Source organism: Alphaproteobacteria bacterium 33-17, from assembly GCA_001897445.1.
In the GTDB taxonomy this organism is placed as follows: domain Bacteria; phylum Pseudomonadota; class Alphaproteobacteria; order Rickettsiales; family 33-17; genus 33-17.
The window spans coordinates 57,672-110,341 of sequence record MKSX01000015.1; the positions used below are offsets into that span (position 1 = coordinate 57,672).

50 protein-coding genes, 1 tRNA gene and 1 rRNA gene (1 of these 52 only partly in view) are annotated in these 52,670 nt (G+C 33.0%); 36 read left to right on the plus strand and 16 right to left on the minus strand.

Translation table 11 applies throughout. The features are described from left to right. From BGO27_01760 to BGO27_01780, 5 genes are all read left to right on the plus strand, one after another. Window positions 1–2,593 carry the 3' portion of a hypothetical protein gene (locus tag BGO27_01760; protein OJV14208.1) on the plus strand. 1,049 nt of this gene lie to the left of the window's left edge, so 2,593 of the gene's 3,642 nt are visible here — the last part of the coding sequence; its start codon lies off the left edge, out of view; it ends in the stop codon at window positions 2,591–2,593. After that, a complete protein-coding gene (locus BGO27_01765; protein OJV14209.1) occupies window positions 2,553–5,030 on the plus strand; it encodes a hypothetical protein in 2,478 nt (825 codons plus the stop codon). Before BGO27_01760 ends, BGO27_01765 begins: the two co-directional genes overlap by 41 nt. Continuing rightward, window positions 5,027–6,976 carry a hypothetical protein gene (locus BGO27_01770; protein ID OJV14210.1) on the plus strand — a complete coding sequence of 650 codons (1,950 nt, stop codon included), beginning with the start codon at window positions 5,027–5,029 and terminating at the stop codon, window positions 6,974–6,976. The genes BGO27_01765 and BGO27_01770 overlap by 4 nt, the downstream gene beginning before the upstream one ends. A gap of 67 nt (window positions 6,977–7,043) precedes the next feature. Next, window positions 7,044–7,472 (plus strand): hypothetical protein, encoded by a 429-nt coding sequence (locus BGO27_01775; GenBank protein ID OJV14211.1) that lies wholly within the window; start codon window positions 7,044–7,046, stop codon window positions 7,470–7,472. After that, window positions 7,472–8,707, plus strand: coding sequence for a hypothetical protein (locus BGO27_01780; GenBank protein ID OJV14212.1), 1,236 nt, complete (start codon window positions 7,472–7,474; stop codon window positions 8,705–8,707). Before BGO27_01775 ends, BGO27_01780 begins: the two co-directional genes overlap by 1 nt. 1 nt (window position 8,708) lies before the next feature. Here the strand turns inward: BGO27_01780 and BGO27_01785 are convergent, their stop codons facing one another. From BGO27_01785 to BGO27_01800, 4 genes are all read right to left on the minus strand, one after another. Further along, window positions 8,709–9,494 (minus strand): hypothetical protein, encoded by a 786-nt coding sequence (locus BGO27_01785; GenBank protein ID OJV14213.1) that lies wholly within the window; start codon window positions 9,492–9,494, stop codon window positions 8,709–8,711. Continuing rightward, the gene (locus tag BGO27_01790; GenBank protein ID OJV14214.1) at window positions 9,487–10,224 is read right to left on the minus strand and encodes a hypothetical protein; all 738 of its coding nucleotides are present in this window, start codon (window positions 10,222–10,224) and stop codon (window positions 9,487–9,489) included. The genes BGO27_01785 and BGO27_01790 overlap by 8 nt, the downstream gene beginning before the upstream one ends. 87 nt (window positions 10,225–10,311) lie before the next feature. Further along, the gene (locus BGO27_01795) at window positions 10,312–10,989 is read right to left on the minus strand and encodes a hypothetical protein (protein OJV14215.1); all 678 of its coding nucleotides are present in this window, start codon (window positions 10,987–10,989) and stop codon (window positions 10,312–10,314) included. Between the two features lie 27 nt (window positions 10,990–11,016). Continuing rightward, window positions 11,017–11,994, minus strand: coding sequence for a hypothetical protein (locus BGO27_01800; GenBank protein OJV14216.1), 978 nt, complete (start codon window positions 11,992–11,994; stop codon window positions 11,017–11,019). Window positions 11,995–12,176: 182 nt separating this feature from the next. On the opposite strand from BGO27_01800, the gene BGO27_01805 reads away from it, so the two are divergent. The 8 genes from BGO27_01805 to BGO27_01840 all read left to right on the plus strand — a co-directional run bounded on the left by BGO27_01805 (window position 12,177) and on the right by BGO27_01840 (window position 17,979). After that, window positions 12,177–12,419 carry a glutamate synthase gene (locus tag BGO27_01805; GenBank protein ID OJV14217.1) on the plus strand — a complete coding sequence of 81 codons (243 nt, stop codon included), beginning with the start codon at window positions 12,177–12,179 and terminating at the stop codon, window positions 12,417–12,419. A gap of 18 nt (window positions 12,420–12,437) precedes the next feature. Further along, window positions 12,438–13,766, plus strand: coding sequence for a hypothetical protein (locus BGO27_01810; protein OJV14218.1), 1,329 nt, complete (start codon window positions 12,438–12,440; stop codon window positions 13,764–13,766). After that, window positions 13,756–14,787 carry a hypothetical protein gene (locus BGO27_01815; GenBank protein ID OJV14219.1) on the plus strand — a complete coding sequence of 344 codons (1,032 nt, stop codon included), beginning with the start codon at window positions 13,756–13,758 and terminating at the stop codon, window positions 14,785–14,787. Before BGO27_01810 ends, BGO27_01815 begins: the two co-directional genes overlap by 11 nt. Before the next feature lie 18 nt (window positions 14,788–14,805). Continuing rightward, on the plus strand, window positions 14,806–15,291 hold the full coding sequence (locus BGO27_01820; GenBank protein ID OJV14220.1) for an RNA pyrophosphohydrolase: 486 nt from the start codon (window positions 14,806–14,808) through the stop codon (window positions 15,289–15,291). Window positions 15,292–15,316: 25 nt separating this feature from the next. Beyond that, the gene (locus tag BGO27_01825) at window positions 15,317–15,772 is read left to right on the plus strand and encodes a protein-export chaperone SecB (protein OJV14221.1); all 456 of its coding nucleotides are present in this window, start codon (window positions 15,317–15,319) and stop codon (window positions 15,770–15,772) included. Next, a complete protein-coding gene (locus BGO27_01830) occupies window positions 15,772–16,650 on the plus strand; it encodes a ribosomal protein S6 modification protein (GenBank protein OJV14222.1) in 879 nt (292 codons plus the stop codon). Before BGO27_01825 ends, BGO27_01830 begins: the two co-directional genes overlap by 1 nt. A 144-nt stretch (window positions 16,651–16,794) precedes the next feature. Then, window positions 16,795–17,064 carry a hypothetical protein gene (locus BGO27_01835; protein OJV14223.1) on the plus strand — a complete coding sequence of 90 codons (270 nt, stop codon included), beginning with the start codon at window positions 16,795–16,797 and terminating at the stop codon, window positions 17,062–17,064. A gap of 126 nt (window positions 17,065–17,190) precedes the next feature. Continuing rightward, the gene (locus BGO27_01840) at window positions 17,191–17,979 is read left to right on the plus strand and encodes a hypothetical protein (GenBank protein OJV14224.1); all 789 of its coding nucleotides are present in this window, start codon (window positions 17,191–17,193) and stop codon (window positions 17,977–17,979) included. Window positions 17,980–18,084: 105 nt separating this feature from the next. Here BGO27_01840 and BGO27_01845 read toward each other — a convergent pair whose 3' ends face one another. From BGO27_01845 to BGO27_01865, 5 genes are all read right to left on the minus strand, one after another. After that, window positions 18,085–19,974 carry a hypothetical protein gene (locus tag BGO27_01845; protein OJV14225.1) on the minus strand — a complete coding sequence of 630 codons (1,890 nt, stop codon included), beginning with the start codon at window positions 19,972–19,974 and terminating at the stop codon, window positions 18,085–18,087. Between the two features lie 106 nt (window positions 19,975–20,080). Next, window positions 20,081–20,353, minus strand: coding sequence for a hypothetical protein (locus BGO27_01850; GenBank protein ID OJV14226.1), 273 nt, complete (start codon window positions 20,351–20,353; stop codon window positions 20,081–20,083). A gap of 103 nt (window positions 20,354–20,456) precedes the next feature. Next, complete coding sequence (locus tag BGO27_01855) at window positions 20,457–20,744, minus strand: hypothetical protein (GenBank protein OJV14227.1); 288 nt, start codon at window positions 20,742–20,744, stop codon at window positions 20,457–20,459. Window positions 20,745–20,888: 144 nt separating this feature from the next. Beyond that, window positions 20,889–20,963 (minus strand) — tRNA-Glu (locus BGO27_01860). Window positions 20,964–21,046: 83 nt separating this feature from the next. Then, window positions 21,047–21,628, minus strand: a complete 582-nt coding sequence (locus BGO27_01865; GenBank protein OJV14228.1) for a hypothetical protein — start codon at window positions 21,626–21,628, stop codon at window positions 21,047–21,049. 96 nt (window positions 21,629–21,724) lie between these two features. Between BGO27_01865 and BGO27_01870 the strand changes: the two genes are divergently transcribed. The 7 genes from BGO27_01870 to BGO27_01900 all read left to right on the plus strand — a co-directional run bounded on the left by BGO27_01870 (window position 21,725) and on the right by BGO27_01900 (window position 30,335). Then, window positions 21,725–22,594 (plus strand): hypothetical protein, encoded by an 870-nt coding sequence (locus BGO27_01870; protein ID OJV14229.1) that lies wholly within the window; start codon window positions 21,725–21,727, stop codon window positions 22,592–22,594. A gap of 2 nt (window positions 22,595–22,596) precedes the next feature. Further along, a complete protein-coding gene (locus tag BGO27_01875; protein ID OJV14230.1) occupies window positions 22,597–25,185 on the plus strand; it encodes a hypothetical protein in 2,589 nt (862 codons plus the stop codon). Between the two features lie 74 nt (window positions 25,186–25,259). Continuing rightward, window positions 25,260–26,504: a tRNA (N(6)-L-threonylcarbamoyladenosine(37)-C(2))-methylthiotransferase MtaB gene (locus BGO27_01880; protein ID OJV14231.1), complete on the plus strand. Its 1,245-nt coding sequence runs from the start codon at window positions 25,260–25,262 to the stop codon at window positions 26,502–26,504. After that, window positions 26,505–27,437, plus strand: coding sequence for a signal recognition particle-docking protein FtsY (locus BGO27_01885; GenBank protein OJV14232.1), 933 nt, complete (start codon window positions 26,505–26,507; stop codon window positions 27,435–27,437). It begins immediately after the preceding gene. Between the two features lie 17 nt (window positions 27,438–27,454). Further along, on the plus strand, window positions 27,455–28,720 hold the full coding sequence (locus BGO27_01890; protein ID OJV14233.1) for a hypothetical protein: 1,266 nt from the start codon (window positions 27,455–27,457) through the stop codon (window positions 28,718–28,720). A 14-nt stretch (window positions 28,721–28,734) separates the two neighbouring features. Next, a complete protein-coding gene (locus BGO27_01895) occupies window positions 28,735–29,319 on the plus strand; it encodes a Holliday junction DNA helicase RuvA (protein OJV14234.1) in 585 nt (194 codons plus the stop codon). Next, the gene (locus BGO27_01900; protein ID OJV14235.1) at window positions 29,316–30,335 is read left to right on the plus strand and encodes a Holliday junction DNA helicase RuvB; all 1,020 of its coding nucleotides are present in this window, start codon (window positions 29,316–29,318) and stop codon (window positions 30,333–30,335) included. Before BGO27_01895 ends, BGO27_01900 begins: the two co-directional genes overlap by 4 nt. Window positions 30,336–30,344: 9 nt before the next feature. On the opposite strand, the gene BGO27_01905 is transcribed toward BGO27_01900, so the two are convergent. Continuing rightward, window positions 30,345–32,099, minus strand: coding sequence for a hypothetical protein (locus BGO27_01905; protein OJV14236.1), 1,755 nt, complete (start codon window positions 32,097–32,099; stop codon window positions 30,345–30,347). Between the two features lie 3 nt (window positions 32,100–32,102). Between BGO27_01905 and BGO27_01910 the strand changes: the two genes are divergently transcribed. The 3 genes from BGO27_01910 (at window position 32,103) to BGO27_01920 (ending at window position 33,632) form a co-directional block, all read left to right on the plus strand. Beyond that, window positions 32,103–32,825, plus strand: coding sequence for a hypothetical protein (locus BGO27_01910; GenBank protein ID OJV14237.1), 723 nt, complete (start codon window positions 32,103–32,105; stop codon window positions 32,823–32,825). A 64-nt stretch (window positions 32,826–32,889) separates the two neighbouring features. After that, on the plus strand, window positions 32,890–33,387 hold the full coding sequence (locus tag BGO27_01915) for a hypothetical protein (protein ID OJV14238.1): 498 nt from the start codon (window positions 32,890–32,892) through the stop codon (window positions 33,385–33,387). Further along, a complete protein-coding gene (locus tag BGO27_01920; protein OJV14239.1) occupies window positions 33,387–33,632 on the plus strand; it encodes a hypothetical protein in 246 nt (81 codons plus the stop codon). Before BGO27_01915 ends, BGO27_01920 begins: the two co-directional genes overlap by 1 nt. Here the strand turns inward: BGO27_01920 and BGO27_01925 are convergent. Genes BGO27_01925 through BGO27_01950 form a run of 6 tightly spaced genes read right to left on the minus strand, consistent with a single transcriptional unit; the run spans window position 33,629 to window position 41,008 of the window. Then, complete coding sequence (locus tag BGO27_01925; protein ID OJV14240.1) at window positions 33,629–35,587, minus strand: primosomal protein N'; 1,959 nt, start codon at window positions 35,585–35,587, stop codon at window positions 33,629–33,631. The genes BGO27_01920 and BGO27_01925 overlap by 4 nt on opposite strands. After that, window positions 35,584–36,222 carry a hypothetical protein gene (locus BGO27_01930; protein ID OJV14241.1) on the minus strand — a complete coding sequence of 213 codons (639 nt, stop codon included), beginning with the start codon at window positions 36,220–36,222 and terminating at the stop codon, window positions 35,584–35,586. Before BGO27_01930 ends, BGO27_01925 begins: the two co-directional genes overlap by 4 nt. Continuing rightward, a complete protein-coding gene (locus tag BGO27_01935; GenBank protein OJV14242.1) occupies window positions 36,215–37,234 on the minus strand; it encodes a hypothetical protein in 1,020 nt (339 codons plus the stop codon). Before BGO27_01935 ends, BGO27_01930 begins: the two co-directional genes overlap by 8 nt. 19 nt (window positions 37,235–37,253) lie before the next feature. Beyond that, window positions 37,254–38,051, minus strand: coding sequence for a hypothetical protein (locus tag BGO27_01940; GenBank protein OJV14243.1), 798 nt, complete (start codon window positions 38,049–38,051; stop codon window positions 37,254–37,256). A 39-nt stretch (window positions 38,052–38,090) separates the two neighbouring features. Further along, a complete protein-coding gene (locus tag BGO27_01945) occupies window positions 38,091–39,821 on the minus strand; it encodes an arginine--tRNA ligase (GenBank protein OJV14244.1) in 1,731 nt (576 codons plus the stop codon). A gap of 5 nt (window positions 39,822–39,826) precedes the next feature. Beyond that, window positions 39,827–41,008 (minus strand): hypothetical protein, encoded by a 1,182-nt coding sequence (locus BGO27_01950; GenBank protein OJV14245.1) that lies wholly within the window; start codon window positions 41,006–41,008, stop codon window positions 39,827–39,829. 59 nt (window positions 41,009–41,067) lie between these two features. Here BGO27_01950 and BGO27_01955 point away from each other — a divergent pair, with 59 nt between their 5' ends. The 13 genes from BGO27_01955 to BGO27_02015 form a co-directional block, all read left to right on the plus strand. After that, window positions 41,068–41,397 carry a heme biosynthesis protein HemY gene (locus tag BGO27_01955; protein ID OJV14246.1) on the plus strand — a complete coding sequence of 110 codons (330 nt, stop codon included), beginning with the start codon at window positions 41,068–41,070 and terminating at the stop codon, window positions 41,395–41,397. Beyond that, entirely contained in the window at window positions 41,390–42,127 is a 738-nt protein-coding gene (locus BGO27_01960; protein ID OJV14247.1) for a hypothetical protein, read from the plus strand. The genes BGO27_01955 and BGO27_01960 overlap by 8 nt, the downstream gene beginning before the upstream one ends. Beyond that, window positions 42,102–42,821, plus strand: a complete 720-nt coding sequence (locus tag BGO27_01965; protein ID OJV14248.1) for a hypothetical protein — start codon at window positions 42,102–42,104, stop codon at window positions 42,819–42,821. Before BGO27_01960 ends, BGO27_01965 begins: the two co-directional genes overlap by 26 nt. 131 nt (window positions 42,822–42,952) lie before the next feature. Continuing rightward, window positions 42,953–44,212: a hypothetical protein gene (locus tag BGO27_01970; GenBank protein ID OJV14249.1), complete on the plus strand. Its 1,260-nt coding sequence runs from the start codon at window positions 42,953–42,955 to the stop codon at window positions 44,210–44,212. After that, window positions 44,213–44,758 carry a hypothetical protein gene (locus tag BGO27_01975; protein ID OJV14250.1) on the plus strand — a complete coding sequence of 182 codons (546 nt, stop codon included), beginning with the start codon at window positions 44,213–44,215 and terminating at the stop codon, window positions 44,756–44,758. Further along, window positions 44,721–45,857 (plus strand): lipid-A-disaccharide synthase, encoded by a 1,137-nt coding sequence (locus BGO27_01980; GenBank protein ID OJV14251.1) that lies wholly within the window; start codon window positions 44,721–44,723, stop codon window positions 45,855–45,857. Before BGO27_01975 ends, BGO27_01980 begins: the two co-directional genes overlap by 38 nt. Further along, entirely contained in the window at window positions 45,854–46,267 is a 414-nt protein-coding gene (locus BGO27_01985) for a hypothetical protein (GenBank protein ID OJV14252.1), read from the plus strand. The genes BGO27_01980 and BGO27_01985 overlap by 4 nt, the downstream gene beginning before the upstream one ends. 11 nt (window positions 46,268–46,278) lie before the next feature. Further along, window positions 46,279–46,635, plus strand: a complete 357-nt coding sequence (locus BGO27_01990) for a hypothetical protein (protein ID OJV14257.1) — start codon at window positions 46,279–46,281, stop codon at window positions 46,633–46,635. A 1-nt stretch (window position 46,636) separates the two neighbouring features. Continuing rightward, window positions 46,637–48,004: a hypothetical protein gene (locus BGO27_01995; GenBank protein OJV14253.1), complete on the plus strand. Its 1,368-nt coding sequence runs from the start codon at window positions 46,637–46,639 to the stop codon at window positions 48,002–48,004. Continuing rightward, a complete protein-coding gene (locus BGO27_02000; protein ID OJV14254.1) occupies window positions 48,005–49,381 on the plus strand; it encodes a hypothetical protein in 1,377 nt (458 codons plus the stop codon). Further along, window positions 49,369–50,547, plus strand: a complete 1,179-nt coding sequence (locus BGO27_02005; protein ID OJV14255.1) for a hypothetical protein — start codon at window positions 49,369–49,371, stop codon at window positions 50,545–50,547. Before BGO27_02000 ends, BGO27_02005 begins: the two co-directional genes overlap by 13 nt. Window positions 50,548–50,623: 76 nt before the next feature. Continuing rightward, the gene (locus BGO27_02010) at window positions 50,624–52,144 is read left to right on the plus strand and encodes an AAA family ATPase (protein OJV14256.1); all 1,521 of its coding nucleotides are present in this window, start codon (window positions 50,624–50,626) and stop codon (window positions 52,142–52,144) included. A gap of 237 nt (window positions 52,145–52,381) precedes the next feature. Beyond that, window positions 52,382–52,670: ribosomal RNA gene (locus BGO27_02015) — 16S ribosomal RNA — on the plus strand; the annotation flags it as partial.

Here is a 52,670-nt window from a genome sequence, read left to right on the forward strand (position 1 = left end):
CACACCAGAGGGATGTAATCCAAATTATGACTTAAGTCAGGCTGCATTTGTAAAAGACTTCGGTAGGGTAGTTGAAAATGTACCGTATGATGTAGAGCAGGGTGGCAAAATGTGGTTTAAGATAGATGTACCTGCAAGTGAAATGAAAGAATATAATGGCTATCTAAACATCAATTTTGAAACAGAAAAATGGCAAGGTGCGCAGGTAATTTATTTGCCGATTATTAAGGTAATTAAAGAAAAATCATCAAATGCCATGACTAAAATATATCGAGATTTAATGGTCAATACTCATTTAGTGAAAATAGTACAACTATCCCTAATGATATGGCTGAGTTTAAAGCTTATCAAATTTGTTATGGGTACTGATAAACTGGGTGCTAATGAAATGGTTACAGCGATAGTGAAATTTAGTATCGCCATGATGTTTGTTTCTGAATCGGGTTATCAATTTTTAAACGTAACAGTTTTTAATGCGCTTATAGGATTGCCTGAAGCAATCATATCAAAAATGGATATGAGTAATTTAGGATATAGTTTTATCACCAGGGTTCAAAATGAAGACGTTATGAATCCTTTCACATTTATGGATAATATTTTGGCATTAATATTTAATATCAACGTTATAATCAGATTCATATTCTTAGGTTTAAGTCCAGGCGGTATATTAGTTGTAGCTGTTGTTTTGATGACAGTGTTTATGATACTAAGAGGTTTTGTTAAAGCTTTCTTTATATATGTCTTTGCAATAATGATGATTAGGTTCTTATTAGGTATATCTCCATTTTTTGCACCGCTTATTGTTTGGGAAAATCAAACAGTGAAAAGCGTAGCAGAAAGATACTGGAGTGTAATCTTTAGATTTGCTATGGAGCCAGTGATTTTAGTTATAGGGTTAATGGTTATAGCTTCTATAATTATAATCATGCTTAAAGCCTATGTATTTAATTTGCAGCTCTGCTTTAAATGTATGGTTCCGATTAGGCTTGATCTTGGTCCATTTAATTACATACCGCTAATTTCAGAAATTACACATGCATTATGCTTGTGGGGCTTTATGCCGTGGGGTGTTGATAATCTTGGTAGCATCCATGATACCGGTTTCTCATTTAATCCATTTAGCGGTAGTCTAGGTATGCAGATCATGATGGTAAGGATGCTTTTCCCTGCTATTGGATTATTAATTTTAGCTAAGGTTTATGAAGGTTATATAGACTTCTCAAGTACCCTTGGAAATATGCTTGGATTCCAGTACCTGTCTGGTGGTATGGGGCAAATGGGTTCTAAAACTAATACAGGATCTGGTGCTTTTGGTGCTGCAGGAGCAATATTAGGTGGCGTTTCAATGGCTAAAGGACTTATCGGAAAAGGCGTCGGTATGGCTGGTAAAGCAGTAAGAGATAAAATTGAAGACCGCATGGATAAAAATAAAGAAGAGAAAAGAATTAGCAAGGAACATGCAGCAAAAATTGCTGATATTAAAAATGATATGAGCGTAATGAACGCAGATTTGCAAAATGTTGATAATAGAATTAATCAAATTGCAAATAATGCGAAACATACCAATCCTGCAGGTGTAGGAGCAACTAACCCGATGAAAGATGGGGTTATTAGCGTCCTTAATAAAGATGCTCGTGGGGAGATTACCAACCTATCAGATAATATTGCAGGTGTAAATAACAGTAACAACCTTACATCTAATGAACTTAGAGCGCTCGCAGGAGAGCATTTAGAAAGACTTGAACTTGCGAGTAATAAAAATTTACTCCATATGAAAGAGCAAATGGAGGATTTAAATAATCTTATAGCTCTAAACGCAGGTGGTAGTGCAGCTAAAACTGCGTTGCTGCATGATAAAACAGAAGAAGTTAAAGATAATATTGATACATTATTGAATCAGCAGCTTATGGTAAATGAACAGTCAAGAGAACTGAATACAAAAATGCTTGAACACGACAGAGCAGAAATTGAAAGACTTAAATTTGAGAAAGTTGTGTCACCTGATAAAGCAGATTTTTGTGATCAGCAACTTGAACGTCTTAATGATTCTATAAATATGTACAATCATTATAATGCGCAGTTAGAGCATATTAATAATACTCTGGCTGATTTCCAAAACAATGTGAATGGATCGTTTACAGATATTATTAATTCAGCTTCAAATATTAGTAAGGCCGATGCTGAAGATAAATTAACAGGTATTAATAATGCTCTTAATGATATTTATAATATGCAAAATGATGGTAGAAGCACAATACATGATAAGGTCAATAGCTTCTTCGATGCATATGAGCAAGAAACTCATACAAAAGAAGACTCTATGTCAGAAATTGAGAAAGATTTATGGGGTATATTTAATACTGGCGCAGGTATTGACGTATTTGACGAAGCGGCGTTTGACAATTCATTTGATACAAAATTTAAAGAGCTTGCTAGGTTACATAATTTACCTGAAGCTGATAGAGATATTCAGGAAGCAGGTTATAGACAAAAAGCTAAATTTGCATGGAAATTACATTTAAGAGATAGCGGTGTTGCAAACGTTTTATTTGATGTTAATGAAACCAGATGGCTTAATGATATGGGTATATAAGATGTTAAGAATGATAGAGAATATTAAAAAATTATTTTTGCAATCTACCCAGAAGATAATTATTGTTGCTGCGTCCTTACTTGTTTTTTCATGTGATAGTAACGAGTGTTTTTATAGACCTGGGACAGCTCCATATAAAGAGTCATATCAAATAGTCAGGGCAGATGGTATCAGAGTTCCAATGGGTAGTCATGGAAATTATGGTAGAATTGGTTATGAAGATGTTGAGTATAATATTTTAACAGGTCTTCCCGAAGATAAATACACCAGGGGGCAATGGCAGGATGTATCGCCCATAGCTAAGGATAAGAATATAAAAATTTCTGTAACTGGTGACGTTTACCTTGAAAAAATTGAACAATTTGTAGAAGTATCATTTCAGGGAACGTCTGCAACTGAGGTTGATATAAATGGTAAGGATCTTATAGTAGCGAAAGATGATCTAATTATTATAACAAAAGATCATTCTGGAACTATGAATTTTAAATCTGTGGCAGGATTTGATTCAAATTATAAGAATAGGGTTATAAATTCTGATAGTTCTATTAATCTACCTTCGGACAATACCTCAGCTGGTAGTTTTATTAAAAATCTTGTAAATACCAGAGGTAACGATACCGATCAAAAAATTATCAGCATGTACGGATTTTGTAGAGAAAAATATTTAGATCAAACATCTGCTACAATACAAAGCTATTTTGCAAAGCCCAGAGTATATCCACAGCAAACATCGGAAACTTTGCTAAACTGTTTCCATTATGATGGAAGGGGTGTTCAGATATCAATGAACAATAATACTGTACTTAAAGATAGTAAGCTGCCATTTAGTTCGACTGGTGCATTTGTGCCGTCTGATATGTTGTCTGATCCAGAAAAAATTAATAATGCAGAAAAGACGTTTTACCCATTTGACTATTCTATTGATAAAGATCCCATGATTTTTGAAGTAATTAAAATTAAAAATAATCAGGAAGGCAAATTAAGAATTGTACTGGACAAAAGCTTTTTTGCTGGTGCTGCTGAAGATGGATATATAGGGGGGTATAGATTTAAAATTACCCGATATACCTCTATCAACAAGAACGGGCAAAGAATGCATTTAGCTCTGGCAGATCCTGGTTTGGATATTAGTAACTGGACTCTTGATGAAGTAAGTAATAATAGCTCGGTAATACTTCGTCCTCCAATTGTAAATTCTGATAGTTTTATTGCTCCCAAAAACGGTAAATTATGGGCAAGAATTTTTGACAATAATTACAATGATAATTTAGATCAGTACTATCTGACGTTACAACAAGAGTCAGGTATAAATACCTGGAAAGGCGTATTTAATAATTTTGTAACCCCGCTGAAAAGAAAGTTATATAAGACTGTTGAATCTACTTATGCCAGAACGGTTACTAATAAAAGCTTCCAAACAATTGTAAAGCTCATGATGATTCTCTCGCTGATACTATACATACTTTCCTTCTTATTGGGGTTTGTAAGAGAGTCTCAGGAAGAGTTTATGAAAAAGCTTTTAAAACTTGGGATAGTATCAATATTAATAAGCGATTCTTCATGGAATTTCTTTAATAATCATTTATTTATGCTTTTTGAACACGGTACTGATCAATTGCTAAGTATAAGCGGTGCTTTGGGTAAGACTGCAGGTCCATTCGACTGGATGGATAATATGATGTATCTGTTTCTTAATGATTATCTAGGAATAAGACTTGCGTCATTGCTTGTTGTGGGACCGTTTGGTATAGTAATGATTATAGTGATGCTATACGGCGTATTGTGCTTACTTATGATTACAGTTAGAGTATTCTTGATATATTGTTTGATGATGATATGTACAGCTTTCCTGATATCGCTTTCACCAATATTTATAGCATGCTTATTGTTTAAAAGAACCACTACTTTATTTAATCAATGGTGGCAGCTTACAGGTTATTTTGCTTTTGCACCATTTCTTATCATCATTGGTGCAGTAGTAATAGTTTATATTATTGACAGTTTTGCCGACAGAATTTTGGGTAATCAAATCTGCTGGAATGATACAATGTACATTTATATTTATATATTTGGATTCATTAAAATTAAAATTGCCACATTAAGATGGCTTGTACCAGATCCTATGAAGTATGGATTTAGTCCTGTTGAATTTGCAATAGGTGGTTCGGCTGATACGAGTTCTGCTTTAAGTGCGGTTGTAATGATGCTGAAACTAGTAGCCGATATGATAGTGTTCCTGATGCTTGTTAAATTGATTGAGCATTACGTAAGAAACGCTGAAAAATTAGTAGCTATGATGATGGGTATTCACCAAAGTGCAGCTGGTGCTTCGGCTGTTATGGACAGAATTATAGGGGTGGGTAAATCTATTGCAGCAGCGGTAATGACTGGTGGTAAAAGTGCTTTAATGCAAACTTTCTCGAGTAAGAAGAAATGATAGATAGAGTATTACATAGTTTTAAAATTTTATTGGTACTGTTTAGTTACCTATTTCTTACATCATGTGTGAATCCTACCGAATTTAAATGTATTCCTGCAGATAGTTTTGGTAATTTAAAGAACTTTGCAATTAATTCAAGCTTGAAATTTATTAACCCAGGTTTTGGTTCAAATGCCTATGAAATAGGGCAGTGGTATGACACAGGTGAATTAGTAAGCGGTATAAATAACTTAGTTGTAGTAGTCAATAATTCCGATAAATCTATTTTGTCGCATTGGAATAATCGCTTTACACAACATACTAAGGGAGCGGGATTATACATGCTTATTGCTGACCCAAAAAACCCTCATCCAAATAAAGATTATAGAAGCAATCTAAATCCTGCACAGTATGAAGGAAATTTTGTATACTCTCTGCACTGTGATGGCAGTTCATGCCCATCTGATAAAGGAGAGCCTGCAGGTGGTATAATTATAGAAAATACTGAAGAACTAGCAGGCAAAAAAATATATTTTAAAATTCTAGATACTGATTATTCAGATAATAGCGGTTATTATCAGGTTACAATTAGATCGGGGCTTTATAAAAGTGCTAATGATCCTATTACAAAATTAGTATTACTGGTGAAAGAAAGGGTCACAAGAGCCATGAAAAGGCTTTATGAAGGCGTGATCAATAATATAATTTTCCAAGGCATAGTCAAAGTATCATTGGTGGGGTATATAGCCTTCCAGTGTATTTTGTTTGTTATGGGACTTATAAGAGGATCTTTAGGCGAGTTTATTATTATACTTTCTAAGCTAGGAATTATCCTCACTTTAATAAGTCCAACAGCTTACAATCAATTGTACGATTTATTTGTAAATGTATTTATAGGAGGTCTTGAACAGCTGACGGCAATAGTATCAGGATATTCAGGTAATACAGCTGGGGGTATATTTGGAGATATTTTACAGTCCGTTGCTAATGACGATATATTTAATAAGCTTGTAGGTCTTGTATATGCTAACTTTGGAATGGGGTTATTGCTGTTTATACTGTACATTATAGTACTTACAGTACTTGCGTGTTCTGTAATTTACTGTGCTTTCTTATATATATTGTCTATAATGTCTATAGCCTTCATGATTTCTATAGCACCATTTATTATGCCATTTATCTTGTTTAAGAAAACAAATGAGATTTATGAAAATTATATGAAGGTTCTAACATCTTCAATGCTGCAAGTTGTTATTGTAGTTTCATTTTATGCATTTTTCCGTGACGTTGCTATGAATTATTTCCAACGAAACTTAGGTTACAGAGTTTGCTGGGAAACTGTAGTGGACTTAGGAATACTTAAGTTCTATAACTGGAAGGTTAATATTGAAAATACTGTTGCTAAGATAGATGTACCAGGTAATTTTATAAATTCAGATGGTAAAATATGTCAGCCCTATATGTGTCAGGCATACAGATATGTGAACCTGCCATATTTAGTACCTGCGCCTGACAAGGTTCCTGAGGAAGCTAATGGCGGCAGTTTTAAAAACCTGACCCAAGAACAGATGGATGACTATTTTATATCAAGTTATGAGAATGATCAGAAGCTTATAGACCATTTCTTTGAAGAGCATGGTCCAACTACAGAAGAAGCAGGGATGCTTATAGCAGTTGTTGTATTATTCTTCTTTACTGGGTTTATGATTTCACCGATTGCTAAGATTCTTTCTAACATGCCGTTCAGCTGGGGTAGCGGAGGAACTGCTCTTGATCAGGCAGATGGAATGGCCAATAAGATTGGTGGTGGCGTAAGGGATAAACTCTTTAACGCGACTTTAACTACGGTTCAAGAAGGCACAAAACTAGGCGTTAAAACAGCTACAAATGTTCCAAAATATACCTACAGAGGCGCTAAAGCACTTGGTCAGGCGATTAAGAAGAAAATAGATGAAAGTAAATAAACTTTATAAATCTGTTTTATTCTAGCCATAATTGTGGTTTAATAATCATAATTTCAAGGTAATTAATATGGCTAATGTAGTTGAAATATCAAGTTATGATGAGTCAAAAGGGCATTTAATTCCGGTTTTTCTTTCAAAAGTTCAGGCAGGATTTCCTTCTCCAGCAGACGATTATGTGGCTCAAAAATTAGATATTAATAAATATTTGGTGTCGCATCCTACAGCTACTTTTTTTGTAAAAGTTGCGGGTGATTCTATGAAAAATGCAGGAATTTTAGATAACGACATGCTGGTAGTTGACAGATCTATAGATGCATCGCATGGTAAAATTGTTATAGCTATAATAAATAACGAACTGACCGTTAAAAGATTATATAATAAACAGGGCAAAATCGAACTTCACGCAGAAAATGAATTATATTTGCCTGTAAAAATCAATAGTTATGACGAGCTAAGAATATGGGGTGTAGTAACTGCGGTTGTTAGGAAGCTATAATGTACGCTCTTGCTGATGGAAACAACTTTTATGTCTCATGCCAAAGGATATTTGAGCCAAAGTTACATGATGTTCCTGTAGTTATACTTTCTAACAATGACGGGTGCGTTATTGCAAGGTCTAATGAAGCTAAAGCTATTGGTGTACCAATGGGCGCACCAATTTTTAAATACCAGTATTTGATCAAAAAACATAATGTAAAAGTATTCTCCTCAAATTTTGAGTTATACGGTGATATATCATCTAGAATGATGCAGCTCCTGTCTGAGCTTTCAGATAATATTGAAATATATTCAATAGACGAAATGTTTATGGATATAACTAAAGAAAGGGATCTGGCTCAGTTCGCGGAGAAAACTATTAAAACTATCTCGAAGCAATTAGGTATGCCTTTATCTATTGGAATAGGTTCCACAAAAGTATTGGCCAAGATAGCAAATTATCATGCTAAAAAACATTCTAAGCTAGGATATTTTATTATAGATGAAAGCAATCTAAAGCAAATCCTGGAAAATTTACCAGTAGATGAAGTATGGGGAGTTGGCAGGCAGCTTGCAACCAGATTAAAAACTATAGGAATACTCACCGCATGGCAGCTTGCTAATGCTAATTCTAAAGTTTTAAGAAAACTTCATAATGTGGTTTTGGAAAAGTTACATTTAGAGCTAAATGGTACAAAATGCTTCGATCTTAATGAAGTGTCAAGTAGCAAAAAGTCTATAGCAAGTAGCAGATCATTTAGCTATGCTGTTGAGAAATTAGAAGAGTTAGAGGAAGCAGTGGCGCATTATGTTGCAAGAGCTACTGAGAAACTTAGAAGCCAGAAAAGTTTAGCTAATGCAATGTATGTTGTAGTAAAAACTAATAGATTTCAAAAAGATTATTATAAAAATTCCAAAATATATAACTTTATCAATCCAACTAATGATACTGGCTTTATGATAAAAGCAGCAAAAGAGTGCTTAAAGGAAATTTATGTAAGCGGATTAAAATATAAAAAAGCAGGCGTAGTCTTACTTGATATTGTTGGGGAAGATGAGGCGCAGGTTCCGTTGTTTAAGGTAGATCTCCCTAATATAAAACTGATGAATGTTATGGATAATATAAATAACGAATATGGGAAAAATAGTATATTTTTTGCTTCACAAGGCATAGAAAGAAAATGGCAGGCAAAAAGCACCATGAAATCCCCAAGCTATACTACCAACTGGAATGAACTACCAGTAGTGAAGTAGTTTAAATATAAAACACAACTCGTTTTCTTAATTTATTGTATATAGCATAGCTTATAAGGCTTATAACTAATGCAACTAAACAGGCTAAAAACATCGTTTTAAAGCTTGGTACAATGTTATTATAAGTGATTTCCATAATTGGTTTAATTGCTATATAAATTGGATGAAATTCAAATAATATTCTTTTAGATTCAGGAATTAATTCCGATGGATAGGCAAGGGGTACTGTCCAAAACAGAATATTAAACAGAATTGTAAGCAAGTGTGTAATATCACGAAAATAGGGAGTAATATATGCAATAACAATTGAAGCAGAAAATACTGAAATTATTAGAGGTAAAGCTACGATTGGAAAAAGTAATACAGTCAAACTAAAGTCTTTGATAACAATAAATTTAATAAATATTACGACCACTAAATAAGCTAACACGTATAAATATGTATTAAGAAGTACAATAGACGCAGGAAATAAAGTTTTGGAAATGATCGCACGTTTAATAATACCCTGCGTGTGGACAAGAGAGTTTGAGCTATTTGTAATCGAGTTTACAATATAGTTCCAAGAAACAATTCCAGGAGCCATATAAAGAATGTAATTTTCAGTTGGAAAGCGCATTATTGTAGAAAAAATAAAGCTCATTACAAGCAGATATGCCATGGGGTTAATCATACTCCACAGAATACCAAAATATGATCCCTGATACTGACTTTTAAGTTTTAAAACAGTAATGGTATACACTGATCTTAAATATTTAAGAGATATAATTTTTTTTAAAGCACTAAACATTTTGACTATGACATTTGAGGTTATATTCTTTCATTATATACTCTGCATCTCCATCAGCGATAATATTGCCATTTTCTAACCAAATGCACCTGGTGCAAGTATCTAATATAAGATCTTGTGAATGCGAGACTATTATTGAAATGGCCGAATTTTGAAGGCGTTTTTTCATATGATTTGAAGATTTTTCAATGAAACCTACGTCACCAGCAGCAAAAACCTCATCAAGTAGTAATATATCTGAATCGATAAAAGCAGAAATAGAAAATGCCAAGCGGGATATCATTCCTGAGCTATAATACTTAAAAGGAATATCAATTTTTTCTTCAAGCTCCGAAAATTCAATAATCTGTTTTTCTAAATCAGGTGTTAAATGAGCAAGACCGCCCTGATATATAAGACCCAGTTTAATGTTGTCTCTGCCGCTAAGTTCATTTTCAAAGCCTAGTCCCATTTCAATAATAGCATTTACAGATCCTTTAACAGTTATATCTCCCTGAGAAGGAGGGTAAATGCCTGCAATTGCTTTAAGTAATGAGCTTTTTCCTGACCCGTTTGTGCCAATAAAACCTACTTTTTCACCTTGATTTATATTCAAAGAAATATTTTCAAGTATTTTAATATCGGTTGAAGCCTTTTTCTTCCCAAGCACTAAATGTTTGAGAAAAAGCGATTTTGATGAAGTGTCAATTCCGTATACGGAAACATTAGATAGGTTTACACCTGCGTACATAATAAACAAATTCTATAGTTACAGCGAGATTTATATCAAAATAAATAGCATTATGGAATATAAATTTTTGGTTGTTATTAAATTTTTTTAACCAGTGTATTTACTTATAACTGATTTAATAAATTTTTTAGTAAGCCTACCGCGATGTTTTTTTATGCTTTGGACAAGATCAGTGTAAAACTCATGCATGTGTTTATAATCTTGAAATTCGATATTGATTAAAGAATATATATCAAAAGGAACTCTGATTTGATGATCTGCCAAATATTTAGCAAGCATCTGATGTGTTATATCTGGTGATATTTCAGATATGGTAATGATGTTAAAGCTTTTGAGCCTTGATAATAAATCTGGAACTTTAAAATAATTTTCATAATTATTATTTTCAGAGGTCATCAGTAAATATTTTTTTTGTCTTATGGTTTCATTAATTATATGAAATAATTTCTTTTCCTGAGATTTAGAATTGTGTATATCATCTATGGCTAAAAAGTTATCTTTCTCCATTTCATCCATTAATGATTTTTGCATTCTTGATAAGCTAAGTAATTTAGATGATTTATGTTTTTTAAGCCAATATTCAATTAGTGCTGTTTTGCCAGATGATTTTGAGCCAATCAAAATAGTGCAGTAAGCTTCTGGAAATATTTCGGTCCATGAACTTAAGTATCTTATAGCAAAATTATTACACTCAGCTTTAATAAGTAAATTTTCCTTAGGAGAAATTTTAAATGGTATAATAATTTGTTCATGTTCTTGGGACATTACCAGACTTCCTGACATAATAAAAGCTTATCTGTTATAAGCTTCGGATCTATAGTAATAGTCCAATAAATGTCTTATGACAACACCCAAAATACCTGCTATTGGTATGGAGATAATAATTCCGGATAATCCCATTAAATTTCCACCTGCAAGTAATGCAAATATAAGCCATAAAGGATTAAGCTTAATTTTATCGCCGATAAGCTTTGGTGCTATGAAATTACTTTCAACGGCCTGACCAAATACATACAATCCCAGTGTAATTAATACCATATCTAAAGATTTAAATTGAGCAGCAGCTATCCCTACTGCTATTAATGCACTTATTCCTGCCCCTACATAAGGTAAAAGGACTGCTGCACCTGAAATAATACCTAACACTAAACCATTGTGCAGACCTAATATAAGTAATGCTATAGAGTAGTATACTGCCATGATAAAACATAAAGAGAATTGACCACGTATGTAACCAGAGAGTACTCTGTTGATATCTCTTAAAATTTCATCACAGTAATTTTTATATTTAAGCGGGATAATTTTTTTAGTTTTGCGAGTGATAAGATCCCAATCTTTTAAGAAATAAAACGCAACGATAGGAGTTAGCATCCATAGAGATATTGCGCTGACTAAATTGACACCTGTTAAGTAAATTTTATTAAGTCCCATTGAAGAGTAGTTAAACACACTGCTCATATACTCAGATTTTTTAGCATCTGTCATCATGTTGCTAAAGTTCAGTTTAAAACCAAACTTTTCAGCCGCGCCCTGAACATAAGGTATTACCATTTCGCGAAGAATATTTGGAAGCTTTTTTGTTATTAAGGATAGCGATTTTGCTTCCACTATTAAAGAAGGCAGTAAGGTAACAAGTATTAGTACAAATAACAGAAGAACGCCTGCAATAACCGCAGAGCTTCCGACAGTTCTGGAAATATTGAATTTTTCAAGTAATTCTACCAAAGGACTGAATAAATAAGCAAAAATAAAGCCAAAAACAAATGGCACAAGAATATCGTTTGCGACCGCTATTATAAGAATAAAAGTTAGGACGATTGATAAAATTAATGAATATCTTTTGATCATGTAAATATTTTTTTGAGGTTATATAAAAATAATATTTTGTTGTTATACTTAAATAGTCTAATATATTTTTGAAAAAATCAATATTTTATTACAAAAGAGTAAAGATGAAGTCGGAAAGAAAGATCGTACAAAAAGCATCCTATAAAATAGAAGTAGAAGCGGGTAAGTCATATTGCATATGTTCGTGTGGCTATAGTAATACTCAACCATTTTGCGATGGAGCGCACGTTGAGCATGGTTTCAGCCCTATTTGGTATCAGGCAACAGAAACAAAAATAGTAGGATTTTGTGGTTGCAAGTATTCTGAAAAAATGCCTTTATGCGATGGTAAACATAAAACTTTATAGGGAAATTAAGAGATTTATATGAAATTTACAAAATTATTTTTTATTGCAATTGCACTTGTATCTTCAGGTTATGCAGTTTCTAATGCTAGTCTTTTTAGTTTAGATAAGCCTGAATTATCAAAAGATGCAAAAGACTCTCTAAAAGTTTTTGGTGAAGCATATGCTAAAATTAGAAGAGAGTATGTTACTGAAGTAGAGGATAAAAAATTAGTAGAAGCCGCTATAAACGGTATTCTAACTTCATTAGATCCGCACTCATCATATATGGATGAAAAAAGCTTTGAAGAACTAAAACAGAGTACTAAAGGTGAATTTGGTGGTCTTGGAATAGAAGTAACCATGGAAAATGGTGCTGTGAAGGTTATTAGCCCTATAGAAGGTACTCCTGCGGAAAAGGCGGGTATTGAAGCTGGAGATAAAATTGTAGCTATTTTCAGTAAGCCAATATTTGGGCTGACATTAATTGAAGCTGTAGAAAAAATGAGAGGCAAGCCAGGGACTTCAATAAAAATTACTGTTGTGAAGCATAATAAGCCTGAACCAGTTGAATATGAAATTAAACGTGAAATTATAAAAGTAAAAGCCACAAGATCTAAGTTATTTGGTGATGTAGCATATATTAAGCTTAATAGTTTTACAGAAAAAGCCCATGAGTCGTTAATCAGAGAATATGAAAAACTTAAAGCAGAAGCAACAAGTGAATCTAAAGCGGAACTAAGCGGATTAATTTTAGACTTACGTAATAACCCGGGAGGGCTTTTAGATCAGGCTATTATGATTGTTGATAGTTTTATAGATTCAGGAACAATTGTGTCAACGAAAGGCAGAAATCCTGATAATATAAATAAGTTTGAGGCTTCAAGTGGCGATGTTACTAATGGGCTGCCAATTGTAATACTCATTAATAGTGGCTCTGCATCGGCATCTGAAATTGTTGCAGGTGCTTTACAAGACCACAAACGCGCAATTATTGTTGGTACAAAATCTTTTGGTAAGGGGTCTGTACAAAGTATTATACCTATGAGTAATGGTGGGGCTATTAAAATGACAACAGCCCGTTATTATACGCCTAAAGACCGTTCAATACAGGCTAATGGTATAACACCAGATATTATTGTTGAGCAGGCAAAAATTGAAAAAATAGATGCACCAAAAATCAGTATTAATGAATCATCACTTAATAAGCATCTGAAAAATGAAGCTATAGATGAGGAAATTGAGGCTATGAGTAGCGCTCCTAAAAACAATGAGTTTTATGAAAAGGATTTCCAACTAGCAAGAGCTATAGATATAGTGAAAACATTCAGTATTATTAAAAATATAAAGGGTGCGAAAAATGCTAAATAAACTAAAAAACATCCTAGCCTTATCCTTTAAATACTTAACGTCTGCTATGTGGATTTTAGTAGTTTTGGCAATAATCTATTTTTATGCTATTGAGCAAAATAACAGAGATGATAAAGCAGAAGTAAATTCACAAAAGGTTGTTTACGACACAAAAGAAGATAAGTTTATTGTTTTTAATAAAGCGCAGAAAAAAGATGTATCTGCAGTTCAAAATGATAATGCAGGAGATAAAAAATCAGATACTGTGAATGCACAAGTTATAGATAAAAAAGTGCAGGAAAACACTACAAACCAAAATATGCAGGCGAATACACCAGATGCTGCAACACAACCAGCAACGCCTAAAGTAGATAAAGTATTGCCAAAAGTAGCTTTTCTTGTTGTAAATCTAGGGTTAAGTGAATCTGCAACTAAGATGTCTTTGAGCCTGCCTCCTGAAGTAGCGATAGGAATTTCTACATATTCAGCAAATATTCCATATTGGGAAAATGAATTCGCAAACGACGGGCATGATATTTTTGCTGAGCTTCCGCTTGAGCCAGAAGATTATAAAACCGAAGACAGAGGATTTTTATCTATATTAAGCTATAACACTAACAAGCAAAATCAGGATAACTTTAATGCTATCATCAAGAAATTCTCTAAAATCATAGGGTTTTATACATTTGGTAACGAAATATTCTCCTCATCTGATAAAGCAAAAACATTTTATAAACTTGTGAAAGATAAGGGGCTAAAGGTTGTGTATGGCGCCTCAAACATTGAAATTGATATTGCTAAACTCTTTAGAGTTCTTGGAATAGGATTTATTAATAGTCCAGTAGTTCTAGACACAGAAGTCACTGAAGATTATATAAATAAACAGCTAAATACTTTAGTTGCAAATGCTCAAAAAAATGGCAGAGCTTATGCAATTATAAGACCATACCCAATATCAATTAGACTTATTACTAACTGGATTGATAAAAACAAAAAGAAAAGTGATGTCAAGATAGTTAAAATCACTGATATTATCAATTAGTCGAAGGATTTTATTTATATGACAACCACGCAGCATTATTTGAAATTACCCTATAGACCAGGGGTAGGTATTATGTTGTATAACGATGAAGGCAAAGTTTTTGTTGCGAAACGTCGTGATATGAAAAGTGAATACTGGCAAATGCCACAGGGCGGTATTGACGAAGGTGAAAGTCCTGAAGATGCAGCTTTTAGAGAGCTTTTTGAAGAAACCAGCGTAAAATCAGCCGAAATTATTTCTAAAAGTAAAATATGGTTTTACTATGACCTTCCAGACTATTTAATGACAAAAGTATGGGGCGGAAAATATAGAGGGCAGAAACAGCTTTGGTTTTTAATGCATTTTAATGGTAAAGACGAAGAAATTAACATTGAAACAGATCATCCAGAGTTTACGGAATGGCGCTGGTCAGATGTAAAAGACTTGCCAAATATCATCGTTCCATTTAAAAAGAAACTTTATTTAGAAGTCGTGGAAGAGTTCAAAAAACATCTTTCCATATAATTTTTATATTTTTCAAGGTATTACTATGTCAGAACAAGAATCACCACAAGAAGTGGACTTCAATATTGAAGTAAATGCTCAGTATTTAAAAGACTTATCATTTGAAAGTCCTGGCGCACCTTTATCTTTAATTCAACAAGAAATGCCTAAAATTGCTTTGGATGTTAATGTAAATGTTCAAAAATTTGAGGAAGGTAACTTTGAAGTTACTCTAAATGTTACTGCTACAGCGAAAAATGAAAGTGATAATGTATTGTTCTTGGTATCGGTAGCTTATGCAGGTTTATTTGATATTTCTTCAATTCCAGAAGAAATGCAAAAGAATATATTAGTTGTGTATTGCCCTAGCTTATTATTTCCATATGCGAGAGCAATTATAAGTGATGCAGTTAGAGAAGGTGGATTCCCTCCTTTGTTGCTAAAACCTATAGATTTTAGTAAACTATATAATGTGGATGATAATTCTCAAACAGTAAATTAATGAACATACTCATATTAGCCAGAAATCATAAGTTATATTCCCACAAAAGGCTTGTAGAAGCTGCAAATAGTAGGGGACATAATGCTGTTATAATGGATACGCTAAAATTTTATATGAAGGTCACTTCAGATGGCGTATCCATATGGCATAAAGAATCAAAAATTGACAGTTTTGACGCAATAATTCCTAGAATTGGTGCGTCAATAACGCATTACGGGGCAGCTTTAGTTAGGCAGTTTGAGCTTAAAAAGGTGTTTACAGTAAACGAGTCGCACGCAATTTTAAACTCACGTGATAAATTTTGGAGTTTGCAATTATTAGCCAGTCACAATGTTAGAATACCGCTTACAATGTTTAGCCATTCTAATGAAAATACAAAAAGTCTTATTGAAAAAGTTGGTGGAGCGCCACTTATCATTAAGCTTTTGGAAGGTACTCAAGGTTTAGGCGTTGTTCTTGCTCAAACAGACTCAAGCGCAGAAAATCTAATTGGCGCATTTAAGGGTGTTAAAGCTAATATTTTGGTTCAGGAATATATTAAGGAAGCTTCTGGATCAGATATTAGATGCTTTGTAATTGGTGATGAAGTAGTTGCAGCAATGGAACGTAAAGCCATGCGCGAAGGTGAGTTCAGGGCTAATATTCACAGAGGTGGCGTTGGTAAAGAAGTAATCCTGACAGACGAAGAAAAAGATATGGCAGTTCGTGCCGCTAAAATTATGGGTCTTGGTGTGTCTGGAGTTGATTTGCTAAGGTCTGAGCGAGGTCCTCAGGTAATTGAAGTGAATTCTTCTCCTGGGTTAAAAGGCATTGAGCAGGTAACAGGTATTGATGTTGCATCAAAAATTATAGAATATATTGAAAAGTCAGCATCTTAGAAAATAATTAAAAAATTTTGCTTTACCCCTATTGCCAACTAAAAATAGTTGAGATATATACTGCCAAAGGGAAATTTTACTTGCAAAAATAAAGCCTGTTAGTCAGAATAAAAATAGCAAATTAAAAATTATTAGGTAAAAGCAGTGGACGTTATTGAAGTATCAACAAGATTTTTCAATTTTTTAGCCACTTTTACTATGACCTTTTTTACTTTAATATTTGCTATACTTCCATTTTCAGTGGAAACAAATAAAGATAATAAGGAACACTTTGCAGCTTCTGCGCCTAAAAATCCTAAAATTAAACAAAAGCTTTTAATTTGCGCAATAATATCAGGAATTCTTGCTATTACACTTGAATATATATTCCATGATAGCGGTTTTTCTCTCAAAAAATTTCTACTTTCATTATAATATAATAATAGAAACTCAAAATAATAATTGAATATGACAAATATAAACATAGACCTGCGTTGTCTAAGCGTAAGTGAATTTGTAGAAGTGTGCAAAGTTGTAAGAAGAGATTACAGAGGTAATCTATTGCCAGCAATGGATGTATATTATCGTAATAATGCATCGCACAATTTTCAGGGCATATATGTAATAGGAGACAAAAATGATAACATTATCAAAAATGAGGATTTATCAAATATTGATTTATCCTATGTAGTATTTATCAATACAGAATTTATTGATTGTAACTTACATAATACAAATTTCTCTCAATGTTCATTTCGTAAAACTAACTTCACAAATTGCACAGGAGAAAAAAAATTAGATAACTCAAGACAAATTCTGTATAAAAATAAATCATACATTCTAGAAGAAGGAGCAGGTGCTGTTAAAGATCATTTGCAGGATCAAATACTAAGTACAATGTTGAAAAATGATGCTGCCAGGATGAGAAAACTTTTTAAAGAAATTGAATCAAGATCTTTTAAAGAAAAATTTATTGATTGTTGTAAAAGTTTTTACAGCATTATGATGCCTAAAGGGCTTATGATCACTAGTATTATAGCAGGTATGATAATAGGAATTAAAAAAGGCTTGATTAAGGGACTAACATGCATGATCTTGGGTGTGATTGCTACTATGGGAGTTCATCTGATACTGCATTTTAAGTTTAGTATGGCTGAATTTTTGAATTTTTATACACCTTTATCATGGATACTCAAAAAAACTCCTTTCATTTCTAAAATGGTAGATAAAGTAATGAAAAAAAATAATGTTATGGGCATGAGGGTAGATGGTGTTGATGATGTAGACGGTAATGCCAATTATAGGAATAATGAAGACATACAACATAATGCAGCAGAAAGGGCAGTATAGTTAAGTCTTTATAATTCTGGTATGCATTATTTCCTCACTCACCTAGGTTTGACTCAGCTTCGCTCGTCATTCCTGTACCATAATTCAAATACTTTAACTATATAATTAACTTTTACATATAATATGAAGTTCTTCTTTAGCTCTAGTAAAAGCAACATATGTAAGCCGCTCTGATTCTTCAAGCATTAGTGATTTTTGCTCTTGTAAAATTGATTCAAAACTTTTTGAACGAAGAGAGCTTTTTACATTATATATGAAAGTCTTGTTTTCGTGTGAATATTCAAACTTGTTAGATCCAGTATTCACTTTATTATCAAAATCTGCAATTATTACAAATTTATTTTCAAGTCCCTTGGATCCGTGAATTGTCATAAGTTTTACACCTTCACCTTCAGCTTCGATATAAACAATTTTTGCAAAGCCTAACATTTTTTCAAGCAACTCTATGATTGACCCTGCATATTCTTTGTAAATAAAGCTATAAGAAATATCATATATCCTATCAAACTCATTATAAAGCGATCTTAAACAATTGCAGTATTGTTTATAAAATATACTTAAAAATTCCATTATACTTAGCTTATTTTCTAAGATATAAGATCTAAAATTTTCGTAGTCTGGATAGATATGATGTATACGGTTAATGCTAAAATCTGTAATGTTTAAAAATATATGGCGAATTATAGTAATAATATCTTTAAATAATGGGTGGTCATTCATTACTATAGATTCGCGTGATAAGTATTTTATATTATTAGAGTCTAAATAATCTTTAATAGTTGAAAATAATGTGCCTCTATTTCTAACTAGTATCATTATATCGTTTAATTTTTCACCAAGAGAAAGTTTTTCATGAATTATTTCAATAATTTTAGATGCTATTATGTCATTCTTTGCAGTTTTGGAATTAATTATGTGTTTTACAATTTTGCCATCAAGGTTGTTAAGTGTGTTATGCGTAAAATCATTTGTAACCTTTAGAGCAGATAACGATGAGGGGTTGTTAAAATAATCATTAACAAAGTCTATAATGGCTTTAGAGCTTCTATAAGTTGAGTTTAAATATTCGATTGAATGGCTTTTATTATGAAACTTTAGCTGATTTATAACATTATCTAGGAATTTTAAGAAATAATCAGAGTTTGAACCCTGAAAGCTATATATAGACTGCTTAATATCGCCTACAATAAAAATTGATTTACTTTCATCAGATATACAATTATCAATTATCGACTGAAGTACTCTAATTTGATCAATGGTTATATCCTGAGCCTCATCTATCATTAAATGATCTATGCCGCTATCAATTTTGTACAATACCCATTCTTTAATATCAGGATTATTTAATAAATTTTCTGCCTTAGAAATAATTTGTGAAAATGTAATACGTTTCCTGCCAATTTCCTGTGATAAAATATCATTAAGTTTAACTTTAAATTCAAGTAAGTCCTGAGTAAGAGAAATATTTAGTAGTTCTAGATCATCTAATGAATATTCGTTGTTATTTCTGATAGTTTTAAAAGTATGACTTCTTAGATTTGCAGGATTAAAATCGAAAGATTCATAATTTACAATTTTATTTGTTAAATCTAATAAACCTTCAATATTCAAATCAAGGCTAATAGTTAGCTTAGAAGCGATTTTTGTAATTTCATTGATATTTTGATATAAAACTTGTCTAATACTATCATCGTCAGCTATTTCAAAGTCTGGGTCTAATCCTGCCTCATAAGGGAAGGCTTTAAGTATGCTAAGTAGAAAGCTATGAATTGTAAAAATCTTTAAATCAAGCATTTCCCCAAGCTCACTGCTTATACGCTCTTTCATTTCTTCTGCGGCATTATTTGTATATGTAAGGCAAACTATGCGTTTGGGGTCTATGTTATTTTTGATTAGAGATACATAACGGTTCTTTAGTAAAGTAGTTTTCCCACTTCCTGCAGATGCCAGAACAATAGATGAATGATTAGGTGATAAAATTTGGTTATCTTGCATTACAAAATTATTTTACGATTAATGTAAATCATAAAATAGTATTTTTTGAGGTGTTTTAAAAGATATAAAAAGGGTTTTATTGTCTTTTATAAAACCCTCTGGCGTTCTATGAAACGTAGTAATCAGGTGTGTTATCCTCGTATGGAGGTTCTTCCTTATGTGTATGCTGATCAGCATGTTCATTATTATGATTAGGAGTTATGTGATCATCAGAATTTTGAGCAGTATTTTCTTCATGCTGAGCTTCCTTGTATTCTATTAAATATGTTTTAATGATATTTAGTAAGCCATGGAAAAATTCTCTTATAATCCCAAAGAAACCACCTTTTTGAACAGCGCATTCTGTGTGATCCTGATTCTCAATTGTTGTATCAACCATACAACCCTCCTTTCTTATAGTTAATAAATTAATATTAACGCAAAAAAATTCAAATCACAATAGCAAAAAATTAAGGATTTAACTTTTTGGTTGTGGGTGTTTTTTAATCAAGAAAATTATCAGCGTAATTTTTAGGAGTAATAAGATGCGAATTTGGTAGTCGAACTTCATAATCTGTATAATTATTTTTTACATATCTTAAAGCGTCTTCCATAGTAGGAAATTTCAGTTTAATTTGTGTAGCTGTATTAATGCTGCCTGTCCATCCCATAAGGCTATCAATGTAACGTCCGCCCTGGTTATCTACTTCTAAGAGCCAATTTTTAGAATTATTTTTACCTGATTGCATAGCGCTTTTAGCTGGTTTATATACAACTGCCTTAAATGTCATTTGAATAACCTTTTAAATATCTATTAAGCTAGTAAAATGCTTTAATAATAACAAGCATAGTTTACTGTTTACAATATATTTAATAGCATTATAAACGCTAAAAATCAATTTTAAATTAATATGGGAATGTAATAGAATAATTATTGGTGACCCCTACGGGATTCGAACCCGTATTGCTACCGTGAAAGGGTAATGTCCTAACCATTAGACGAAGGGGCCACATGGAAAATCTTTTTATACTATTTTTAGAAGCTTGGCAAGTATTATCTTTAAAAATTGTACAAAAATATTTGTTATATTGCTTACTCAACAGCTTTAGTTATTAAATCTGCTGCAGGAAGTGCTGCCTGGCTATCACTTAAAGTTCTTAAATAAGATACAAGATCAGCAATTTCTTCAGGTTTTTTAAGCCCGGCAAACCCCATTTTTGTACCTTTTGCATAGTCTTTAGGGGAATATATGAATTTAAATAACTCTTCGTATCCCCATTTTTGGTCAGACATTGCTTTTAAAGCCTCTGAATAAGAATAACCATCATGTGCAGCTTTTGGATGGTTAATTACATTCCAGATACCAGGACCAACTTTATTTGGTCCTCCCTTATTAGGATCGTGGCAAGTTGCGCATTTTTTGAAAATATTTTTGCCGTTTTCAGCATTGGCTGCAGCCATAAGCTTGCCAATTTCAAAAGCTGGAATCTTAGGTCCTTTAGTGCCACTATCAGCTGCACCGCTATCTTCTGTAACCTCAACCTGATAGCCTCTTTTAACCTCTTTATGATGACCTTCGTAAAAGAACATTTTTGCTCCATACCCTGAAAGCATAGCGATTAGACCCGCAACTATTATTGAAGCGGCAATTTTATTGAGTTCAAAACCATTCATGTTAGATTTATCCGTGCAAAGTTAAATAAATAGTTATATATAGATACCTATTATAATGTATAAAATGTATAAAATTCAATATATTATTACAAGAAAATGAACAATACTGTTACTTCGTCAAAAATTGCTATTTCAATAGTAACTTACAAAAGCTCTCATATTATTAAGGGCTTACTGGAAACTGTACCAAAAAATATACCGATCTATATATGTGATAATAGTCAGGATAGTGGTATTGAGAGTGCTATAAAAGATTATGATGTGAATCTTTACATATCACCAAAAAACCTGGGGTTTGGTAAAGGGCATAATTATAATTTGCAGAAAATTTTTGAGAATCAAACAGATGCAGAATTTATAGCAATTATAAACCCAGATTGTGCTTTAAATTCAGATACGTTGCAAAGCCTTATTAATGCAGCTGGTAAGTATCCAGATGCGGCAGTATTTGCGCCAAAACTTTATGATGGAAAAGGTAGTGAAATGCTTACCTATAAACCAAATATTTTTAAAAGAAATTATAACGGTTTATGTAGTAAGAAAATGGAAGGTGATATATGTGCTGAATTTATTTCTGGTGCATTTTATATTATAAGAATCAATTATTTAAGGCAGCATCAGTTATTTGACCCCAATATCTTCTTATTCCATGAAGATGATGATTTTTGTATAAGTGTTTATAAAAACGGTTCGTATGCAATGGTTGTAAATGATTCAAAATGCATGCATCTTGTCGGGAAGTCTTCAAAGCCTTCTTGGAAACTTGAAGTTTTTAAAAATATTGCATCTACAAACTCCCGTATTTACATTGAATATAAATATAAAGGATTCCTTTCTGCTAATATATTGAAAATCAGGATTTTCTGTGCTACTCTGGCAAAAGTATTAGCTTATGCTTGCACGCTAAATTTTAAAAAGCTTGCAAAATATGCAGGTAAATTTTGTGGCATTTTTTATAAAATATAGCAATGAAACATATAATTAGATTAATTACGATTTTATTATCCATATTCTCAATATTTGGACTTACTACGTTTGTGGTAACGAAAAAAGCTATTAATACAGCCTCAATAACTGCATCGCTGTCAGATAAATACAAGTTTTCAGCAGATACAGACACAGAGCTTAGCTACCTGCCATTTCCCAAAATACGTTTTAATAATGCTATTATTAAAACACTTGAAAACAAGACAATTTTAGAATCTGATAACTTAGAGTTTAGCTTTAGTTTAGTATCAGTTGCAAAACTTGTTGTCTCTAATCAAACCTCCAAAAATATAGATAAAGTTACAATTAGAGGCGGGTATATTAATATCGATGAGTTTTTAAATTTTGCTGCGACCAACACAGTTGCATCGGGTTTAAGTGTCGAGAATGCTCTGATAACTAATGATTTTTTAGGCAATATCAATGTAAAAGATGACAAGGGTCATTTAATAAAACATGGTCTGGGAAGGGTAACATTTAGCCTGAATAATAGTTTCGGACGATACAAATTTAATGGATATTATGTTAATAATGAAGCCCTCTCGTTTGAAGGAAGTTTGGGTGATACGTTTGAGTTTGTAGTAAAAGGTAAGGGTGTTGAAATATCTAAATTAGCTCAGGACAAAAATTTATCCAGTATTAAAGTTAATATTACTAATTTTGATCTTATTAATGATACTGTTTTTGAATCTTTCCCAGATTATATCAAAAATAACTTATTCGAAGAGTCGCTAAAAATTGATGCCAACTATTATGCAGATTCAGGTGTAACTGAATTTAAAACAATTGATGGAAGTATTGTTAAAGGTACAGGCAATTTAAAGAAAATCAGTAATGGTCTAAATATTTCGACGGTTAATCTTGAATCTATAAACTGGGGCAAGAAGCTTGATGATTTGCAAAATGGGTTCTTTAAACAGGCGCTACTAAACTTTAACTCTTCTAGTACAAATGGTTATGCTATTTTTGCTAAAAATATTAAAATACATGGCGATAGTTATGATGATTTCAAGCTGTTACTTGTTAAATCATCGAAAGGACTTAATTTACAGGATTTATCTTTAACAGGCTCTTCCGGTTCAATGACAGCTAAGGCGGGATTTGATGACCAAAATTTAGTTGCTAAAGGCAGTTTAAATGTCAACTTAACCTCTCAAAGTAAGCTGCTCAAAGATTTGGTAAGCTATTTGGTATCATATAGAGCAAACGTAGAGCTTTCTAAGGATGCGGCATTAGCTTTAGATATATCATATGAGTTAAACAAAGAAGCATCTATTATTGCTATTAAAAGCTTAGCTATTGATGGGGTGGGAATAGCTGCAAATCTAAAGCTTTCAACAGATAAATCTGAAAGTATTATTAATGTCAATAATATGAATCTAACTAAAATGGGCTTGGCGCCAAATATATATGATGCTTTAGACAGTCTGTTTTATACAGATGCTAATACACCGCAGTCGTTTTTAAATAGCCTTTCATATGTAACTGGCGATAATAGAATTATCTTTAATTTTCAGAATCTTACATTTAATGATAAATTGATCGAAAATCTTTCTGTAGATGTCAGCTATACTAAAAACCAGTTGATTGTAAACCGATTTAATGTAAATGATGAGCAGGCTAAGCTTTCATTATCTGCATTACTGAATAACTCTAAAGCCAGACCTTACTTAGTCATTAAGAGTAATGTATCATATTTAGATACTGAAATTTTCAGGCATTTTGGAAGAGATGTGAGTCTTGATAACATGAAGCTATCAAATCTTGGGGCTTTTTTGTGGAATACCAGTACCTTTGATTTTCCTAAATGGGATAAATTTGACGGCACGTTTGATATGATTGGTGATAGAATTGTTTATAAAAAGGTTCCTCTGGAATCTGTAAAATTATCTACAGAATTTGTTCAATCAAATATGAGTATAAAACAATCAAAATTCAATGTATTTGGCGGTACTTTCAATTTTAGTGGTTATTTTAAAAATTATAACAATGCACTAGATTTATCATTTGTACTTCAAAATGCAGATTTTGAGCTTACTGAAGATCAGGATACTAAATTTTTTCCAAATTTATCAGGTGCTTTTACCCTGTCAGGGAAAATCAAAACAAACGGTTATTCAATATTTAACTATATAAATAATATGAACGGAAATGTAGATATTGCAGCGGACAATATTAAAATATTAGAAACAGATATTGATAGTGTTATTTTTAATATTGCTAAATTTAAAAATAATTTAACCAAGGATCTTGTCAAAATTATTGGCGCAAGAGCAGCATCTACTGGTTTTACTGATATTAAAAACCTTAAAGGTAAGTTTGTAATTAATAATGGTAATGTTAAGTCTGATAATCTTACTTATACAACACAGTATACTACGGGTAAGGGTCTTATTAATTTTGATATGCCAAAGCTGGCATTCATCACACCTGCTGCATTTACAATGCAGGGTATTCCTTTTCAAAATGCTCCTAATTCTATAATTATCATGAATGTTCAGGGAGCTGGCGGTAGGTTTAAAAGCGCCCTTAATATAGATTCGGTAATAAGAAATTTTGCACCAAATTAAGTTGATAATTTTAAGAAAATAGCTTATATTCCTGTTAACTTTGAGATAATTATTTTAAAAATCTATAAAAATCAATGACAAAACTAGAAGTAGTCACATTCGGATGCAGATTAAATGCATTTGAAAGCGAAGTAATTAGAGAAAAACTGGGCAGTAATATTGAAGAAAATACAGTTGTTTTCAATACTTGCGCTGTAACCAAAGAAGCTGAAAGACAAGCAAAGCAGGCAATCCGTAAATTTATTAGAGAAAATCCAGACTATAAAGTAGTGGTTACTGGGTGCGCTGCTCAAATTGCACCTCAAAAATATTCGGATATAGAAGGCGTTGACCTTGTGTTAGGTAACGAAGAAAAGCTAGATAAAGCTAATTACTTAAATACTGAAACTGAGAAAGTGTTGGTAAACGACATAATGTCAGTCAAAGAAACCGCAAGTCACTTAATCAAAAGTTTTGATGGTAAGACCAGAGGTTTTATACAGGTTCAGAATGGTTGCGATCATAGATGTACATTCTGTATTATTCCTTATGGCAGAGGTAATAGCCGAAGCATTCCAATGGGTGAAATTGTCCATCAGGTAAAGCACTTAGTTGAGCAAGGTTTTAAAGAGATAGTACTTACAGGCGTTGATATAACATCATATGGTAAGGATTTACCAGGAAATCCAAATTTAGGTCAGATGATGAAGAGGCTGCTTAAGCTTGTACCTGATCTGCCGCGGTTAAGGTTATCTTCAGTAGATGTTGCGGAAATTGATGATGATATAATGGATATGCTGGCAAATGAACCAAGATTTATGCCGCACTTACATATTAGCCTTCAGGCTGGTGATAATATGATTCTCAAGCGCATGAAGAGAAGGCACACACGAGAAGATGTAATAGAATTTTGTAAAAAGGCAAAGCAGCTTAATAATAAGGTTATATTTGGTGCGGATATTATTGCAGGTTTTCCAACAGAGACTGATGAAATGTTTGAAAACACCAGTAAGTTAATTGTTGAGGCTCAAATTTCGCACTTACATTCGTTCCCATATTCTGAAAGAGAAGGTACTCCTGCTGCTAAAATGCCGCAAGTTGAAAAGCAAGTTAGAAAAAGAAGGGCTGAAGTTTTAAGAGAGCTTGCAAAACTTGAACTAGAAAAAAGGCTTAAAGAATTTGTAGGCATGGAGATGAGTGTATTAGTTGAGGCTGATGGTACAGGAAAAACCGAAAATTTCCTTCCGGTAATCTTGCAAGAATCTTATACTTCTGGTACATTGCTTAATGTTGTAATTACAGGTATTCAGGACGGATTCCTGGTAAGCAAAAGTATTTAAATGTCTGATAACGAACAAAAACTAAGTTGGTTTGCCAAAATAAAATCGGGGCTAAAGTCTACGACTTCAAAATTTGGTAAACAAATCACTTCAATATTTACTGCAAAAAAAATCGATAATGAGTCATTAGAAGATCTAGAAACTTTGCTTATAAGTTCAGATATTGGAACAGAAATATCCTTTAGTATTACTGAAGGTTTAAGGAAAAAGAAATTTGATGGTGATAACGTTTCAGAAGAAGTAAGAAATTACATTTATGAAAAATTAGAAAGCTTAATGAGCAATTCTGAAAAAACCTTAGAATTTAAAACCTCACCTTCAGTTATTATTATGTGCGGTGTTAATGGTAATGGTAAAACAACCACATCAGCAAAGCTTGCTAAAATTTATCAAAATCAGGGTTTAAAGGTATTAGTTGTAGCATGCGATACATTTAGAGCCGCCGCAGTTGAGCAAATTAAATCATGGTGTAATAAACTTAATGTAGATATATACATAGGTAAAGAAAACCAGGATCCCGCAAGCGTTGCTTTTGAAGCAGCGGAAAAAGTAAAAGCTGAAAACTATGATTTACTTATAATAGATACAGCTGGAAGGCTGCAAAACAAGCTTAACTTAATGGATGAGCTTTCCAAGATAGCGCGTGTTGTTGATAAAGTTTTGCCAAATGTTCCTACTGAAAACATAATTGTGATTGATGGCACAACAGGGCAAAATGCAATTAAGCAAGTTGCAAGCTTTAAAGAATATATAAAAATTTCAGGAATTATTGTAACAAAACTTGATGGTACTGCTAAAGGCGGTATAGTTATATCTATAACAGATCAATTTAAATTGCCAATTATAGCAATTGGTGTGGGTGAAAAAGAAGATGATTTAGTATTTTTTAATAAGGAATCTTTTTTAAAAGCCATAATATATGGTAGTGAATAATTTTATTGTAGTAATATATGGAATCTATACTTTTACTTTCTCTTTCGACTTTTGGTCTTTTACTTATAGCGGGATTTTTTTCGGCAGCAGAGACTGCAATTACCGCAGCTTCGCAGGCGAAAATGCACCATCTTAAAACTCAGGGAGATAAAAGAGCAGAGACAGTTCTTCAGCTTCGTGAGGATAAAGAAAAGCTAATTGGAACAATTTTGCTTTTGAATAATGCCGTAAACGTTCTGGCATCAGGTATTGTTGCTACATTCTTAGTGAAGCTTTTCGGTGATGAAGGGGTAATCTATGCAACTGTACTAATGACGGTTTTAATTTTCATATTTGCCGAAGTATTTCCAAAAATATATGCATTTGAACACCCTGAAAAAGTAGCGATTGCAATATCACCAATTATTATGTTCCTTGTACATATTTGTGCGCCAGTGAGTATTGCAATCCGCTGGATTGGTGAAACCCTAATGACTGCACTTAAACTTAAGGCAAAAGACTCCATTATGTCGGGTAATGAAGCTATAAGAGGAGCTATTGAACTTTCTAGAAAGGAAGGCTCTGTTAAAAAAGGTGATAGGGATATGCTAGGTGGCGTACTTGATTTAAGTGACGTAAACGTTGAGCAGATTATGATTCACAGATCAAGTATGAAAATGATTAATGCAAATGATTCAATCGACCATATTATTAAATTATGTCTGAATTATCCGCATTCGAGAATTCCACTATGGAAAGATAACTCTGATAATATAGTTGGTATTCTGCATATTAAAAGTCTGCTAAAAGCAATTAATGATAATAAAACCGATATCAGTAAAATTGATATAATGAAATATACAAGCGAGCCTATGTATGTTCCAAATACTACGCTGCTTAAAGATCAGTTAGAACATTTTAGAACTAAAAGAACACATTTCGCTTTAGTTATAGATGAATATGGCGTGCTTATGGGTTTAGTGACACTCGAAGATATTTTAGAAGAAATTGTGGGTCAAATAGAAGACGAGCATGATATAGCAAAAGAACATATGACTAAAATATCAGATACGGAATATGTTGTGATGGGTAATCTTAATGTAAGAGACTTAAACCGTGACTTAGAGCTTGGTCTTCCTGAAGATAAAGCAAATACTGTTGCAGGTCTGATTATGTACTTGCTTGAGCGTTTACCTGAAGAAGGTGAAGTAATTGAGATAGGTTCTTGTAAGTTTGAAATTCAAAAGAAAATCAATAACCAGATTAATAAGGTCAAGCTTACTATAAACCAAAAACAAAACTAAAAAGCGGTTATTACATGTTTGCAAGTTTAAAGGGAATTCCAGAAATCATCGACGACGAAGTAATTTTAGATGTAGGTGGTGTAGGATACCGTGTTTTTTGCGCTGTAAAAACTGCAGAAAAACTAGATGGAAATCCTGTTAAATTATATATTGAAACGATAGTTAGAGAAGATCAGATTAGCTTATATGGTTTTTTAAACAGAACAGATTTAAGCTGGTTTAGAATGCTTATTACGGTTAAGGGTGTAGGTCCTAAAGTTGCTTTAAATATATTAAGCCATGTTGATTTTGAAGGATTTGCCAAAGACGTTATGCTTGGTAATAAAACAAGCCTTGCTAAAATTAATGGCATAGGTCCTAGAACAGCTGAGCGTATTATTGTAGAATTAAAAGATAAAATAGCTACAATTACGCCAACTTCGTATGTTGAAATGGTAAATAATATAAAACCTGCTCATGAAGATGCAATTGCTGCACTTGTGACACTGGGTTATAGTAAATATGATGCAAGCAAAGTTGTTGCAAACGTGGTTAAGGCTAATGATAATGCTGACACAAAAGAACTTATAAGATTATCACTGAGGGAACTATCTAAATGAAAAATGCAGGAATCCTTTCAAGCGATATGTTAGATGATGAGGGAATGATAGATCAAACTATCAGACCATCATATTTACGTGATTTTGTAGGACAAAGCCAAATAAAAGGTAATTTAGAAGTATTTATAAATGCAGCAAAGTCTAGAGGGGATTCTTTAGACCATGTAATTTTATATGGTCCTCCTGGTCTAGGCAAAACAACAATTGCTCAAATTATTGCAAAAGAGCTTGGTAATAATATTAGAATTACTTCAGGCGCTATTATTAGCAAAGCAGGCGATTTAGCTGCCCTTCTTACAAGTTTAGAAGCTGGAGATGTGCTATTTGTTGATGAAATTCATAGACTTAATACTAATATTGAAGAGGTATTGTACCCAGCAATGGAAGATAATACGATTGATATTATGATAGGTGAAGGTCCTTCTGCAAGATCAGTACAAATTGATTTACCACCATTTACTTTAGTGGGGGCAACAACAAGAATAGGGCTGCTGAGTAATCCGCTAAGAGATAGATTTGGAATTCCACTAAAGCTAGAGTTTTATAATCATGACGAACTTATGATGATTGTAAGTCGTGGTGCTAAAATCATGAAAATGGATCTAAATGATGAAGGGGCGCTTACAATAGCTAAAAGATCACGTGGTACCCCAAGAATAGCGCTACGTTTACTTAGGAGAATTAGGGACTTTGCCCAAATACACTATCCAAATGAAAGCGTAAGCGAAAAAGTTGCATCATTTGCCCTTGATAAGCTTGAGGTAGATAAATCAGGTTTAGATTATAATGATAGAAAATACCTAGAAATTCTTATTAAGCATTTTAATGGGGGACCAGCTGGTATTGAAGCAATGGCGGCTGCAATGTATGAACAGAAAGATTCTATAGAAGAGACTATAGAGCCGTTTCTAATCCAGCAAGGTTTTATATCTAGAACTTCACGTGGAAGGGTTGCCAATTCCATGGCATATGACCATTTAGGACTGACCCACCAAACTACTATATTTAAACCGTAAACTTTAAAATTATTCCGCTTGTGACTGCTTATACCAAAGATCATAGTAATGCCCTTTATGATTAAGTAATTCAGTATGAGTACCGTCTTCAATTACTTCGCCATGTCTAAATACTAAAATCCTATCCATATCAGTAAGAGTGGATATTCTATGCGCAATTACTATTAAAGTTTTGTCATGTATGCCTTTATAAAGGTTCTTTTGAATTTCATGCTCGGTGATTAAATCTAGCGCACTTGTTGCCTCATCCATGATTATAATTTTTGAGTTTTTAAGAATAGCTCTTGCTATTGCTATTCTTTGTCTTTGACCGCCTGATAATTTAGAGCCTCTTTCACCAACCATGGTATCATAGCCATCAGGAAGGCTTATAATAAAATCATGAGCTTTTGAAATTTTCGCAGCCTCAACTACTTCTTCATCAGTTGCGCTTAACCTTCCATACCTTATATTTTCCATGATTGATCTATGAAACATTGCTAAATCTTGTGGAATGTAGGCAATATTTTCTCTTAAATCATCTTGCGAAACATTTTTAATATCAATGCCATCTATTGTAATTTTACCAGAAGTAATATCGAAAAGCCTTATGATAAGGCTGCAAAACGTTGTTTTACCTGATCCAGAAAGCCCTACAAGCCCAACTTTTTGGTTTGCAGGTATTATTAAATTACAGTTTTTGAGTACGTTCTTGTTATTCGCGTATTCAAATGTAACATTTGCAAACTCGATTTTGCCATCGGTTATATGAAGTGGCTTAGGAGTATTGATATCTTCAACCTGGTGTTTTTCCCTTAGTAAGTCCAGGGCTTCATTACAAACCCCTAGCTGGGTATAAAACGGTATAAGGTTAAAGCCCATATACCAAACCATACCAATTATATATAAAGATGATATTGATAACACTACTTCCGGAAGTGTAATGTAATCATGCTGCCAAAGCATTATACCACCTGCTACCATATATACGATAAAAGCTATTGTTATAAGTGTTAATGCTGTATTAAGTTTAAAGTTAAAGAGTGCAGACTTTCGGTAAGCCTTCATTTCACGCAGATTTTCATGGCTTAACCGTTCAAGTTCGTATGCTTTTCTTGAAAAAAGCCTAACTGTAAACATATTAGTGAGTATATCTACAATTTTACCATTTAGTAATGTGACCTGCTGGGAATGTAATTCTGCTAAATTCTGACTTTTCTTAGCGCAAATAATGAAAAGGCCCATGTAACAAACAAACCAGGTAATAATGCCATATCCTAAGAATTTACTTGTGTTAAACAGATAAATGCAAGTTATTACAAGTGATATTAATACTGGTACAAAAACGCATATAATTTTTTCAGATATATCCTGAATGCCGTCTGCGAGCCTTGCAATTTTATTGGAAATAGAACCGCTGTAGTTTTCAATGAAAAATTCATGAGAATGCCCAACGGTATATTCCATTATGCTCACTCTTACATGCCTTTTTAATTTAGGATAAAATTTACCTGCAATATATTCATGACCCCTATGACCTACTTCAATTAAGAAATAAATCAAAAGCGATATATAGAAAAAAGTTTGGTGTTTTTGAAATACATTGGATTTATCAACATTTGGGTCGGTAAGAATATCTAAAATTCTCATTGTAAAATAAGGTGATAATGATTCTTGCACTGCCCAGCCAAACATTGCCACTTGCATTATTATAAAGTACCATTTAAACTTTAGTATTAAGCCTAAATAATATTTTTTAAACGTTAGAAGGTTAGATTTAGCCATAAAATGCCTCAGCTTACAGTTATTGGATACCCTCTAGAATTTACTTTATCGCCCAAAATCCATAATATATGGTTAAATAAGTATAAACTTCCCTGTAAATATTTGCAATCTTCTTTAAATGATGAGCAATTTTTAGATTTTATAGAGACAAAAAAATTTGCAGATTATTTAGGATTTAATGTAACAATTCCATACAAAGAAAAAATATTAAAATATTTAGACTATGCTTCACAAGAAGTTATAAAAACTGGGGCATGTAATACAGTACATATTAAAAATGGTAAATTGTACGGCTATAATACTGATTATATAGCAACGCGTAATAAACTTAAAGGTATTAAAGTAAATAACTGTTTAGTGGTTGGGGCAGGTGGGTATGCAAAAGCCGCAATAGAAGCGCTTTGTGATGAAATACCAGCTTGCAATATTGATCTTTGTAATAGGTCAATAAAGACCATTACTAATGCTAATTACATTGGTAACATAAACAATGTAGCTAAAGTATATGATTTAATAATAATAGCTATTCCAAGGTCAGATACTTATTATCAAATAATTGAAAAATTTCAGGATACTAAGGTTATAGATGCAACTTATGCTCATGAAGATATTCTGACTAAGAATGTTTTATTAAGTGGCAAAGAGTTGTTAATTGAGCAAGCCAGATATGCATTTGAAATATGGTTTAATATACTCCCTGAAAAACTTGATTTAGCTTTATTGTAAAATTTTTCTTGATAAATTTAATTTTTTATATACTTTGACAAAAGTCTAAATATAAAAACCACTTATGATAAAAAAACTCGAGCTAAAACATTTTATATTAATAGGCTTATTCGTATTTTGCATACCAATAGCATTTTATGGCATTTCTTTAATCCACACGCAATATGAAAAATTTCTAAACCGTCCTTTATCGTATCATGAAGTTTTGGGTGGGCATACCATTGCAAGGCATATTGATATAAGTGATGAAAATATGATTGATAGATTTAAAAATGAAATAACCCCAAAAGCTGTTTCAAAATTTTATAATATGAAAATTGCGGAACAATCTATTAAAAAAGTTATAGAAGATAATAAAGAAGATGTAGGAGAATTTTTATCATCTCATCAGGAATATTTTTTGCTAAGCGGTATATATAAACAGGATGTTGGGTATGGTACAACTTATAAAGCTTATCTTACTAATACAAAAGGCTTTATTCATACTAAAAGTTTGATTATAGTACTAAAAAGATATAAAGGAACCGTATTTATATTAACAGCCTATCCGGAGATCCGTTAATGAATAAAACATTTCAAATTGAATTTCCTATGCTTTCCCAAGTATTAATTTCTTTTCATGATAATAGTTTGTATCTGCCTAAATCTCAAAACGAAAAATACCAGCTTGATATTGAATATCAGAAATTTTGTCAGGATTTCAATAAAGATATAGTTGAAAACATGTCTAATCTCTATTTTCCAGACGAAAACACAGCTAAAGACTGGCTTTCATTTATGGTGAAAAAACTAACAGAAAAAGCTTAACTAAAACTATAGGGGTCGACGTCTATTTTTATGCGGGTTTGACCCTTATTAAATGGATCTAGCCATTTGGCTATAATATAATTTGTCTTCATCAGATTTTTTTGCACTTTTACTAAATATCTATACCTAAACTTATTACGAACTTTAAACATAGGTGCTTCGCTTGGTCCTAGTACTTCAAAATCACTATTATGCGGTATAGATATAGTAATTTGTTTTAGTAAGGATTTGAGCCTGTCTAAATTAGTATCCGATACAACAATTCCTATCTGGCTGGTATAGGGCGGTAAATGAAAGTGTTTGCGTTCTTCAAGCTCTTCCAAAATAAACTGCTCTAGATTCTGGTTTTTAATAGCTTCAATGATCTTGCTATCGGGGTAATATGTTTGAATAAACACACGTCCTATGCCTTCTTCACGACCTGCGCGACCTGCTACCTGGTTAATTAGCTGGTAAGCGCGCTCATTCGCCCTTATATCCATTCCTGCAGCTGACATATCAGCATCTATAATGCCTACAAGCTCTAGGTTAGGGAAGTGGAGGCCCTTAGATATCATCTGCGTACCAATTATAATATCTATCTGATTTTCTTTAATTTCATCAATGAGCTTTTCATATTCTTTACCTGAATCGGCTGTATCTTTAGATATAACAAGAATTTTGCCGCTAGTGAAATTCGAGACTTCTTCATAAATTCGTTCAACGCCAGTACCGCAATCAGCAAAAGAGTCTACGCTATGGCAAGATGGGCATTCTACTGGGATATTTTGCTCATAGTCACAGTGGTGGCATTTAAGCTTATTATTTTTACGGTGCTTTACCATCCATGAAGAACAATCAGGGCAGCTGAATCTAAATCCGCATTCCCTGCATAAAACAAGCGGAGCATAACCTCTGCGGTTAAGAAATAACATAACCTGCTTGCCTTTTCTTAAGGTAGCTAATATTTCCTCACGAAGCCTGTCACTGATAAAACATTTGTTCTTATTAAGCTTCATATCGATAATATTTATTTCAGGCATAGAAACATTATGAAATCTCTCAAGTAATACAACTTTCTGATATTTGCCATGAGCAACATTATAAACTGTTTCAATAGAAGGGGTTGCGCTTGCAAGAATTATCCCAGATTTTTCAATATGAGTGCGGAGTACCGCCATATCTCTTGCATTGTATGTAACGCCCCCATCACTTTGCTTATAAGACTGATCATGTTCTTCATCTATAATAATTAGTGAGAGGTTTTTATAAGGAAGATATAATGCGCTTCTAGCCCCTACAATGAGTTTTGCGGATCCTGAAATAATAGAGTGAATTGCAATTTGTCTTTTTTTATCAGATACTTGGGAGTGCCACACAACGGGATCACATCCAAAAATATTTTTAATGCGGTCAATAATTTGGGTGGTAAGGCAAATTTCAGGTAGCATTATAAGAACCTGAGCATCTGGCTCTTTTAGTATATTATAGGCAGCACTACTATAAACTTCTGTTTTTCCTGAGCCTGTAACACCTTGTAAAAGCGTAGGTATATTGTTCTGAATATTAATAACAATCTGCTCTTTTACTTCATGCTGTTTAGCGCTTAGCTTAATATTTTGAAAGTGGAATGTTTGTGTATCTATTGGCTTATAATTTAACGTTTTGGATTTTATATTCCCTATAGCAAGCTTTAGCATTTCTCCTTTAGGAGCAATATAATAATCCGCAGATAATTTTAGAAACTTATCAAAATTAGATGAGATTTTGAAATTACCAATTGTGCCGATAATAGTTTTTAATTTTGAGGTGTCTACCTCAGCATAATTAAAATCCTGAATATACCCAGTAAGCACTTGATTTCTGAATGGTACTTCTACCATATCAAAAATTTCTAAATGTAGTTCTTCTGGTATTATATAATCTAATATACCGTTATTAAAACTAACAGGTACCAGAACTTTAGCTATTTTCACAATTCAGATATTATTTGTTTAAGTTTATCGTGATGGTTTACAACAAGCTTTGCTTTTTTTTCTAAATGGTCATCATTATCACCAAAAAATACTGGGAAGCAATTTGTATTATATGCGCAGTCAACATCTACGTGAGAGTCCCCGATAAACCAAACTTCCTGGCTTGGCTCAATATTGCTACCGTCTAATGCTAAATATACTGGATCAGGAAAGGGTTTATCTCTTTTAGCATCTAAAGAGCCGATAACTTTATTAAATAACTTTGTCATATCCAGGCTATCGGTTTCATGTCTTAGAATTGCGCCAGTTTTATTAGAAACAACCGCAGTATATATACCTTCATTTTGCAAATGTGCTAAAAGTTCACGTGCGCCGTCAAATATAGGATAAAGATCATGTGAAAAAGCATTATAATTACGGCGATAGGCAAGCATTGCCTCTTCTAGTCTGTCACGACCAAATAACTCAGGGAAACTATCGCGCATTGATTTTGCAACGCGAAGCTTTGTTTCTTCAAATGACCAAGGAATTAGACCAAAATCCTCAAATGTTTTATGTAGGGCTTTATAAATAACAGGCCATGTATCGGCAATTGTATTATCCCAATCAAAAAGTACGGCTTTAGGTTTATGCATAAGAGTTTACTATTTCTAAATATTCAGCAAGAGCTGTGTCATATGTTAAGTTAGAATTTATTTCTTCAATACTGTTATTAATATAGTGCAGTTTAGCTTCCAAACCTTTGTTAATTGGGCTTGCAAACATATAGGCTTCTAGCATTTCGTCTTTTTTGCCATTACAGTGCAATAACAAATCACATCCAGCTTTAATTGAAGCTTCAGCGTTTTGTGCGATACTTCCCTGCAAAGCTTTCATAGATAAATCATCTGTAATAATAACGTGCTTAAAGCCAATATTATTGCGAATATATTCAATGCCTGCTTTAGAGGTGGTGATAGGATTTTTATCATCAATAGCGGTGAAAATTACGTGTGCAGTCATTGCCATGCCAGTATCCGCTAAGTTTGTAAATACTTTAAAATCAGTTGATTCTAGTTCAGATAAAGGAGTGTCTACTATCGGAAGTTCTAAATGGCTATCAGCCATGGCTCTGCCGTGACCAGGAATATGCTTTACGCACGGTATACAGCCACCTGCTAAAATACCGTTATACCAGTATTTTGCCATTAAAGCTACGTCTTCAGGGTTTGACCCTAAACTTCTGTCACCTATAACTTTATCAGCAAAATCATAATATAAGTCACAAACAGGTGCAAATACTCCGTTTATGCCAAACTCATTTTTAAGTTCATGACCAATTAAATAAGCATTGTCATAAATAGCTTTAAGACCTGCATCTTTATCTTTATAAAAAATATCTGAGAAAGTTTTAGGGGCTAAAAGTTTGCGAGTAAATAAAGGTTCTTTTATCCTTGTTACTCTTCCGCCTTCCTGATCAATGAAGATATTAATGTCAGGGTTTATAGAATGAATAGATTTTGTAAGGGCTTTAAGTTGTTCTTTTGTATCGACATTACGAGCAAACAAAATCACGCCATATGGATTTTTATGAGTAAAAAGATCTTTTTCAAAGTCCGTAAGCTCTTTTCCTTCAATTCCTACAACAATGTTATAAATATCTGACATGTCATACCTCCAAGTATTGCTACCTTGCTAAAAAGCAGCTTTGATTGCATGCCTGTAGTTTCTGACATACAAGTCTTGCTTCACTTTCAGATTTATATGGTCCTGTTTGTAATCTGTAGAAAATACCCTTTGATCCTAGATCTTTCCTTTCAATATGGTAGCTATCACCAATTACATTAGAATGTTTCTTATAAAGCTTGCTCCATGTAGAGGTTGCATCTGCTTCATTTTTAAATGAACCAACCTGTACGTATACACCTTTTTTCTTAGAAGCGAGTTTTTGTTTAATTTCTTTTTCTTTTTTTCTAAGGTCTTCTTTAGGAGCTTTTTTCTGAACAATATTTACAGATTCCTTTTCTTCCTTAAACTCAGGAGTTTTAGTTTCTGTAATGGTTTTTTTCTCTTCTACAACAACCTCGGATCTTTCAATAGTTTGATTTTCATCAAACATTTTAGGCTCTTCAGGAGCTGGAATAATTTTATCATGTTTTGCAGGTTTATCGTGTCCTGATGTGCTTAAATTATCGTAAATAGATTTGTCCATATCAGGAACGTTCATTCCCCCTGGATCTTCAGGCATGACTTTGGTAACGCTATTTTCAGCATGAATTACTTCAAGTTCATCTACTGATTTGATTGTGTTATTAATTTTATAAACATACCACCCAAGTGCTACAAAAGAAAACGTTGCAACCAAAATAAAAATAAAGGTTACTGCATTTCTTTTTGGCTTAGAAGATTCGCTAAAATACTCTTCCGATAAATCCATATTTGGTTTTGTTTCATTTGTAATAATAGGTTCTTTCTTATTGTCCATTTAACCCTCTGGCAAAACTAAATTCTTAAACTTGCAAAACTACATTTCTTCAACTGGTAAAACATTGCATACTTCTAAACAGGATGCAATAACATTTGCTATACAGTCAATCATTATAAGACGAGCTGCAGTTAATTGCGAATTATTTTTTTGTATGAACTTAAGGTTTTCGTTATCTCTACCTTTTGCCCAGAAAGTATGCAGGCTATTTGCAAGTTCTTCTGCATAAAAAACAACCCTGTGTGGTTCATTATGAATAGATGCCTGTTCTAGAATTCTTGGGAAAAGCATAAGAGTTTTGATAATTTCCATATCTTCCTGAGACTCAAGATTATTAAGTACAGAAAAATCTTTATTTAAATAAAGATTATATGCATCGGGGCTATCATTTTTTGCCTGACGAAGCACAGATTTACATCTTGCATGAGCGTACTGAATATAAAATACAGGATTATCTTTAGATTGTTCTTTAGCAACTTTTAAATCGAAGTTTATGGTAATATCGTTTTTTCTGGTAAGCATCATAAGTCTTACAACGTCTCCACCAACCTCATCGATAACATCGCCTACTGTTACAAAAGTGCCGGCTCTTTTTGACATTTTCACAACTTCGCCGCCGTTTAAGAAATTTACAAGCTGGCAAATTCTTACGTCGCATTCTACTTTATTATCGCTAAGAGCAGATACTATACTTTTTAATCTTTTTACATAGCCTGCGTGGTCTGCGCCGAGTACGTAAACTAGCTTTGTATAACCACGTTCTAACTTATGAACTGTATAGCCAATGTCGCCTGCAAAGTATGCATATGTGCCGTCTGATTTTTTAACAACCCTGTCCATATCATCGCCAAAAGCGGTAGATTTAAAAATAAGTTGTTCTTTTTCTTCCCAGTCTTCAACTGCCATACCTTTTGGTTTTTCTAAAGTGCCGTAATAAACAAGACCTTTCTCTTCAAGTAAATTAATACCTTTTTCGATATATCCTGTTTTTTGAAGCTCATATTCTGAAACGAATATGTCGTGTTTAATAGCAAGTCTTGCTAAGTCATCCTTAATTAGTTCTAACATATTATCTACTACAAAAAATCTGATTTCCTGAATAGGATTTTCCATAGTTTTTAAGCTATTTCCATATTTCTCAGCAAGCTTTTTGCCTGTTTGAATTAGGTAATCTCCTGGATAGCAGCCTTCAGGAATTGTAACTGACTCCCCCAGTGCTTCTAAGTAACGGTAATAGGCTGATTCTGCAAGTACATCAATTTGTTTGCCTGCATCGTTTACGTAATATTCTTTAGTAACGTCATAACCTGCTTTTTTGAGTACGTTTACTAAGGTATCGCCAAAGCATGCGCCTCTTGCATGACCTATATGCATAGGTCCTGTTGGGTTTGCAGAAACATATTCTACGTTAATCTTTTCATTGTTGCCAATATTAGAGCTGCCGTATTCGTTGCCTAATGTAAGAATAGTTTCAAGAATTTTATGTAAGCTAGAAGTTTTTAAAAACACGTTTATAAATCCTGCACCTTCAACTGACACTGATTCTACGTATTCTAAAGCCTTAATATGCTCTACGTATTTTTCAGATAATGCGCGCGGATTAGTACCGTTTTGTTTGGCTGATACAATAGCTATATTAGTTGACAGGTCACCAAATTTTGCATCTTTTGGTCGCTCTACAGCAAATGCCTCATGGGTGAGGATATTTTCATTTTTTAATTTATTTGCTATTTGATCTAAATCGTTCTTAAAAATTCCGTAAATATTCATAATTATCAAAGATTTTGTTTTTCCAGGTTGAATAAAAGCGAATGCTCTTTTATGGCAAATGAATCTGTCATGCCAGCAATATAGTCGCAAATGACCACTGCTTTTTCTTTTTCGCTGTCACCTGTTATAAAGCTACTCCAATAATTTGGCAAGCAATTTGGGCTTTCCATAAAGTAATCAAATAAGTGTCCGATGACTAGCTCGGCTTTCTTGGTCATGCGGTTAACTTTATGATGTTTATATACTTTTTCTCTTAAAAAAGTGCGCAATCCATTGATTTTATTTGTCATGTCGCTTGAGAAGTCTGCAACAAGTTTGTCGGCATTTCTAATATCCTCTGATGACTCTACTCCAATGATCTCTATATTCCTAGTGGTGCTTGCTATAACGTCATAAATCATATCTTTAAGAACACATCTTATAGTTTCTGCCATTAGTATCTCTATCTTTAAATCTTTGTATTTGCTGGAAATATTGTTAAAGGCTGGCTTAATAAGTTCAAGTTCTACAACCTCCTCAAAGCTGATAAGTCCTGCTCTGACGCCATCTTCTATGTCATGGGCATTGTAAGCAATATCATCTGAAACTGCTGCAATTTGTGCTTCTAAAGAAGAGAATTTATTAAGCTCCAGATCATGCTTTTTGTTATATTCAACAAGATATTCGTGTATAGGCTTGTCTTTTTTAGCGTGTTTTCCTAAAAGCGGACCATTGTGTTTAGCTATTCCTTCTATGCTTTCCCAAGAAAGATTGAGACCCGGGAATTCAGCGTAGCTTTCCTCAAGCTGGGTTAGAATTTTGATTGCCTGTGCGTTATGATCAAAACCGCCAAAACCTTCCATTTTAGCATTTAAAACATTTTCACCTGCATGTCCAAAAGGCGGGTGACCCATATCATGCGCAAGTGCTAAGGCTTCGGCAAGGTCAAAATCTAAAGCTAAAGCTCTGGAAATAGATCTGGCAACCTGCGCAACTTCTATAGTATGGGTAAGACGGGTACGGTAATGGTCGCCAACGCCATTGATAAATACCTGAGTTTTATGCTTTAATCTTCTAAAAGGTTTGGAATGTAGTATGCGATCGCGATCACGCTGGAAAGGTGTACGAAAATCACTTGAGACATTTTCTTGATAAAGTCTGCCTTTTGATTTAGTATAATCACATTTGAGGTGTTCAAAATTAGTCATAATTCGATCACTCTATTTAAAAATTTAACAATATCAAATATTTACATTTATTTTAGTCTATGACAACAATTTCCTTAACAGAAGCAGCAGCAAACAGGATAAATTCTCTAGTTGCAAAAGAAAATGGCAAAGCACAAGGTTTAAGAATAACCGTAGAAGGCGGCGGATGCTCAGGTTTTCAATATAAATATGATATGACTGAGGAAATTAAGTCAGATGATTTAGTTGTAGAGAAAAACGGCGCAAAATTAATAATAGATAGTATGTCGCTGGAACTCATGCAAGATTCAAGCATCGATTTTATAGATAACCTTACGGAATCAAGGTTTGATATTAAAAACCCTAACTCAAGTAGCAACTGTGGATGCGGTAATTCATTCAATGTTTAAAAGACCCAAAGTAGCAATAACATCTGATTATTTAGAAAAAAGTGAGTATTCGGCATTTCCACATTTTATACTCCGTGAAAATTATTTGGAAGCAGTTTATAAAAGTGGTGGGGAGCCTTTTTTACTAAACTACTTTCTAAACCCAGATGATATTTTTAAAGAATTTGATGCTATTTTAATACCAGGTGGAAATTTTGATATTAGCCCGGAGTTTTATGGCGAGGCTGTTAAAAGTGATACGGTGAGCCTAAACTCGAAACGTACCGATTTTGAAAGTAAACTGCTTAAAAATGTAATGAACTCAAAAATGCCAGTACTTGGAATCTGCGGTGGGGAGCAACTTATTAACGTGCTATATAGCGGAACTTTAATTCAGCATATTCCTGATGAAATTGAAAACTGCTTAGAGCATGAGCAAAAAACACCTAAAAATGAGCCTTCCCATGAAGTAAAAGTGGTAGAAGGTACAAAACTACACCAAATTACTGGAAAAACCAGTTTTATGGTAAATTCAACTCATCATCAGGCAGTAAAAAATGTGGGGCAAAATATAATTGCTTCAAGTTATGCTCCCGATGGAGTTATAGAGTCAATCGAACACACGTCACACCCATTTATGATAGGGGTAGAGTGGCATCCAGAATATTTAACAACAGACGAAGATAAAAAAATCTTCGATCATTTTATACAAGAAGCTGAAAAATATGGAAAAACTAGAAAGAATAGCTAAGGTCATCGCAGCAAATGGAATTTGTTCAAGGCGCGATGCGGAGAAGCTTATAGAAGAGAAAAAAGTATACTGCAACGGTACGCTAGTTGAGCATCCTAGCCTTAAGGTTAGTAGCAACGACAAAATCTTTGTGGACGGCAAATTTGTTGAACCTCGTAAAGATGACGGAATATGGATATATTATAAACCGCGCGGTGTTGTAACAACTCATAAAGACCCAGAAGGAAGGCCAACAGTATTTGAGCTTTTACCAAAGAATTTACCAAGAGTGATTTCAGTTGGCAGGCTTGATATCAATTCAGAAGGGCTTTTAATACTTACAAATAATCCCGCAATTGCTGAATATTTTGAATCACCTAAGAATGCTATAACCCGTACTTATAAGGTCAGAGTTTTTGGTAAATTTAATGATGATAAATTCCATAAAATTGAAAAAGGAATAACTATTGACAATTTTAAGTATAAACCTATAAGTTACGAGCTTATCAGCTTAACCCCGAATAACACCTGGGTTAGACTTAAATTACGTGAAGGTAAAAACCGTGAGATTCGTAATATTATGGAGCATTTCGGTCTTAAAGTTGCAAGGCTAATCAGAGAAGAATATGGTCAGTTTAGTTTAGGTGACTTAAAGCCCGGAAAGCTTTATAAAGTAAGTCGGGCAGTAGTAAATGAGGTGTTAAGTTGTTTATAACTAAGTCTTTTAAATTTGATTATGCGTTTTTTAGGAGCTTGTGTAGCAGTTTCTACACGTCGTTCCTTATTCCTATACTCAAATTAAAATCCTTTAGTTATAAGGAAATAATTTTAATAATAGGTTTTATTATGTCTACAGAAAAACAATCCTTAGCCGAAGTGGCAGAGCAAACTCAACCTAATAAAGGTGTTCACAGGCTCGCAATGGAAAATAAGGATATTCCTTTTCCAGGGAAGCCTGTAATTAATACAGTGGATAATCGCTTATTTTTTGCTTACCCATTTGCTAAAATAGATACTAGTGCAGCAGGATGGGTCATGTACACAGGTGAAGATGGTAATACTTATGTAATTGTATCTCGTAATACAGTTGGGATAAATGAGTGGATGGTAAGTACTGCTGGTTTTATTAACGCTCATCCTCAAGGTTATGCAGCTTCTAAAAATGAGCCATTTGTTTATAAGCAAGAAGGTAAGGAAATAGTAATTGATTATACCCTTGCAGAGCTTACAGCGGCTATGAAAGAGATTTATGATGAGCTTGTTAAAGAAAATAATGGTCGATACGATAATATCGTTTTAGATGCGCGCACCGTTAGAGCAAAATTATCTAAGAAAGGTATAAATGTACCTAAAGACATAGATATAGATTATACGGAAACATTGTTAAGGGAAGCTCATGAAGAATTAGGTATTGAACTTACTAAAGAAAATTTTCCTAAAATGCGTATGATTCAATTGCCATTAAATAATACCATATCATTTTCAAGTGGGTTAGGAAATCGCGCGGGCAATATATGTCCAACATTTGCAATACATTTAGGAAAATTATCTAAAGAACAAGAGCCTAAGTTGAAAATTGGTTCCAAGCTTTCTGATGCTAAGATTGTAGCGCTTAAGGATATTGTTTTGATGCCTAGAAAAGAAATGGAAAATGGACAAGAGCAAGACTCGCAGTACTTAACAACAGCATTTTACAAAGGTGAAGTGATAGTAAGAGAAGGTCAAAACCTCAAAAGAACTGGTGAGGAAAAGCTTTTGCCAATTACTGTGCATGGCAGACATACTCTAGAGCAAGCTGTTAGAGGATTTGAAAATTTAACTGTTCAAAAATACACAACAAGAATGTTACCAGGAAATATAGAAGTTAAAGCGGAAGATATTAACCAGTTATTTGGTCAAATAAAGGGTATTGAAAAAGTGTCTGAAAAAGATGCAATTTACCCATTAATGATCCAATCTAATAACGATAAAAATAATGGCTTTAGAACATTTATTGGCGAGGACAATGCTGGTAGAGTACCTACAGTTAAGAAGCTTGCTAAATGTTTCAGAGGCGGCGCTGAAGTTAGCGTAGAAGATGCAAATCAATGTTTGATGAAGAAATAAATGCGCGTAATTTCTGGAAAACTTAAAGGAAAGAAGCTAGATGCCGGAGCCCCATCACTGGGGCTTAGGCCTACTAAGTCTGATGCTAAGGAGGCATTGTTTTCTATTATAAATTCCCGATATAGCGAAACTTTAGAAGATGCAAATGTGCTCGATTTATGTTCTGGAAGCGGGGCAATTGGGCTTGAATTTATTTCGAGAGGCGCAAACTCAGTAACTTTTGTTGATAAAGATCATTTAGATATAATTCGTAAAAACGTAAAGCACTGTAATGTAGAAAGTCAAACAAGACTTGTAAACTGGAACGTTCTTGACTTGCCCCTAGCAAGAAAGCCATATGATTTTATATTTTTTGACCCACCATATGATAATAATATATATGAAGGCGTGCAAAAAGAATTATTAGAAAAGAACTATTTATCTGATAAAACTGTACTTATCATTGAATCATATACAAAAATCGATTATCAAGTATTAGATGAATTTGAAGTAGAGCTGGTTAAAAATTATGGAGTTTGCAGGTTCACATTCCTTAAAACCAAATAAAAAAATTTATGTTATTTGCGGTGAGAACTCCGGTGATAACATCTTAAGTCTTATTGTAGAAAGGCTTCAAGCAGAGTATGCTGGCTGTGAAATAAGAGGCGTAACGGGTCCAAAGCTTGAAAAGCTGAATGTCAAATCACTCTTTTCAATATATAAAATCGCCGTAATGGGTTTTTTTGAAGTTTTGCCTAAAATTTTCGAAATTTTAAAGCTTATAAAATTTACAGCAAATGATATAGCAAAATTTAACCCAGATCTTATTATTACTGTTGATAGTCCTGATTTTTGTTTTAGGGTTATAAAAAACGTTCGTACAAATTACCCAGATTTAAAAGCAAAAATTGTGCATATTGTAGCGCCTTCCGTTTGGGCATACCGTGAGAATAGAGCTGAAAAAGTTGCTAAACTTTATGACCATCTATTATGTTTTTTGCCCTTTGAGCCACCTTATTTTACAAAGCATGGTATGAAGGCTGATTTTATAGGTCATCCTATTGTTGAAAACTTACTAAAATACAAACAAAACCATGTACGTGATAAAAATATATTGCTTGCAATGCCAGGAAGTAGGCTGGGTGAAGTTAAAAGACACTGGCAAGTATTCATAAGAGTATTTAAAAAACTTAAAAAAGATAATCCTGACTTAAAAATAAAGGTTCCTATACCTGAAAGACTCAAAGAATATTTAGAAAAAAATACTCCAAAAAATTTGGATATAAAATTTGTTATAAATGAGCAAGAGAAGTTTGATTTATATAATAAAGCAGGGCTTGGGATAATAAAATCAGGTACATCTGCTTTAGAAGCCGCTGTATTTAATTGTCCTATGGTGGTTGTTTATAAAGTTAATAAACTGACGGCTTTTTTAGCTAAGAGAATGTTAAAGATTAAAACATTCACATTAATCAATATTGTAGCAGATCAAGATATAATTAAAGAGCTAATTCAGGAGAATTTTACAGCAGATAATTTATATAAAGAAGCAGTAAATATTTTAAATTCCGACAAAATTATTGATTATTCAGAATATATCAATAAACTTAAAACCGATAATAGCTCTATTGAAAACGCTATGAACATATTCAGGGGGTATTTATGAGCGATGACGTTATAGTTAGGGTAATAGCAAAAATAACCATTCCTATTATCTTTATATTTGGTTTGTATATATTTATGCATGGATCAGTTGCGCCAGGCGGAGCATTCCAGGCAGGGGCAATTTTTGCATCGGCAATTATTATTTATTGTTTAACTAATGGAACTGATAGCTTACTCACAATTGTTTCAATAAAAACATTAGAAAAATTAATTGTTATGGGCGTTTCAATATACGCATTTATTGGCTTTGCATGTATCTTTAAAGGCGGTAAATTTTTAGAATATAAAGTATTATTTGAAGATCCTTACCAAGGGCAATCATTAGGTATTATAGGAATTGAAGTTGGCGTAGCACTTACTGTGACTACTGTTATAACATATATATATTTATTATTCGTGAGACAGGATTAATGAAGTTTTTATTGCACAATTTGCCTTATGTTGTAGCTATTGTCATTTTCTGCATTGGGTTATATATGATTATTACAGAAGATTCTGTAATGAAAAAAATTATTGGTCTCACCATATTTCAGTCGTCTATTCTCATATTCTTTATAGCTCTTGGAAAAATCAGATTTGGTATTGTTCCTGTTTCAAAATGTGAAGTAACTCCCTGTGATATAATTTATAGTAACCCGCTGCCTCATGTACTAATGCTTACTGCTATTGTTGTAGGGATTGCCACAATGGCGGTAGCAATATCTTTTTGTATTTTAGTGCAAAAGAAATTTGGTACATTAAACTCAACTGAAATATTAGGAAGAGCGGAAGAAGAATAAAATGGAAAATTATATTATTTATTACTTGCTTTTACTTTTATTTCCAGGGCTTTTGAGTTTCATCATCCCGCTTAAATACTCTAAAATATTAACAAGATTTACATTGCTTGGAAGTATATATTTCCCAGCGATGATGATTTACAATAATGTTCCAGAGGTTAATACATATAATTTCGGTAATTTTGATTATATAAGCGGTATTGAACTAAAGTTCGAGAAACTCCATTTAATATTTTTAATAATTAACTCGATAGTAGCATTTGTAGCTAGTTTTTTTGCCAAAAATTCTTCAGAAATAATATTAACAAATATTGCTTCGTTTGGTTTTATGGGGCTGCTTCTTACAAATGACCTATTTAATGCATATGTATTTATAGAGGTTGCCTCAATATCATGTTATGGTCTTGCATATAATCGTAAAAATGATATTTCATCACTATATGCACTTCAGTATTTATTTATTGCAACAGTTTCAGCCTGTGTATTCCTATTAGGAATAGGCTTTATGTATGCTGCGACTGGAAGCCTAAATATTTATAAAATTGCAGAACTTACTTCAACTGCTCAAAACAGTATGACGATGACATCCGCTATTTTAATCATAATGTCACTCTGCTTTAAAGCAGGCAGCTATCCTGTGTTTTTGTTTTATAAAAAAGTGTATAGAAATACAAGTACAGCAAGTATGTTATATTTATCTAGTATACCTTCGATAACATATATTCTATTTTTATCTAAGCTTTTCAGCTATTTATTTATTACAAATGCATACGATGCTAAGCTTTTAGATGAAGGTGTAATTATTTATTTATCTGTCTCTGCGCTGATTACAGCGTTTGTTGCGCTAGATTCTGATAGATTAATTGATACGCTAATAAGCAGTGGGTTTGTAACTTATTCATATTTAATGATTATTGCAACTAAAGGAAACTCAAATATATTAGCGCCTGTTATAATTTTAGATATGCTTGTAAAAGCCCCATTTATCCTATTTGCGAAAAAAATCGATCAGTTTGTGGGAAGTGATCCTGAAAATTACATCATTAAAGATAAGTTTTCAAAGTTTATAATTATACTCTTTTCTCTTAGTATACTAGGGCTGCCTCTTTCACTTGGTTTTTATAGCAAAGTATTTGTAATACCAACACTACTTTCAGAAAATCTGATTGTGACTGCTCTCTATTTAATAACATCTGTTATGATATTCAGAGGTATTTCAAAGCATCTAGTTTCTTTATTCAGACCTAAGCATTTAGCGCCGAATATAATGATTAGATATTCTGGATTTGAAAAAGCCGCATGGTCATTTTATTCTTTAGCTATGCTGGGCGCAATTATAGCACTCGTTAATATTATGATGAGGTCTTAAGTGGTTTACCTGATTTTCTTACCTCTTATTACATCATTGATCAGTTTAGTTAAAATAAGAGCATTACTGCCACAAAAACTAATGTTGATCATAATGCCATTAATTGGAGCATATTTGTCTTTAAAAATTGATGTGAATCATAGCTTTATGCATCATATTTTTGGGATAAAATATGAACCAATTGGAAGAAGCTTTGCAATATTTTTAAATATTATGTGGCTAATGACCAACCTATATGCCATAGGTTATAAAAAACAAAAGGAATATACGACTAATCAGTTTAAAAAGCTTACTTCTCTGATTAGTTTATCAGTATTTTGGGCGCAAATTGCTGCAATTGCTACTAATTCTGTAATAATAGTGTTTTGTTATGAGATGCTTACTATTACAACGTTCTTTTTAGTGAATTTCGATAAAACACCTGAATCATTTAGAGGAGCGCGTAAGTATTTTAAAATTTTAATGGCATCTTCAATTGGAATGCTTGTACCTTTTATAATATTATTAAACGTTAGTTTAGAAAATGCTGACTTTGCAAAATTAGTAGCAAATAATTATAAATCATTTGTTTTGCTACTTCTTGTGTTTGGCGCATCCAAAAATGCTATTTTCCCTCTTTCTTCCTGGCTAAATGCTGCAATGGTTGCACCTATTCCTGTTAGCGGTTTGCTGCATGCTGTAGCTGTTGTAAATACTGGTATTATTATAGTGCTTAAGTTTTATGTATATATAATAGGTTTTAGCCTGCCGCATGACGTGCTTGGGGATGTAATTAAAATAGCGGCAATAATCACTATATTTTTACCAGCAATACAAACACTTAGGACGGACGATATAAAATCTATTTTGGCATACTCTACAATAAGTCAGCTGGGTATTGTAATGTTTGGTATGCTTACACTTCCTAAAGATAAGTTTTTAGCAGAAATTGTTATATGTCAGTTATTTGCACATGGCATGGCAAAAATAATATTATTCTTTAGTGCTGGTGAATTTTATTATTTACGCAAAACGTATAACCTCAATGATTATCATAATATGATTAAGCAAAACCCTATAATCGTTGCTATATTTATAATAGCTGCATTATCGATTGTTGGAATGCCGCCATTTATCGGGTTTTATACAAAGTCTGCAATGATAATGTCAGAAGTAAATCATGTTAATCAGTTAATACTTATAGCATCATCAGGTGCATCGCTATTATATTTTATTAAAATATTTGGAAAAATCGGTAGCTTTAAATCAGAAGACTTTAAATATGATAAAGTTAAAGTCTTATCTTTCACAAGATTATCGATAGTGTCATGTTTTATTCTATTAATTAGCGTAAGTTACTTTAGCAAAGAAATAGTGGTGTTTTTATGGAACAAATAATAAGTCATATCAATCACTTTATAATTGCACTATTTTTATTATTCGCACAAGGACAGGTAAGCATTAAGCAGCCATTACATTTGGTTCTAAATGTGGTATTATTTATTACAATGATTATTGTATGGAAGTTGCAGCTTTATTCATTTTTTATTATGTATTTAATAATTCTATTGCTTACAGACTATTTTATAATAATGCGGCATTTTAAATATGATGCAATGTTTGGAATGGTAGCAAAAGCAATGTCATTGGTACTAGTTGCCGAACATTACATTGTAAAAGCCGACTATTCTCCGTGGCTTTTATTGCCACTTATTGTAGCAGGTGGATTTTTTCCTTTTCATTCGTCGCAAGAATATAGAAAAGCTGATAACAATATTTTAGCGGGCATAGAATATTATATATTAATATGTGTAGGCATCCTTGCAGATAAGATTAATTTAAAAGCTATTATATTGCCTAATATGCTAAATCATACATTTATTGTAATAGCGCTGCCAATTATTGGTCTTTTAACTACACGTAATACATCTATATTAGTATCTCAGCAGTTAAAAATTTTATATGCCTTATATTTTGTTGATAAATTTCAAATCATGCTACCAAGTCTTGTAGCATGTATGGCAGTTGCTGCAATTTCTCAACGTGAGCATTCAAAAATAATCAATAATCTTTTGTCATTTATAGTTAATATTATGATGATTGTGGCAATTCAGGGTTATGCTAGTAGTGATAATCACTTATTTTATTTAATGCTAGGATATGACTTGATTGTTTTCTTAAAATTTAAATTCTTTAAAAAACCAGACTTTAGTTTTAGAACAGTAGATGCAGTTATATCAGTTCTGGCGATGGTACTAATTATTTATGAGCATTCGTTAAAAATAACGCCAAATTATAAATATATATTATATGTTATAACAGCATCTGCATTATTTAGTTTCGTTACAAGAAAGTTTATTACAAAATATACATTTGATTTTAGTCTAATCAAGCTACTTGATATTACAGAAAAGCATACGCTAAATTTTATAAATAATATAAATACAAATGTTACATATACAGAACTTACTGCAGCTTTAAGAATTGTGAAGTTTCGTGCAGTTTCAAGATCAATATGTTTTATGCTAATAGCTTTATCACTGATGATAATGTGTATTATATAAAATTTTTTGCAGACAAAATATAACTTTTGCGTCATATATTTACCATAATTTTCAATTAATGGGCATGGTAAGTAATATGATGGTAAGGGCAAGGTCTGTGACCTTTAAAGGGGTTGAGCCTGTAGATGTAAATGTAGAAGTACATATTTCAAGTGGTCTTCCTAACATAGTAATAGTAGGTCTTCCTGATAAGACTGTTGCGGAATCTAAGGAAAGAATTAAAGCAGCTCTTACTTCTATTGGTGTTTCACTTCCTCCAAAAAGAATTGTAATCAATTTATCGCCAGCAGACATATATAAAGAAGGTAGCCATTTTGACCTTCCTATTGCCATTGGTATTTTGGGCTGTCTTGGTATTATCCCTAATGAGTATATAAATGAATACCTTATTGCAGGTGAATTATCCTTAGACGGTAATATAAACCAGGTGTCGGGAATACTTCCGATTTCAATGCATGCAGTAAATAATAACCTTGGCGTTATGTGTCCTAAGTTAAATGGTAGCGAAGCAGCATGGGCAGGTGATTTAAAGATAATTGCAGCTGACAATCTGATGTCACTTATTCAGCATACAAAAGGTGAGGCATATTTAGAATATCCTGAAGTACCTAAAGATTATGTTAATGATAACCTTAAAAAATATAATATGTCTGAGATTAAAGGTCATAAAATAGCTAAAAGGGCATTAGAGGTGGCAGCAGCTGGTAGGCACAATGTACTTATGCTAGGTCCTCCAGGTTCAGGAAAATCGATGCTTGCTAAAAGACTTACTACAATATTACCAGGGATGAGTCCAAAAGAAATATTGTCCACAAGTACGGTTCACAGTATAGCAGGATATATATCTGAAGGAAAATTAAGTAATCAAAGACCTTTTAGAGCGCCACATCATTCTTGCTCAATGGCAGCAATGGTTGGAGGCGGTATGGGAAACCGCATTAAGCCTGGGGAAATATCTTTAGCTCATAATGGTGTTTTATTCTTAGATGAGTTTCCTGAATTCTCACGAGTAGTTCTCGATTCAATCAGGCAACCTATTGAAACTAAAGAAGTTTTGATATCTCGAGCGCAATCACATATTACATTTCCTGCAAATTTCCAGCTAATTGCTGCTATGAATCCATGTCATTGTGGGTATTTAGATGATGCTTCCAGAAGCTGCTCTAAGGCACCGCGATGTTCTGACGACTATTTATCTAAAATTTCAGGTCCTATTTTAGACCGTATAGATATATTTATAAATGTTCCAAACCTGTCAGTAAAAGAAATTAACAATGCAAATGAGGAAACTGAAGACAGCGAGACTATTAAAAACAGAGTTATAGCTGCCTGTAACATCCAAAATGAGCGTTATAAAGATGTCCCAATTACATTTAATAACGAATTAGAAGGTGAATATTTAAATGAATATGTTATTTTAGATGCAGAAGGTAAAGATCTTATTGATAATGCAATAGAAAAGATGCGTTTATCTATGAGAGGGTACACAAGAATCCTTAGAACAGCACGAACAATAGCAGATTTGTCTGGAGAGGCTCAAAGCCTAGTAAACAAAAGGTACTTGGCAGAAGCAATAGGGTATAGAGCAGTGCTTTGAAAAAAGAAAAATGAAAAAAAATGCAGAAAAAGTGATTTTTTTTCAAAAAGGTAGTTGACAGTACTGAAATAAGCATGTATAAAACAACCCACAACGAACGAAAACAAATAAACAAAAAATGTTGAAAATGTTGAGCGTTCAGCTGTCTAACAAGTATAAATAAGCATAGGTAGTGGTTTCAATTGTGATAAACAGGAAACTGTTAATTAAATAAAAAGTACAGGATACTTTCAAACAAAACTTGAGAGTTTGATCCTGGCTCAGAGTGAACGCTAGCGGCATGCTTTACACATGCAAGTCGAACGAACTTTTAAACTAGCTTGCTAGTTTAAAAGTTAGTGGCAGACGGGTGAGTAACGCGTGGGAATTTTCCCTATAGTACGGAATAACTGTTGGAAACGACAGCTAATACCGTATATTCTCTGCGGAGGAAAGATTTATCGCTATAGGATAAGCCCGCGTTAGATTAGGTAGTTGGTAGGGTAATGGCCTACCAAGCCGATGATCTATAGCTGGTCTGAGAGGA

Coding starts and splice junctions, on each gene's coding strand:
- BGO27_01920 (OJV14239.1), top strand. CDS start 33,387: ATGAATAAAACATTTCAAATTGAATTTCCTATGCTTTCCCAAGTATTA.
- BGO27_01965 (OJV14248.1), top strand. CDS start 42,102: ATGGAAAAACTAGAAAGAATAGCTAAGGTCATCGCAGCAAATGGAATT.
- BGO27_01890 (OJV14233.1), top strand. CDS start 27,455: ATGGAATCTATACTTTTACTTTCTCTTTCGACTTTTGGTCTTTTACTT.
- BGO27_01815 (OJV14219.1), top strand. CDS start 13,756: ATGCTAAATAAACTAAAAAACATCCTAGCCTTATCCTTTAAATACTTA.
- BGO27_01830 (OJV14222.1), top strand. CDS start 15,772: ATGAACATACTCATATTAGCCAGAAATCATAAGTTATATTCCCACAAA.
- BGO27_01885 (OJV14232.1), top strand. CDS start 26,505: ATGTCTGATAACGAACAAAAACTAAGTTGGTTTGCCAAAATAAAATCG.
- BGO27_01945 (OJV14244.1), bottom strand. CDS start 39,821: ATGAATATTTACGGAATTTTTAAGAACGATTTAGATCAAATAGCAAAT.
- BGO27_01780 (OJV14212.1), top strand. CDS start 7,472: ATGTACGCTCTTGCTGATGGAAACAACTTTTATGTCTCATGCCAAAGG.
- BGO27_01790 (OJV14214.1), bottom strand. CDS start 10,224: ATGTACGCAGGTGTAAACCTATCTAATGTTTCCGTATACGGAATTGAC.
- BGO27_01775 (OJV14211.1), top strand. CDS start 7,044: ATGGCTAATGTAGTTGAAATATCAAGTTATGATGAGTCAAAAGGGCAT.
- BGO27_01870 (OJV14229.1), top strand. CDS start 21,725: ATGAACAATACTGTTACTTCGTCAAAAATTGCTATTTCAATAGTAACT.
- BGO27_01975 (OJV14250.1), top strand. CDS start 44,213: ATGCGCGTAATTTCTGGAAAACTTAAAGGAAAGAAGCTAGATGCCGGA.
- BGO27_01915 (OJV14238.1), top strand. CDS start 32,890: ATGATAAAAAAACTCGAGCTAAAACATTTTATATTAATAGGCTTATTC.
- BGO27_01905 (OJV14236.1), bottom strand. CDS start 32,099: ATGGCTAAATCTAACCTTCTAACGTTTAAAAAATATTATTTAGGCTTA.
- BGO27_01810 (OJV14218.1), top strand. CDS start 12,438: ATGAAATTTACAAAATTATTTTTTATTGCAATTGCACTTGTATCTTCA.
- BGO27_01820 (OJV14220.1), top strand. CDS start 14,806: ATGACAACCACGCAGCATTATTTGAAATTACCCTATAGACCAGGGGTA.
- BGO27_01845 (OJV14225.1), bottom strand. CDS start 19,974: ATGCAAGATAACCAAATTTTATCACCTAATCATTCATCTATTGTTCTG.
- BGO27_01955 (OJV14246.1), top strand. CDS start 41,068: ATGACAACAATTTCCTTAACAGAAGCAGCAGCAAACAGGATAAATTCT.
- BGO27_01805 (OJV14217.1), top strand. CDS start 12,177: ATGAAGTCGGAAAGAAAGATCGTACAAAAAGCATCCTATAAAATAGAA.
- BGO27_01940 (OJV14243.1), bottom strand. CDS start 38,051: ATGGACAATAAGAAAGAACCTATTATTACAAATGAAACAAAACCAAAT.
- BGO27_01900 (OJV14235.1), top strand. CDS start 29,316: ATGAAAAATGCAGGAATCCTTTCAAGCGATATGTTAGATGATGAGGGA.
- BGO27_01895 (OJV14234.1), top strand. CDS start 28,735: ATGTTTGCAAGTTTAAAGGGAATTCCAGAAATCATCGACGACGAAGTA.
- BGO27_02005 (OJV14255.1), top strand. CDS start 49,369: ATGGAACAAATAATAAGTCATATCAATCACTTTATAATTGCACTATTT.
- BGO27_01850 (OJV14226.1), bottom strand. CDS start 20,353: ATGGTTGATACAACAATTGAGAATCAGGATCACACAGAATGCGCTGTT.
- BGO27_02010 (OJV14256.1), top strand. CDS start 50,624: ATGATGGTAAGGGCAAGGTCTGTGACCTTTAAAGGGGTTGAGCCTGTA.
- BGO27_01855 (OJV14227.1), bottom strand. CDS start 20,744: ATGACATTTAAGGCAGTTGTATATAAACCAGCTAAAAGCGCTATGCAA.
- BGO27_01995 (OJV14253.1), top strand. CDS start 46,637: ATGGAAAATTATATTATTTATTACTTGCTTTTACTTTTATTTCCAGGG.
- BGO27_01985 (OJV14252.1), top strand. CDS start 45,854: ATGAGCGATGACGTTATAGTTAGGGTAATAGCAAAAATAACCATTCCT.
- BGO27_01930 (OJV14241.1), bottom strand. CDS start 36,222: ATGCATAAACCTAAAGCCGTACTTTTTGATTGGGATAATACAATTGCC.
- BGO27_01935 (OJV14242.1), bottom strand. CDS start 37,234: ATGTCAGATATTTATAACATTGTTGTAGGAATTGAAGGAAAAGAGCTT.
- BGO27_01875 (OJV14230.1), top strand. CDS start 22,597: ATGAAACATATAATTAGATTAATTACGATTTTATTATCCATATTCTCA.
- BGO27_01770 (OJV14210.1), top strand. CDS start 5,027: ATGATAGATAGAGTATTACATAGTTTTAAAATTTTATTGGTACTGTTT.
- BGO27_01950 (OJV14245.1), bottom strand. CDS start 41,008: ATGACTAATTTTGAACACCTCAAATGTGATTATACTAAATCAAAAGGC.
- BGO27_01880 (OJV14231.1), top strand. CDS start 25,260: ATGACAAAACTAGAAGTAGTCACATTCGGATGCAGATTAAATGCATTT.
- BGO27_01765 (OJV14209.1), top strand. CDS start 2,553: ATGTTAATGAAACCAGATGGCTTAATGATATGGGTATATAAGATGTTA.
- BGO27_01795 (OJV14215.1), bottom strand. CDS start 10,989: ATGTCCCAAGAACATGAACAAATTATTATACCATTTAAAATTTCTCCT.
- BGO27_01825 (OJV14221.1), top strand. CDS start 15,317: ATGTCAGAACAAGAATCACCACAAGAAGTGGACTTCAATATTGAAGTA.
- BGO27_01865 (OJV14228.1), bottom strand. CDS start 21,628: ATGAATGGTTTTGAACTCAATAAAATTGCCGCTTCAATAATAGTTGCG.
- BGO27_01980 (OJV14251.1), top strand. CDS start 44,721: ATGGAGTTTGCAGGTTCACATTCCTTAAAACCAAATAAAAAAATTTAT.
- BGO27_01960 (OJV14247.1), top strand. CDS start 41,390: ATGTTTAAAAGACCCAAAGTAGCAATAACATCTGATTATTTAGAAAAA.
- BGO27_01785 (OJV14213.1), bottom strand. CDS start 9,494: ATGTTTAGTGCTTTAAAAAAAATTATATCTCTTAAATATTTAAGATCA.
- BGO27_01910 (OJV14237.1), top strand. CDS start 32,103: ATGCCTCAGCTTACAGTTATTGGATACCCTCTAGAATTTACTTTATCG.
- BGO27_01970 (OJV14249.1), top strand. CDS start 42,953: ATGTCTACAGAAAAACAATCCTTAGCCGAAGTGGCAGAGCAAACTCAA.